At 58.8% G+C, this 57,671-nt stretch carries 47 protein-coding genes, 2 tRNA genes and 1 pseudogene (1 of these 50 running past the window's edge); 15 read left to right on the top strand and 35 right to left on the bottom strand.

From position 1 onward, the window contains the following. Positions 1-470, top strand: the 3' portion of a protein-coding gene (locus tag HNR46_RS10215; RefSeq protein WP_184018425.1) for a fasciclin domain-containing protein. 97 nt of this gene lie to the left of the window's left edge; 470 of the gene's 567 nt are visible here — the last part of the coding sequence; the start codon falls outside the window, past its left edge; the stop codon is at positions 468-470. A gap of 251 nt (positions 471-721) precedes the next feature. Continuing rightward, positions 722-1,738, top strand: coding sequence for a BON domain-containing protein (locus tag HNR46_RS10210; RefSeq protein ID WP_184018423.1), 1,017 nt, complete (start codon positions 722-724; stop codon positions 1,736-1,738). 4 nt (positions 1,739-1,742) lie between these two features. Here HNR46_RS10210 and HNR46_RS10205 read toward each other — a convergent pair whose 3' ends face one another. Beyond that, positions 1,743-2,705 carry a PhoH family protein gene (locus HNR46_RS10205; RefSeq protein WP_184018421.1) on the bottom strand — a complete coding sequence of 321 codons (963 nt, stop codon included), beginning with the start codon at positions 2,703-2,705 and terminating at the stop codon, positions 1,743-1,745. A gap of 139 nt (positions 2,706-2,844) precedes the next feature. Then, a complete protein-coding gene (gene ilvD, locus HNR46_RS10200; RefSeq protein WP_184018419.1) occupies positions 2,845-4,545 on the bottom strand; it encodes a dihydroxy-acid dehydratase in 1,701 nt (566 codons plus the stop codon). A 145-nt stretch (positions 4,546-4,690) separates the two neighbouring features. On the opposite strand from ilvD, the gene rsmH reads away from it, so the two are divergent. Continuing rightward, a complete protein-coding gene (rsmH, locus tag HNR46_RS10195; protein ID WP_184018417.1) occupies positions 4,691-5,722 on the top strand; it encodes a 16S rRNA (cytosine(1402)-N(4))-methyltransferase RsmH in 1,032 nt (343 codons plus the stop codon). Positions 5,723-5,729: 7 nt separating this feature from the next. Here the strand turns inward: rsmH and mqo are convergent, their stop codons facing one another. Next, positions 5,730-7,253: a malate dehydrogenase (quinone) gene (gene mqo, locus HNR46_RS10190; RefSeq protein ID WP_184018415.1), complete on the bottom strand. Its 1,524-nt coding sequence runs from the start codon at positions 7,251-7,253 to the stop codon at positions 5,730-5,732. 157 nt (positions 7,254-7,410) lie between these two features. Further along, on the bottom strand, positions 7,411-7,989 hold the full coding sequence (locus HNR46_RS10185; RefSeq protein WP_184018413.1) for a hypothetical protein: 579 nt from the start codon (positions 7,987-7,989) through the stop codon (positions 7,411-7,413). Positions 7,990-8,154: 165 nt separating this feature from the next. Here HNR46_RS10185 and HNR46_RS10180 point away from each other — a divergent pair, with 165 nt between their 5' ends. Next, on the top strand, positions 8,155-8,703 hold the full coding sequence (locus tag HNR46_RS10180; RefSeq protein ID WP_184018411.1) for an HdeD family acid-resistance protein: 549 nt from the start codon (positions 8,155-8,157) through the stop codon (positions 8,701-8,703). Between the two features lie 87 nt (positions 8,704-8,790). Here HNR46_RS10180 and rpoC read toward each other — a convergent pair whose 3' ends face one another. The 12 genes from rpoC to HNR46_RS10120 form a co-directional block, all read right to left on the bottom strand. Next, positions 8,791-12,945 (bottom strand): DNA-directed RNA polymerase subunit beta', encoded by a 4,155-nt coding sequence (rpoC, locus tag HNR46_RS10175; RefSeq protein ID WP_184018410.1) that lies wholly within the window; start codon positions 12,943-12,945, stop codon positions 8,791-8,793. A gap of 34 nt (positions 12,946-12,979) precedes the next feature. Then, positions 12,980-16,930, bottom strand: a complete 3,951-nt coding sequence (gene rpoB / locus HNR46_RS10170) for a DNA-directed RNA polymerase subunit beta (protein WP_184018408.1) — start codon at positions 16,928-16,930, stop codon at positions 12,980-12,982. A gap of 205 nt (positions 16,931-17,135) precedes the next feature. Beyond that, complete coding sequence (gene rplL, locus HNR46_RS10165; protein ID WP_184018406.1) at positions 17,136-17,513, bottom strand: 50S ribosomal protein L7/L12; 378 nt, start codon at positions 17,511-17,513, stop codon at positions 17,136-17,138. A gap of 137 nt (positions 17,514-17,650) precedes the next feature. After that, the gene (gene rplJ / locus HNR46_RS10160) at positions 17,651-18,163 is read right to left on the bottom strand and encodes a 50S ribosomal protein L10 (protein ID WP_184018404.1); all 513 of its coding nucleotides are present in this window, start codon (positions 18,161-18,163) and stop codon (positions 17,651-17,653) included. An 11-nt stretch (positions 18,164-18,174) separates the two neighbouring features. Further along, positions 18,175-18,876, bottom strand: a complete 702-nt coding sequence (gene rplA, locus HNR46_RS10155; protein WP_184018402.1) for a 50S ribosomal protein L1 — start codon at positions 18,874-18,876, stop codon at positions 18,175-18,177. Between the two features lie 85 nt (positions 18,877-18,961). Beyond that, the gene (gene rplK / locus HNR46_RS10150; RefSeq protein ID WP_184018400.1) at positions 18,962-19,390 is read right to left on the bottom strand and encodes a 50S ribosomal protein L11; all 429 of its coding nucleotides are present in this window, start codon (positions 19,388-19,390) and stop codon (positions 18,962-18,964) included. 49 nt (positions 19,391-19,439) lie between these two features. After that, positions 19,440-20,009 (bottom strand): transcription termination/antitermination protein NusG, encoded by a 570-nt coding sequence (gene nusG, locus HNR46_RS10145; RefSeq protein ID WP_184018398.1) that lies wholly within the window; start codon positions 20,007-20,009, stop codon positions 19,440-19,442. A gap of 39 nt (positions 20,010-20,048) precedes the next feature. Next, positions 20,049-20,276, bottom strand: coding sequence for a preprotein translocase subunit SecE (locus tag HNR46_RS10140; protein WP_184018396.1), 228 nt, complete (start codon positions 20,274-20,276; stop codon positions 20,049-20,051). A gap of 27 nt (positions 20,277-20,303) precedes the next feature. Beyond that, positions 20,304-20,379: transfer RNA gene (locus HNR46_RS10135), tRNA-Trp, on the bottom strand. Positions 20,380-20,503: 124 nt separating this feature from the next. Further along, positions 20,504-21,688 carry an elongation factor Tu gene (gene tuf, locus HNR46_RS10130; RefSeq protein WP_184018395.1) on the bottom strand — a complete coding sequence of 395 codons (1,185 nt, stop codon included), beginning with the start codon at positions 21,686-21,688 and terminating at the stop codon, positions 20,504-20,506. A gap of 43 nt (positions 21,689-21,731) precedes the next feature. Continuing rightward, a tRNA-Thr gene (locus HNR46_RS10125) sits at positions 21,732-21,806 on the bottom strand. Between the two features lie 220 nt (positions 21,807-22,026). Further along, positions 22,027-22,827 carry a TIGR00282 family metallophosphoesterase gene (locus HNR46_RS10120; protein ID WP_184018393.1) on the bottom strand — a complete coding sequence of 267 codons (801 nt, stop codon included), beginning with the start codon at positions 22,825-22,827 and terminating at the stop codon, positions 22,027-22,029. Between the two features lie 85 nt (positions 22,828-22,912). Here HNR46_RS10120 and HNR46_RS10115 point away from each other — a divergent pair, with 85 nt between their 5' ends. Continuing rightward, positions 22,913-24,196, top strand: coding sequence for an N-acetylmuramoyl-L-alanine amidase family protein (locus tag HNR46_RS10115; RefSeq protein WP_221285114.1), 1,284 nt, complete (start codon positions 22,913-22,915; stop codon positions 24,194-24,196). A gap of 8 nt (positions 24,197-24,204) precedes the next feature. Next, complete coding sequence (locus HNR46_RS10110) at positions 24,205-25,041, top strand: NAD-dependent epimerase/dehydratase family protein (protein WP_184018389.1); 837 nt, start codon at positions 24,205-24,207, stop codon at positions 25,039-25,041. On the opposite strand, the gene HNR46_RS10105 is transcribed toward HNR46_RS10110, so the two are convergent. The 3 genes from HNR46_RS10105 to queD all read right to left on the bottom strand — a co-directional run bounded on the left by HNR46_RS10105 (position 24,993) and on the right by queD (position 27,510). Beyond that, positions 24,993-25,892 carry a YihY/virulence factor BrkB family protein gene (locus HNR46_RS10105; protein ID WP_184018387.1) on the bottom strand — a complete coding sequence of 300 codons (900 nt, stop codon included), beginning with the start codon at positions 25,890-25,892 and terminating at the stop codon, positions 24,993-24,995. The genes HNR46_RS10110 and HNR46_RS10105 overlap by 49 nt on opposite strands. An 11-nt stretch (positions 25,893-25,903) precedes the next feature. After that, positions 25,904-27,082 carry an AI-2E family transporter gene (locus HNR46_RS10100; RefSeq protein WP_184018385.1) on the bottom strand — a complete coding sequence of 393 codons (1,179 nt, stop codon included), beginning with the start codon at positions 27,080-27,082 and terminating at the stop codon, positions 25,904-25,906. A 62-nt stretch (positions 27,083-27,144) separates the two neighbouring features. Continuing rightward, a complete protein-coding gene (queD, locus tag HNR46_RS10095; RefSeq protein WP_184018383.1) occupies positions 27,145-27,510 on the bottom strand; it encodes a 6-carboxytetrahydropterin synthase QueD in 366 nt (121 codons plus the stop codon). 111 nt (positions 27,511-27,621) lie between these two features. Here queD and HNR46_RS10090 point away from each other — a divergent pair, with 111 nt between their 5' ends. The 5 genes from HNR46_RS10090 to HNR46_RS10070 all read left to right on the top strand — a co-directional run bounded on the left by HNR46_RS10090 (position 27,622) and on the right by HNR46_RS10070 (position 35,192). Then, the gene (locus HNR46_RS10090) at positions 27,622-28,413 is read left to right on the top strand and encodes a glycosyltransferase family 2 protein (RefSeq protein WP_184018382.1); all 792 of its coding nucleotides are present in this window, start codon (positions 27,622-27,624) and stop codon (positions 28,411-28,413) included. Further along, positions 28,410-29,042: a class I SAM-dependent methyltransferase gene (locus tag HNR46_RS10085; protein WP_184018380.1), complete on the top strand. Its 633-nt coding sequence runs from the start codon at positions 28,410-28,412 to the stop codon at positions 29,040-29,042. The genes HNR46_RS10090 and HNR46_RS10085 overlap by 4 nt, the downstream gene beginning before the upstream one ends. Before the next feature lie 142 nt (positions 29,043-29,184). Beyond that, positions 29,185-32,817: an arylsulfatase gene (locus HNR46_RS10080; protein ID WP_184018378.1), complete on the top strand. Its 3,633-nt coding sequence runs from the start codon at positions 29,185-29,187 to the stop codon at positions 32,815-32,817. Further along, positions 32,814-33,725, top strand: coding sequence for a hypothetical protein (locus HNR46_RS10075; protein WP_184018376.1), 912 nt, complete (start codon positions 32,814-32,816; stop codon positions 33,723-33,725). The genes HNR46_RS10080 and HNR46_RS10075 overlap by 4 nt, the downstream gene beginning before the upstream one ends. A 96-nt stretch (positions 33,726-33,821) precedes the next feature. Further along, positions 33,822-35,192, top strand: a complete 1,371-nt coding sequence (locus HNR46_RS10070; protein ID WP_184018374.1) for a sulfatase family protein — start codon at positions 33,822-33,824, stop codon at positions 35,190-35,192. Positions 35,193-35,279: 87 nt separating this feature from the next. Here HNR46_RS10070 and HNR46_RS10065 read toward each other — a convergent pair whose 3' ends face one another. The 11 genes from HNR46_RS10065 to HNR46_RS10015 form a co-directional block, all read right to left on the bottom strand. Further along, complete coding sequence (locus HNR46_RS10065; RefSeq protein ID WP_184018372.1) at positions 35,280-36,464, bottom strand: polysaccharide deacetylase family protein; 1,185 nt, start codon at positions 36,462-36,464, stop codon at positions 35,280-35,282. After that, positions 36,461-37,393, bottom strand: coding sequence for an LpxL/LpxP family acyltransferase (locus HNR46_RS10060; RefSeq protein ID WP_184018371.1), 933 nt, complete (start codon positions 37,391-37,393; stop codon positions 36,461-36,463). The genes HNR46_RS10065 and HNR46_RS10060 overlap by 4 nt, the downstream gene beginning before the upstream one ends. Then, positions 37,390-37,953 carry a DUF1802 family protein gene (locus HNR46_RS10055; protein ID WP_184018370.1) on the bottom strand — a complete coding sequence of 188 codons (564 nt, stop codon included), beginning with the start codon at positions 37,951-37,953 and terminating at the stop codon, positions 37,390-37,392. Before HNR46_RS10055 ends, HNR46_RS10060 begins: the two co-directional genes overlap by 4 nt. A gap of 60 nt (positions 37,954-38,013) precedes the next feature. Beyond that, positions 38,014-40,212, bottom strand: a complete 2,199-nt coding sequence (locus HNR46_RS10050; RefSeq protein WP_184018369.1) for an HAD family hydrolase — start codon at positions 40,210-40,212, stop codon at positions 38,014-38,016. Further along, positions 40,209-40,967 (bottom strand): HAD-IIB family hydrolase, encoded by a 759-nt coding sequence (locus tag HNR46_RS10045; protein ID WP_184018368.1) that lies wholly within the window; start codon positions 40,965-40,967, stop codon positions 40,209-40,211. Before HNR46_RS10045 ends, HNR46_RS10050 begins: the two co-directional genes overlap by 4 nt. A 299-nt stretch (positions 40,968-41,266) precedes the next feature. Then, positions 41,267-43,861, bottom strand: coding sequence for a glutaminase family protein (locus HNR46_RS10040; protein ID WP_184018367.1), 2,595 nt, complete (start codon positions 43,859-43,861; stop codon positions 41,267-41,269). A gap of 154 nt (positions 43,862-44,015) precedes the next feature. Then, complete coding sequence (locus HNR46_RS10035; protein WP_184018366.1) at positions 44,016-44,588, bottom strand: hypothetical protein; 573 nt, start codon at positions 44,586-44,588, stop codon at positions 44,016-44,018. Positions 44,589-44,665: 77 nt separating this feature from the next. Next, positions 44,666-46,045: a class II fumarate hydratase gene (fumC, locus tag HNR46_RS10030; RefSeq protein WP_184018365.1), complete on the bottom strand. Its 1,380-nt coding sequence runs from the start codon at positions 46,043-46,045 to the stop codon at positions 44,666-44,668. Positions 46,046-46,116: 71 nt separating this feature from the next. After that, positions 46,117-46,524 (bottom strand): (R)-mandelonitrile lyase, encoded by a 408-nt coding sequence (locus HNR46_RS10025; RefSeq protein ID WP_184018363.1) that lies wholly within the window; start codon positions 46,522-46,524, stop codon positions 46,117-46,119. A gap of 194 nt (positions 46,525-46,718) precedes the next feature. Then, positions 46,719-47,795, bottom strand: coding sequence for an alpha/beta fold hydrolase (locus HNR46_RS10020; protein ID WP_184018625.1), 1,077 nt, complete (start codon positions 47,793-47,795; stop codon positions 46,719-46,721). Between the two features lie 98 nt (positions 47,796-47,893). Next, positions 47,894-48,790, bottom strand: coding sequence for a helix-turn-helix domain-containing protein (locus tag HNR46_RS10015; protein WP_221285113.1), 897 nt, complete (start codon positions 48,788-48,790; stop codon positions 47,894-47,896). 525 nt (positions 48,791-49,315) lie between these two features. On the opposite strand from HNR46_RS10015, the gene HNR46_RS10010 reads away from it, so the two are divergent. Together HNR46_RS10010 and HNR46_RS10005 are read left to right on the top strand one after the other, a co-directional pair. Then, positions 49,316-50,038, top strand: a complete 723-nt coding sequence (locus tag HNR46_RS10010) for a hypothetical protein (RefSeq protein ID WP_184018359.1) — start codon at positions 49,316-49,318, stop codon at positions 50,036-50,038. Positions 50,039-50,055: 17 nt separating this feature from the next. Continuing rightward, positions 50,056-51,165, top strand: a complete 1,110-nt coding sequence (locus HNR46_RS10005; RefSeq protein WP_184018357.1) for an RICIN domain-containing protein — start codon at positions 50,056-50,058, stop codon at positions 51,163-51,165. Between the two features lie 411 nt (positions 51,166-51,576). On the opposite strand, the gene HNR46_RS10000 is transcribed toward HNR46_RS10005, so the two are convergent. Next, entirely contained in the window at positions 51,577-52,026 is a 450-nt protein-coding gene (locus HNR46_RS10000) for a hypothetical protein (protein WP_221285112.1), read from the bottom strand. A 207-nt stretch (positions 52,027-52,233) separates the two neighbouring features. On the opposite strand from HNR46_RS10000, the gene HNR46_RS09995 reads away from it, so the two are divergent. Beyond that, positions 52,234-52,998 carry a transposase gene (locus HNR46_RS09995; protein ID WP_184018353.1) on the top strand — a complete coding sequence of 255 codons (765 nt, stop codon included), beginning with the start codon at positions 52,234-52,236 and terminating at the stop codon, positions 52,996-52,998. A 177-nt stretch (positions 52,999-53,175) separates the two neighbouring features. Here the strand turns inward: HNR46_RS09995 and HNR46_RS09990 are convergent, their stop codons facing one another. Further along, positions 53,176-54,567, bottom strand: coding sequence for a hypothetical protein (locus HNR46_RS09990; protein ID WP_184018351.1), 1,392 nt, complete (start codon positions 54,565-54,567; stop codon positions 53,176-53,178). Positions 54,568-54,715: 148 nt separating this feature from the next. After that, a complete protein-coding gene (locus HNR46_RS09985; RefSeq protein WP_184018349.1) occupies positions 54,716-55,216 on the bottom strand; it encodes a hypothetical protein in 501 nt (166 codons plus the stop codon). 207 nt (positions 55,217-55,423) lie between these two features. Between HNR46_RS09985 and HNR46_RS09980 the strand changes: the two are divergent. Then, positions 55,424-56,372: pseudogene (locus HNR46_RS09980) on the top strand (IS30 family transposase). A 48-nt stretch (positions 56,373-56,420) separates the two neighbouring features. Here HNR46_RS09980 and HNR46_RS09975 read toward each other — a convergent pair. Together HNR46_RS09975 and HNR46_RS09970 are read right to left on the bottom strand one after the other, a co-directional pair. Next, on the bottom strand, positions 56,421-56,786 hold the full coding sequence (locus tag HNR46_RS09975) for a hypothetical protein (protein WP_184018347.1): 366 nt from the start codon (positions 56,784-56,786) through the stop codon (positions 56,421-56,423). A 149-nt stretch (positions 56,787-56,935) separates the two neighbouring features. Then, positions 56,936-57,157: a hypothetical protein gene (locus HNR46_RS09970; RefSeq protein WP_184018345.1), complete on the bottom strand. Its 222-nt coding sequence runs from the start codon at positions 57,155-57,157 to the stop codon at positions 56,936-56,938. Positions 57,158-57,671 lie beyond the last annotated feature (514 nt).

The raw sequence follows: 57,671 nt of genomic DNA, 5'->3' as shown, positions 1-57,671 counted from the left end.
CGATGACCGAAGCCGCGGTTACCAAAGAGTCGGATACCGTGCTCAAGGCCATCGAAGATGGTACCACTTTCCAAGTCCTCACGACCGCCATCAAGGCCGCGGGTCTGGAAGAAGATCTCGCGAAAGCTGGAGCCATTACCGTCTTCGCTCCCACCGATGAAGCCTTCCGCAAGCTGCCTGAAGGCACCTTGACCGAGCTTCTAGCACCGGAAAACAAGCTCAAGCTTCGCCAACTGCTCCTGAGCCATGTCTTCCCTGGTAAGATCATGGCGGCCTCGATGAAAGACACCGAAATCAAAGCAATGAGCGGTGATCTGATGGAGATCGATGTCGATGGCACCACCGTCGAACTGGAAGAATCGAAAGTCGTGAATGCTGACATTCAGGCGAGCAACGGGGTGATCCATGTCATTGACAAGGTGGCGGTTCCCAAAGCTCTCGACGGCTTCGCCAAGCTCGACGAAGAATAATTTCCCCTCGGAGAATCCCCCCAACTCCCCACTCCAAGCGCGGCCTTCCCCCACAGGCCGCGCTTGTTTTTTTTCAGCGATCTCACGACGAAAAATCGCAGCTGCACAAAGCAACGTCGCACGGTGCAATCCTCATGCTTTTCGCAGCCCGCTTCGTCATCGCCGCTCCGAACTCGATGCCTTTTCATTCACCATCAACACCTTAGAAGCCGCCAACCCATTCCGGCATGGGAGCTGCGAAAAAGGCCAGCATGAAAACGGACTCCTGGACTTCCTTCCTTCGTCCCATCGCCCTCACGCTGATTTTCATCGCCGTCGATCTCTCCTCGTCCGACGCCTCAGAAGTGGAGAAGCCAGAACTTCCCACCAGCCCTGTCGAACGGCTCCAATCTCTCCTCGAAACCAGTGGCCGCCTGGAAAATGCTGAGATCCAAATCCAAGTCGAAGACCACATCGCCCATCTTCAGGGTTGGGTCCCTACCCTTGATGAAGCCGAGTTCATTGCCGAATCCGCCATCCGTATCGATGAAATCTTCGGCGTCGTTCAAGCCTTGGAGATCCGCGGGTCCTTGGCAGACGCCGCCGCACGGGCCGAGACCGCCCTGCGCGAGTCCCCGGCACTCGATGCCAAGCATCTGGAGGTGGACGTCAATCCCGAGGGTCACGCCATTCTAAAGGGGACGATCTCCTGCCTCGATGAGGCCGATATCGCTCGTGAATTGGTGTCTCGAGTCGAAGGCATTCGAAGCATCGAAACTCAACTGGAAGTGGATCCGCTGCTCCTGCGCTCCGAATCGGCCATCGTTGCCCAGCTGCTGCTTGATTATGGAGACGATCCGATTTTCTCCCGCTACGGCATCGTCCCGCAGCTTCACGATGGCATTCTCACGCTCGAAGGATCCGTCGCCTCACACGACGAGAAGGACTTTCTGATGCTCGGTTCGCTCGTGACCGGCGTGATGGAATGCCGCATGGAACAGGTGGAAGTGCGTCCCGCACTCGCCCGCGCCGGCATCTCGGAACGGGAATATCAAACCTCCGATATCCTCAAGGTGTTTGAACTCGTAAATGCTGCTGATCCGCGACTTGAGGATGCCACCATCGTCGCTGGTTTCGTCGGCAGTCGACTTTCGATCGACGCCGAGGTCCCCAGCCTTTCGGCCCGCAATGCATGCTTGGCGAACGCCCACGCGCTGCCAGGAGTGAACGGCATTGATGCCCGCATCCACATCACTCACGACGCCCCTGCGCTCAGCTCGAACAACTAAAGATCTAGTTTCCTCGAGCTTTTCGATAGGCCGAAATGATTCGGCCGACCACCGGATGCCGCACCACATCCTCTCCACTGAAGCGGGTGAATCCGATCCCTTGCACTCCTTCCAGTGCCCGCTCCGCCTCCGCCAGACCTGAAGCCACGTTCGGTTTCAAGTCGACCTGTGATGCGTCGCCCGTGACCACCATGCGCGAGTCTTCTCCAAGCCGGGTGAGCGCCATGAACATTTGCTCCCGGGTGGTGTTTTGCGCTTCGTCGAGGATCACAAACGAGCGCGCCAGCGTGCGACCGCGCATGAATGCCAGGGGAGCAATCTCGATAGTGCCATCTTCAAAATAGCGTTCCCCCTGCTCAAAGCCGATCATGTCATGAATGGCGTCATAGAGGGGCCGCAGATACGGAGCGACTTTCTCCCGCATGTCTCCAGGCAAAAATCCGAGGGCCTCGCCAGCTTCCACAGCGGGCCGAGTCAGTACGATCCTTTGAACCTGCTTCGACTTGAGCATGGCCAGGGCCATCGCCATGGCGAGGTAGGTTTTCCCGGTGCCAGCGGGGCCCAAACCGAAGCTCACATCGTGGGCTTCGATGGATTTCAGATAAGCCAACTGAGTCGGCGTTTTTGGCACCACGGGCTTGCGGCCCCGGAACCCCAACAAGCGCACCCCAGACAACTCGCTGACTCCCCCGTCGCCCCCTCGTGCTGCGAGATCGACAGCGAGTTGAAACTCGCGGGTATGAATCTCCGCACCTCCCCGCCGCGCCTCTTCCAAGTCGATGAACGCTCGCTGGGCCGCCTCGACACTATCCTTCGGACCAGCGAACAGAATCCATCCATCCCGTGTCACAGTGCGAACGCCAAGTGCGTGCTCCAAGTAGCGCAGGTTCCCGGCTTCGTTTCCGAACAAGGAATGCAAAAATGGAGCGGTCTCATACTCCAGCCGTAGTTCGACGTCTTGATTCATGATTGAGTGGCCAATTTGAGATGATCGCTCGTCTCTTTGAAAAAGAGTTCCCCAAGTCCGGTCAAGCTGCACTCGGTGAAGAAACCTTCCCGTTGGGCCCCATCTCAATGGATTTGCGCAGGCACCAGACCGCGGGAGCTCAGAGGTATTTGTCTGTCACTGCCCCCTCGCTTGCACTGGTGGTCAACTTCGCAAATTTCGCGAGAACTCCGCGGGTGTAGTGGGGCGCCGGTTGCTGCCAGTTGTCGCGGCGTGCCTGCAAGGTCGCATCGTCGAGATCTACCGAGATGGTGTTGTTCACCGCGTCGATGGTGATGGTATCGCCATCAACCAACAGCCCAATCGGGCCGCCATCAAACGCTTCGGGGGTGATGTGTCCCACCACAAAACCGTGGCTGCCTCCGGAGAAGCGACCATCCGTGATGAGAGCGACCGTTTTCCCCAGCCCACGGCCCATGATGGCACTCGTGGGCCCCAACATCTCCCGCATTCCAGGTCCTCCTTTTGGCCCCTCGCGGCGAATCACGATCACATCGCCGTCCTTGATCCCCCCATTGAGAATTTCCTGCATCGCATCCCCTTCGGAATCGAATACACGGGCCGCACCCGTGAAGGATTCTCCTTCCTTGCCGGTGATCTTTGCCACCGCCCCCCCGGGGGCCAAATTGCCGTAGAGAATGCGCAGGTGACTGTCTTTTTTGATCGGTTGATCAAGCGGTCGGATGATGTCCTGACCTTCAGGATAGGAAAGCGGCGAGTTCGCAAGATTCTCCGCCAAGGTCTTCCCCGTAACGGTAAGGCAATCACCGTGCAACCATCCCGCTTCGAGGAGAATCCGCAACAAGGGCACCGTGCCACCGATCTTCACAAGATCGGCAACCGAATACCGACCAGACGGTTTCAGGTCGGCTACCACCGGCACCCGCTTGCCGATTTCGGTGAAGTCATCAATCGTGAGTTCGACCTCGGCGGCATGGGCCATGGCGAGCAAGTGAAGCACGGCATTGGTCGAACCACCCAAGGCAATCACCACCGTGATCGCATTCTCAAATGCCCTACGAGTCATGATATCTCGTGGCTTGATTCCCCGATCCATCAGGTGAAGCACGGCGGCCCCGGCATCGAAACAATCCCTCATCTTGTCGTCCGAAACGGCGGCCTGTGCCGAGCTATTCGGCAACGACATGCCAAGGGCTTCAATGGCAGAGGCCATCGTATTCGCAGTGTACATCCCACCACACGAGCCCTCGCCGGGGATCGCACAAGATTCAACGGTCTCCAATTCCTCATCGGAATATTCACCGGAGGCATGCTTCCCAACCGCCTCGAAGATCGAGACGATATCGAGGTCCTTCTTCTCGCCCTTGATGGTGGCACAGCCGGGCAAAATCGTGCCCCCATAGACGAAGACCGCTGGCCGATTCATCCGCGCCATGGCGATCAGGCAAGCGGGCATGTTCTTGTCGCAACCACCAATGGCGACAAAGCCGTCCATGCCTTCGCAACCGACCACAGTCTCGATCGAGTCGGCGATGACTTCCCGAGACACCAGCGAATACTTCATTCCCTCGGTGCCCATCGAGATTCCGTCGGAGATCGTGATGGTATTGAAGATCACCGATTTCCCTCCTGCTGCATCGGCGCCCTTCGCGGATTCCTTGGCCAAGCGATCGATGTGGATGTTGCAGGGAGTCACCTGCGACCAGGTGGAGGCGATCCCAATCTGGGGTTTGGAGAAGTCTTCCTTCTCAAAACCGACGGCATACAGCATCCCACGGGACGGCGCACGATCGGGACCATCAAGCATGGGCGACGAGAAAGGACGACGCGGATCGGACATGCTGCAACGGTGTTTTTCCGCGCCTCTCCTGTCAAGACGGGGTCCGGAGCACTGATCGCCCCGCTTGGCCTCTCTTAGGGTGCCCGTCTCGATTCTCATCTGCCCGATTCTTGCCGCCACCGAGGTCGACCCCTAGGGTCCATCCATGGACGAGACACCGCGGCCTCCTCGCCGGAAACGCTATGCAGGAAAGCATCCGCGTCGTTTCGAGGAGAAATACAAAGAACACCAACCAGAGCGTTTTGCCGAAACCCTCTCGAAGGTTCTGCAATCCGGAAAAACTCCGGCGGGCATGCATGTCCCCATCCTCGTCGAGGAATCCCTGGCCGCACTCTGCCTCCAGCCCGGCATGCACGGCATCGATGCCACCCTCGGATACGGTGGCCACTCCAGGGAGATTCTCTCGCGTATCGCTCCTCATGGTCGACTGCTCGGATTGGATGTGGATCCGATCGAACAACCCAAAACCGAGGCCCGGCTCCGTGATCTCGGATACGGCCCTGATGTCTTTACCGCCGTGCGTTCCAACTATGCAGGCATCCTCAAGGTGATCGCCCAACAGGACTGGGAAGCCGTCGATTTCGTCTACGCCGATCTGGGTTGCTCCTCGATGCAATTCGACAATCCCGCTCGTGGCTTCACCTTCAAGTGCGATGGTCCTCTCGACATGCGCATGAATCCTTCGCGTGGAGTTTCCGCTGCCGAGTGGTTGGCCAAAGTCAAACCCGCCAAACTGGCCGAAGTACTCCACGAGAACGCCGATGAGCCTCAAGCCGAAGACATCTCCGAAGCCTTGGCAGGAGGAGATTTTTCAACCACCCAGGCATTGGTCGAAAAACTCCGCGGCGTGCCTTGCGTCACCCGTCTCGAACCGGAACGCATGGATCTCACAGTGCGGCGGGTCTTCCAGGCGATTCGCATCGCGGTGAACGAAGAGTTTACCGCCCTCGACACCTTTCTGCGAAATCTTCCTGCATGCCTCAAACCCGGAGGACGAGTGGCCATTCTCACCTTTCACTCAGGAGAGGACAGGAGGGTCAAAAAAGCCTTCCAGGCAGGTCACCGCGACGGGAACTACGCCGCGATCAGCGACGGAGTGACACTCGCCAGCCCGGAAGAACGCCGCGCGAATCCGCGCAGCGTCCCTGCCAAATTGCGATGGGCTGAACGCGCCTGAGAACCAATCAAGCCGCACACGAGGCCTTCTCGGCTTTGGGCTGCAGGCCCAAAACCTCGTCCGATTCACGACGGATACGTTGATAGAGACCTGCGTCCTTCTCCAGTGGCTGGCCATACGCAGGCAGCATTTCACGCAACCGCGGAGCCCAGGCATCCAGACGAGAAGCAAAGCACTTTTCGATGATGTGAACCATCACATCGACGGCCGTTGAGGCCCCCGGGGAAGCCCCCAGCAACGCGGCGATCGAGCCATCCGCTGCCGCGACAATCTCGGTTCCAAACTGGAGCACACCCCCCTTCTTGGGATCCTGCTTGATGATTTGAACCCGCTGTCCGGCAGTCGAAAGGTGCCAGTCTTCCAACCGCGCCTCGGGAAAGAACTCGCGCAATGCATCCAGACGATCGTCGGGCGTCTGCAAGACTTGCTCGATCAAGTAGCGGGTGAGATCGAGGTTGTCTTTCCCCACCGCCAGCAGCGGAACCAAATTGTCGAGCCGCACCGAGCCTGGGAGGTCAAAAATCGAACCGGTTTTGAGGAACTTCGGAGAAAATCCAGCAAACGGCCCGAACAACAAGGAACGTTTGCCATCGATGATCCGGGTATCCAGATGCGGGACCGACATCGGCGGAGCCCCCACCGCAGCTTTGCCATACACTTTCGCTTCGTGCAGCCCCGCAAGCTCAGGGTTGTCACAGACCAAAAACTGACCGCTGACCGGAAACCCTCCAAATCCCTTCCCTTCAGGAATGCCGGATTTTTGAAGCAGGGGAAGCGAGGCTCCACCTGCACCGACAAATACAAAGGGAGCTTTGACTGTCCGGTTGAGGCCTTTGTCGAGATTGCGCACGCTCAGTTCCCAACGCCCATCCTTGAGGCGCTTGATATCGCGAACCTGGTGGTGGGTCGCGAGCTTGATCGTCTCGCGGGACTCCAGGAAATCGACCATCGCCTCGGTCAGCGCACCAAAATTGACATCCGTTCCCCCTGCCGCATAGGTCGCAGCAATCGGCTCTTCCTCGGCCCGACCTTTGAGAAGCAGCGGCGCCCAGGTGCGGATCGTTTCCGGATCCGTGCTGAACTCCATCTCCGAGAAGAAATGGTGGCTCGCCATCGTGTCGTATCGCCGTTTGAGGAAATCGCAATCGGCCTTGCCCCGAACGAAACTCATGTGCGGCACCGCACGGACAAAATCCGCTGCCTCCGGCAATACGCCCGATTTCACCAGATAGGCCCAAAACTGCTTCGATAGCTCAAACGCTTCATTGATCTCGAGCGCTTTTTGGATGTCCACCGATCCATCGGGCTTTTCCTTGGTGTAGTTCAGCTCACAGAGCGCGGCGTGACCGGTGCCTGCATTGTTCCAGGGGTTGGAACTCTCACGGGCGACTTCCGCCAGGGCCTCCACGATTTGAATCTTCAGGCTGGGATCGAGCTGGTGAAGGAGCAATCCCAAGGTGGCACTCATGATGCCGCCTCCAATCAGGACGACATCCGGTTCTTCAAACGTAGCGACGCGAGGAGAATCCATGGCGGCGCGACAGGGAGGAGCATGACACAAAAATGTCAACCATCTGAATACGCTTACGCGGGATTTCTTTCAGCCTTCCTCCGCAGGATGAAATTCCTTCATCAGACGGAGGCCCACGGCTCAAGGCACCGCATCCTCCAAACTCGGCTCTTCGATCTTACTCCTCGGGAAGATCGGGCATCTCCACCACCAAGGCAGCGGAGACGGGAACACGGAACGCCTTTTTTTCCGCGGCAGGAAAAGTCGGATCCATCACCAACGTGCCGGCAGGGATCGATCCCACATCAACGATCTTGTTATTGTACGGACTGAAAACGAAGCCATCCTTACCCGCGACCGAAAGCGCGATCGGGGTCCCGGCTTCGTCCTCTGCCATCTCGGGAACCGTGAAATAACAGCCCTCATCATCCGGAAACTCAGGATCCCTTAGGATCGTTCCCGCGGGAAGGCCTCCGGCAAAGACCTCATTCCCCGTCTTGGGATTGATCACCTTCCCATACGCACCCTCAACGGGCTTCGCCACAGGGATCCCGGTCGACTTCGGCGGACGAATCTTGGTTTTGGGTGAAGCCGCCTCTCCATCCATCGGGAGCGACTCGTCGGCAGGACTCTTCTCACGGGACTCGGTGATCACCCCATCCCCACCCTGAGGTGGCAGGACCGGGTCGTCGGCACGCTTGCCTTTGCAACCGACCAATGACGCCAGCAAAAGGGCAGGGAGTACGAGAAATCTCATACTCCACCTTCTGAAGATACCGATCCTTCGGGTCAATGAGGATCTAAGGCAGCCGCTCCCTCGCTCACAAAACCTTCATGGCTCCTTGAATTTCTGAGTTTTGCAAAGATTCAACTGGTCGGCATCGAGAAGCTGATTCAACTTGGCCACTCTCCCCATGATTCGATGACCCCCAGCATCTTATGGCTCCTCGCGAAAAATTGGCCCCTGCTGCTCGTGCGGGGGATTCTCTCCCTCCTGTTTGGCATTCTCGTGCTTCTGTGGCCCGAACTCCCCTTGGAAATCCTGTGGATCAGCTGGGGTGCCTATATGGGCGCCGATGGTTTACTGGCACTCAGTGCCTCGGTTCGTGGGGAAGGTCCGGCCCCCAGGCTGGGGCTTGCTCTGCACGGGCTCTTTGAAATCGGTCTTGCTGTCTATAGCCTCACCGATCTCCCCCAAAGCGCCCTGACACTGCTGATCGTGATCGCCTGTTGGTGCATCTTTCGTGGGATATGGGAGCTGGGGATGGCACTCCTCCTTCGCAAAGAGCTGGACGATGGATGCTGGTTGATTCTCCCCGGAGGTTTTTCGCTGATCTTCGGTGCTCTCCTACTGATTCGCCCCGGTGCCGGTGCCCTCGCCGTCGCCACCCTCGTCGCCCTCTGCTGTCAGCTACTCGGATTTGTGGGGATCTTGCTGGCGCTGCAATGGCGCCACTTCAAGGACCCCTGAAGGCCATGCTTGGATAAAAAAAGCCGGCCCCCGTGGAAGGAGGCCGGCTGAAATTAGGGTGAGGACGAGAAGCGCCTCAACGATCCATTAGGCACTTTCCATTTCGGAAAGGCTGCCCTCTTCGGGAGTCGGCTCTTCGAAGACCGGTTCCGGCTCTTCGACGGTGAACTCGATTTCGCTATCGCGGTGACGATCGAAGCCCGTGCCCGCAGGGATCAGGTGACCCATGATCACGTTCTCCTTGAAACCGGACAGGTAGTCGATCTTGCCCAGGGTCGCCGCTTCGGTCAGGACGCGGGTGGTATCCTGGAACGAGGCCGCCGAGATGAACGAGTCCGTCTCCAACGAAGCCTTGGTGATGCCCAAGAGCACCGCTTCCGCTTCGGCAGGCTTGCCACCGTTGGCAATGATCTGCTCGTTGATCTGGTTGAAGTTGGTACGATCGATTTGATCGCCCCACAGCAACTGGTCAGCATCCCCTGGATCGGTGATCTTCACCTTGCGCAGCATCTGGCGGATGATGATTTCGATGTGCTTGTCGTTAATTTCCACGCCTTGCACGCGGTAAACCGACTGCACCTCGTTGACCAAGTGCTCTTGAAGCTCTTGAGCTCCGCAAGCTTCCAGAAGGTCTTCCGGTGACACCGGACCTTCGGTGATTTGGTCACCCCGCTTCACTTGGTCGCCATCGGTCACAATGATGTGACGTCCCATCGGAACCAAGTGGTCGACGCTTTCGCCGCTTCCAGGATCCGTCACGATGACCTTCTTCTTCCCGCGAACCGTTCCGCCGAAGGAAACTTCCCCTTCAATCTTCGCGATGACGCAGGCGTCCTTAGGCTTGCGAGCTTCAAAGAGCTCGGCCACCCGGGGAAGACCACCGGTAATGTCCTTCGTCCGAGCCACCTTCCGAGGCGTCTTGGCGAGCTGCGTGCCCCCCGCGACCTTGCTGCCTTCCTTCACGGAAAGGTGAGCACCGACCGGAATCGAGTAGCTGGCCAACACATCGCCCGTCTTGTCGTCGACGACGACGACCTGCGGGTGGAGGTCTTCCTTGTGCTCGGTGACCACCATGCCCTTCTTGCCGGTTTCCTTATCGGTTTCCGACTGGACGGTGATGCCCGAGATCATGTCACGGAATTCGACCTTACCGGCCTTTTCAGTGATGATCGGCACGTTGTAAGGGTCCCAGGTCGCCACGGTGGCGCCCTTCTTCACCTCTTCGCCGTCCTTGATCTCAATGATCGAGCCAATGACGATGTTGTGGCTTTCCAGTTCGAGGCCGGCCTTGTCACGGACGGAGAGCGAACCGTTCTTGTTCAGAACCACCCACTTGCCTTCGTCGTTCTGCACCGTGCGGAGATCCTTGTAGATGACCACACCCGTATTCCGGGCATTGATGATCGGCTGCTTGAAGGTCGAAGCCGCCACACCACCGACGTGGAAGGTCCGCATCGTCAGCTGGGTGCCGGGTTCACCGATGGATTGAGCGGCAATGATGCCGACCGCTTCACCGATCTTCACTTGCTTGCCGGTCGCAAGGTTGAGGCCGTAGCACTTCGCACAGCAACCACGCTCCGACTCACAGGTGAGCACCGAACGAATCTTGAGTTGCTCGTAACCGATACGCTCAGCCGCAGCCGCGCGCTTCTCGTCAATCAGGTCGTCCACGGCGATCAGTGATTCACCGGAAACCGGATCCTTCACCGTTTCGCACGAAGTCCGGCCGTAAATCCGAGTCGCCAAGGATGCCGCTTCTTCGTCACCGTCGTAGATCGGACGAACCACGATGCCGTTGACCGTTCCACAATCGAGTTCGGTCACGATCACATCCTGAGCAACATCGACCAACTTCCGGGTCATGTAACCGGAGTCCGCGGTCTTCAATGCGGTATCGGCGAGACCCTTCCGGGCACCGTGAGTCGAAATGAAGTATTCGAGCACGGACAGACCCTCACGGAAGTTCGAGGTGATCGGGCGTTCGATAATTTCCCCGGACGGCTTAGCCATGAGGCCGCGCATGCCCGAGAGCTGCTTGATCTGCGATTTGTTACCCCGTGCACCGGAGTCAACCATCATGAACAGCGGGCTGATGCCCTTGCCATCGTTGTGCTCAAGCTTGCGATAGAGAGCGGAAGCAATCGTATCGGTCGCGTGGGTCCAAATGTCGATGACCTTCTGGTAGCGTTCGCCGTCGGTGATCACACCGTTGCGGTACTGCTTGGTCACTTTCTCGACATCCTCGTAGGCCTTGGCGATGATCGCCGGCTTTTCTTCGGGGATGACCATGTCCACGATACCGATCGAAGTTCCCGAGCGGGAGGCTTCGCGGAAGCCAAGGCTCTTGAGTGCATCGAGAGTCTCGACCGTCTTCGATTGGCCAGCGACCTGATAGCAACGCCAGATCACGTCGCCCATTTGCTTCTTGCCAACCGTCTTGTTGATGAAGCCGAGACCGGCAGGCCAGATTTCGTTGAAGCGAACACGACCTGGAGTGGTTTCAATGATCTTGAGATCATCCACGCCATACACCGTGCCCTTCTTCTGGAAGTCGGGGTTCCGCAGTCGGATCCATGTGTGGTACCCGATCTTGCGCGAGGCGATCGCGAACTCGACTTCCGACGAGTTCTCGAACAACGGCAAGTGCTCTTGCTTTTCGCGGTCTGCCTGAGTCCGGGTCGGAGCCCAGGTCAGGTAGTAAGATCCGAGAATGATGTCCTGCGATGGAGTCGTGATCGGACGGCCGGATGCGGGCGAGAAGATGTTGTTCGGCGCAAGCATCAGCTGGCGAGCTTCCATCTGGGCCTCGACCGAAAGCGGCACGTGCACCGCCATCTGGTCACCGTCGAAGTCGGCATTGTAAGCCGTACAAACCAGCGGGTGAACCCGAATGGCCGAACCCTCGATCAACTTCGGCTCGAACGCTTGAATCGACAGACGGTGCAGAGTCGGCGCACGGTTCAGCATCACCGGGTGACCCTTGGTCACTTCGGCGAGAATGTCCCAAACCTCGGTGGTCTTGCGGTCGATCATCTTCTTTGCCGAGCGAACCGTGTGGCAATAGCCGAGTTCTTTGAGGCGACGAATGATGAACGGCTCGAACAAGGTCAAAGCCATCTTCTTCGGCAGACCGCACTGGTTGAGCTTCAGCTCCGGACCAATGACGATGACCGAACGGCCGGAGTAGTCGACCCGCTTGCCGAGTAGGTTCTGACGGAAACGACCGCCCTTACCCTTGAGCATGTCGGACAGGGACTTGAGCGGACGGTTGCCGGCACCGGTCACGGCGCGGCCATGACGACCGTTGTCGAACAAGGCATCGACCGCCTCCTGCAGCATCCGCTTTTCGTTGCGGATGATGACTTCCGGCGTTTTGAGCTGGAGGAGGTTCTTGAGACGGTTGTTCCGGTTGATGACCCGGCGGTAAAGGTCGTTCAGGTCCGAGGTCGCAAAGCGGCCACCTTCCAGAGGCACCAAGGGACGAAGGTCCGGAGGAATGACCGGCAAAACCGTCATGATCATCCACTCAGGACGGCTCTTCGACTGGGCAAAGCCCTGCGAGATCTTGAGACGCTTCGAGAGCTTCTTCTTGTTCTGCTTCGAACGGGTCGTCGCGAGCTCTTCCTCAAGTTGCTTCTGCAGCTCGACGAGGTCGACCTGCGAGAGCAAATCCTGCAAAGCTTCGGCACCCATGCCAGCGCGGAAGCTTTCTTCACCGTAGGTGTCTTCGGCTTCCCGCAGTTCGGTTTCAGTGAGCAACTGACCGCGCTCAAGCGGGGTGTTGCCCGGCTCGGTGACGATGTAGTCCTCGTAGTAGATCACGCGCTCCAATTGGCGGGCGCTGATATCGAGCACCAAACCGATGCGCGACGGCATGCACTTGTAGAACCAGATGTGCGACACGGGCACGGCCAACTCGATGTGGCCCATGCGCTCGCGACGCACGCGGCTCAGAGTGACTTCGACGCCGCAACGGTCGCAGACGACACCCTTGTGCTTGATACGCTTATACTTACCGCAGGCGCACTCCCAGTCCCGAGTCGGACCGAAGATGCGTTCGCAGAACAGACCGCCCTTCTCGGGCTTGAAGGTCCGGTAATTGATGGTTTCGGGGTTCTTCACCTCTCCCTTGGACCAGGAGCGGATGGTGTCCGGCGCGGCCACCGTGATCGACACCTGATCGAAAGTGTCGGGCTTGTCATCGACACCGAAGAGTTCGCGGAGGTTGGTTTCAACACTCATGATGATAATGGGTCGTGGTTAGGTGGTGGCAGGATCAGAGGGTGAGGTCGTCGAGGTTGAAGTCATCGGCAGCTTCTGTTCCGACAGCGCCGAGCTCCGAACCCCGCTTGCCAGGACGCACGTCCAGGCCGAGGGATTGCATTTCCTTGATGAGAACGTTGAACGACTCGGGCGTTCCCGCCTCGAGGTTGTTGTCGCCCTTGACGATGGCTTCGTAGATTCGGGTTCGGCCCTGCACGTCGTCAGATTTGACCGTGAGCAGCTCCTGGAGGGTGTAGGCAGCGCCGTATGCTTCGAGCGCCCACACTTCCATTTCCCCGAAACGCTGACCACCATACTGCGCCTTACCCCCGAGCGGTTGCTGGGTGACGAGCGAGTAGGGACCCACAGCACGGGCGTGGATCTTGTCGGCAACCAAGTGACCGAGCTTCAGCATGTAGATGTAGCCGACCACGACGGGTTGGTGGAACGCCTCGCCAGTACGGCCGTCGTAGAGGGTCGATTTACCTCCCGTGGTTCCGTCCTTGCCGTCACCGATCCAGGTGAAGCCACGACCTTCCGGTTCGCCCTTCTTCCGCTCGCGGGACTTCTGGCTGCCATCACCGATGATGTTCACGCCATCGACCTTCTTGGCCTCGGACATGAACTCCCAGATCTTGGCTTCCGGAATGCCGTCGAAAATCGGAGTGGCCACCTTGAAGCCGAGAGCCTTGGCGGCGACACCGAGGTGAGTTTCCAACACCTGACCGACGTTCATCCGTGAAGGCACGCCCAGCGGGTTGAGGCAGATATCGACGGGAGTTCCATCCTCAAGGAACGGCATATCCTCTTCAGGAACGATGGTAGCAACGACCCCCTTGTTTCCGTGGCGGCCGGCCATTTTGTCCCCCACCGAAAGCTTGCGCTTGGCGGCGATGAACACCTTGACCTCCTTGATGACACCCGGATCGACATCGTCCCCGGCTTCAAGTTGGTCGAGCTTGCGCTCGCGCTCGTTGTCGAGTTCGGCAAAGCGACCTTCAAAGGACCCGATGATCTCCAGGATTTTGTTCCGGATCGGCGAAGGATCGATTTCGATGTGATCGTGGACCGCAGCCAGCTTGCGCAGCAGCGTTTTGGTGATCTTGCGGTTCGCCGGGATGATGATTTCCCCGGTCTGCGCATTGACGACATCCAGAGGAATCTTCTCCCCGAGCAGAATGTCGGAAAGCTTCTCGGTGAGGTCATCGGTCAGCTTGTCCGCCTTCTTTTTGTGTTCGTCGTTGATCTTCTTGAGCTGCTTCTTGAGCTCGGTCGGATCCACCTTTTCGGCGCGCTTGCGAGCGGTGCCGTGAGACGAAACGCGGATGTCTTGGACGATCCCGGTGCAGCCCGAAGGGACGCGCAGCGAGGTGTCTTTCACATCGGCAGCCTTTTCACCGAAGATGGCGCGCAGCAGTCGCTCTTCCGGGGCCAGCTCGGTTTCGGACTTCGGAGTGATCTTACCAATGAGGATATCCCCGGGCTTCACCTCCGCACCGATGCGGATGATCCCGTCATGGTCGAGGTTGCGCAATGCTTCCTCACCCACGTTCGGAATGTCTCGGGTGATTTCTTCCGGACCCAACTTGGTATCGCGGGCGGCCACCTCAAACTCAGAGATGTGAATGGAAGTGTAGATATCTTCCTTCACCACGCGCTCGGAGATCACGATGGCATCCTCGAAGTTGTAACCGTTCCACGGCATGAACGCGACGAGCACGTTGCGACCGAGGGCCAATTCCCCTTCTTCGGTGTTCGGGCCGTCCGCGAGCACATCGCCCTTCTTGATCTTGGTGCCAGCCTTGACGATCGGCTTCTGGTTGATGCAGGTGCCGGCGTTCGAGCGCATGAACTTGCGCAGCGGGTAGGCATAGATGCCCTTCTTGACGTTCGTCTTCACCGTTTCGGGATCCGACAGGAACTTCTCATCAGAAACGGGCAACTTACCGTCCTCCGTGGTGACGATGATTTCAGCAGTCGCGGCAGCAATGATACCATCAGCCTCGGCCACCACCACGGCACGCGAGTCACGGGCCGTCTTCCCTTCCAGTCCGGTGCCGACCAGCGGCGACTCGGACACAAGAAGCGGCACACCTTGGCGCTGCATGTTCGATCCCATGAGCGCACGGTTGGCATCGTCGTGCTCAAGGAACGGAATCAAACCGGCTGCCACCGAAACCAACTGCTTCGGCGAAACGTCCATGTAGTCGACCGTTGAGGGATCCACTTCAATGAACTCACCGCCAGCTTCCCGGGCAGTCACCTTTTCGTTGAGGAACTTCCCAGTCTTGTCGATCGGGTTGTTGGCCTGGGCGATGAGGAACTTCTCCTCTTGGTCAGCAGTGAGATACTCGATGTCATTGGTCACCTTGCCATCGCGCACGCGACGGTAAGGCGTTTCAATAAAGCCGAACTCGTTGATCCGCGCATAGGTGCACATCGAGTTGATGAGACCAATGTTGGGACCTTCCGGAGTTTCAATCGGGCAGATCCGTCCGTAGTGAGACGGGTGAACGTCCCGGACTTCGAAGCCGGCACGATCCCGATTGAGACCACCAGGACCGAGGGCGGAGAGGCGGCGCTTGTGCGTCAACTCAGCCAACGGGTTGGTTTGGTCCATGAACTGAGAAAGCTGGGACCGACCGAAGAAATCACGCACGACGGCCGAAAGGGCCTTCGGGTTGATCAGCTTCTGCGGGGTCATGCCCTCGATGTTCACATCGAACAGAGTCATCCGCTCTTTGACCAAACGCTCGGTACGGGCAAGGCCCACGCGGCACTGGTTGGCAAGAAGCTCGCCGACGGCACGAACGCGACGGGAACCCAAGTGGTCGATATCGTCGATCACCCCTTCGCCCTTCTTGAGGCGGAGAAGATATTTCGTGGCGGCCAGGAAATCCTCCGACACCATGATGCGCTCATCGGAATCGATGCCGATCTCAAGCTTGCTGTTGATCTTGTATCGGCCAACGCGGGTCAGGTCGTACTTCTTCGGATCGAAGAACAATCGCTTGAGAAGTGCGCGGGCATTCGCGGCGGTCGGCGGATCGCCAGGGCGCAGCTTGCGATAGATGTCCTTCAGGGCGCTTTCTTCGTCGTGAGCCGGATCCTTGCGGAGCGACTTCAGAAGGATTTCATCCTCACGTCCGTCGATCACCTCCACCTCCTTGTTTCCAAGGGCGATGAGTTGCTTGACGATGCCGAGGGTGAGCGGTTCGTAGGCCTTCGCCACCACCAGCTCCCCATCGAGAATGTCCTCGAAGGGAACCTTGTGACCCAGCTCTTGCTCGTCGAGATCGTCCTTCAGCTTGAGCTTCTCGGTCTTGTAGAAGTTCGAAACGATGTCGCGGTCGGTCGGGAATCCGAGAGCCCGCAAGAACGTCGTCGCAAGGAACTTCCGCCGACGGCGACGGCGGTCCAGATAGACGTAAAGCAGATCGTTGGTGTCGAACTGCACTTCCAACCAGGAACCCCGATCGGGAATGATGCGGAAGCTGTGCAGCGTCTTGCCATTCAAGTGCTGGGACGTTTCGAAGCAGATGCCCGGCGACCGGTGCAACTGGGAAACGATCACCCGCTCGGCACCGTTGATGATGAACGTGCCACGGCGGGTCATCATGGGCAGTTCACCCATGTAAACGCGTTCCTTTTTGACGCCGGTTTCGTCCTTCAGCTTGAAGTTGACATAGAGAGCGGCCGAAAAGCTTTCGCCCGTGCGCAAGGCTTCCAAAGAGGTGATCTTCGGTTCCTCGATGTCATAGGAGTCGAAATCGAGCTCGATCGCTTCGTCGTAGCTCTTGATGGGAAACACCTCGCGAAATACGGCTTGAAGCCCACTATCGCCCCGGTCACCGGGGGGGATGTCTTTGGCGAGGAAATCTTCGTAGGAGCGACTCTGAACCTCGATCAGGTTCGGCGCATCGATCACTTCCTCGATTTTCCCGAAATGGAGACGGCTGGCCATGATGTCTGTAGTGTTTGCGGGGTGCGGTTAAAGCCCGGGCCGAGGGCACGGCCGGGCGGAAATGGAGATCAGGATTTGGAGCGGGAATCCGGGATCGGCGGGAAAAGTCGCGGGGGTGGGGACTTGGACTTTTCCCGTCGGTTCCGGAGCCGGGAAATCCGGAGCCGCGCAGGGCGACTCCGGATTTCGTTGAAAACCGAAAGTCTTACTTGAGCTCGATCTTGGCGCCAGCCTCTTCGAGTTTCTTCTTGGCGGTTTCGGCAGCGTCCTTGGCAGCACCTTCGACGAGAGTCGCAGGGGTGCTTTCGACGAGCTTCTTGGCATCGGCAAGACCGAGGCCAGGAACCACTTCACGCACTGCCTTAATGACGGCGATCTTGTTGCCACCTGCATCGGTGAGGACCACGTTGAATTCGGTCTTCTCCTCAGCGGCTTCAGCAGGGGCAGCCGGGCCAGCAGCGGCGACGGCAACCGGAGCAGCGGCGGAAACGCCCCACTCTTCTTCCAGTTTCTTCACGAGTTCGGCAGCTTCCAAGACGGTGAGCTTGCCCAGTTCTTCAGCAATTGCAGCGATATCAGCCATTGTATTTCTCCTTTGCGGTATCGTCGCGGTAGGAAGCCTCCCACCCTTTCAGCCCGCAGCTGCGGGTCCGACGAGGAACCATTGTGTATTCGGGCGCCGCCTGGAGAGGCGACGCCGTCCGTTCAGATTGTTTCGATTTAACCCTCTGGGTTGAATTTTGCTTGGATGACGCGGGCCAGCGAAGCGGCCGGCTCGTTGATCGTGCGCACCAACTGGGAAGCCGGAGCATTGATCGTGGCGAGCAAGGTCGCGAGCATGACTTCGCGGGAAGGAAGTTCCGCAATCGCCTTGACCTGAGCTTCGTCGAGGATCGCTCCGTCGAGGATGCCCAGCTTGATGGCTGGCTTCTGGAATTCCTTTTCAAAGGTCTTGAGCACCTTCGCGGCAGCAGCGACGTCGGAGTCACCGGTGATGAAGGCCGTCTGACCGACCAGGGCGTCGCCCGTGTCCGGCAACCCTGCTTCCGCAAGGGCCTTCTTCATGTAGGTGTTCTTGGCCACGTGGCACTCAGCACCACTATTGGAGAGACGATTGCGCAGCTCGGAGAACTGAGTCACCGTCATGCCGGTGTATTCCACCACCAGCACGAAGGGCGAAGAGTTCACCCGCTCGAGCAGTTCGTCGATGATGATTTTCTTATCGGGATTCATAGCGGGTGGGCTCAGTTCTTGGTGTAAACGGAGGACTCGATCGGCACGCCAGGGCACATCGCGGCGGCGATCGTCACGCTTTGGACGTAGTTGCCCTTGGCGGAAGCAGGCTTCGCACGCAGGACGCTGTCGATGAACGCTTGGGCGTTTTCGAGAAGGGCACTTTCGGAAAACGAGGTCTTGCCGATGGAGCCAGCGACATTGCCGTTCTTATCAAGCTTGTAATCGATCCGGCCGGCCTTGACTTCCGCAACCGCCTTCGCGGTGTCGTCGGTCACGGTGCCCGTCTTCGGGTTCGGCATCAAGCCACGGGGACCCAGCACCCGGGCGATCTTACGAACTTCGGTCATCGCCTCAGGAGTGGCAATGGCGACGTCAAAGTCGGTGAATCCTCCTTGAACCTTCTTGATCAGTTCTTCGAAACCGACGAATTCAGCGCCAGCGGCGGTGGCTGCCTCAGCGGCGGCACCCGCGGCGAAAACGGCCACGCGGACATTCTTACCCGTGCCGTGAGGCAAGGAAACGGAGCCACGGACCATTTGGTCGGACTTACGAGGATCCACGCCGAGGTGGAAGGAAACGGTCACGGTCGGATCGAACTTCGGCGCCGGGAATTTCTTCACGGTGCCGACAGCGTCGGCGAGACCATAGGACTTACCGGCCTCAACGAGGGCGGCGGCCTTTTTGTAGCGCTTGCTGCGGTGTTTGGACATGGTGGTGGTTTGCAGTGCGGACGGGCTTCACGGACGCGAAGTCCTCCTGCGGTTGAGGGCCCCGCCGAGGCGGAGCCGAAAAGGATCACATTCCTTCGATTTCGAGACCCATTTGGCGAGCGGTGCCGGCAAGAATGCGTGCGGCGCGCTCCGGGTCATTGGTGTTCAGATCGGGCATCTTGATTTCGACGACCTCCATGAGCTTTTCCTTGGAGATCTTACCGATCTTCTTCTTGTTCGGCTCACCGGAACCCGAGGCGATGCCTGCGACCTTCTTGAGAAGGTTGGCTGCCGGGGGCTTCTTGGTGATGAAGGTGAAGCTCTTGTCCTTGTAGACCGAGATGATCACCGGGAGAACTTCGCCTGCCTGGCTTTGAGTGGCGGCGTTGAACTCCTTACAGAAGCCCATGATGTTCACCCCGGCTTGACCAAGGGCGGGACCGACGGGCGGCGACGGATTGGCGGCTCCAGCCTTGATCTGGAGCTTGATGACTTTGACAACTTCCTTGGCCATGATGCTGCGGGGTTATGCTGGTTCTTGGAAAATGGGAATCGGCGGAAAATTAGGCTTTCTCGACCTGCCAGAACTCAAGCTCGACCGGTGTGGCACGGCCGAAAATGGTCACAGAGACGCGGAGCTTGCCCTTCTCGAGGTCGATTTCTTCGACCACACCGCTCTGGCTTTCGAACGGACCGTCCGCCACTTTGACGGTGTCACCGACTTCGAACGAGATCGCGGGCCGGGCACTTTCCTCACGCTCCTTGATTTGGGAGAGCACGGCGTCCACCTCACGCTGGCGCATCGGAATCGGGCGGTCCTTGGTGCCGGCGAAGCCAATCACCCCTTCCATCTCCTTAATGAAGTACCAGGTCTTCTCGACGAGCTGGTTGTCCTCCGTGAGGAGGTTCATGTTCACGATGATATAGCCGGGGAAGAATTTCTTCTTCGTCTCGGTCTTCTTGCCCTTGCGGACCTCAGAGACCATTTCCATCGGCACCAGCACCTCGAAAATGCAATCGCCGAGCTCTTCCGCCTCGGCCTGACGCAGGATGCGGTCGCGCACTTTCTGCTCCTGACCGGAGAGAACGTGAACCACATACCATTGCTTTTCGGCTGGAGGAATGATGGGCATGAGAAAAATAGAAAAATGGAAAATCCCGGCGCGAAGAAATCAGCGGCCGAGAGAGGTCAGAAAGAAAATCACCTGGGTGTGGATGATGTCCCAGAGAGAGACAAATCCGGCCAGAAGAACGGTCGCGATGAGCACGACCACAGTGGAATCCACAAGTTCCTTATACTTCTTGAAGCCCTTGATCTTTGGATCGGACTCCCAAGGCCAGCTGGCCTTGCGAAGCTCGTTCTTCACTTCACCAAGGAATCGGGAAATCTTGGAAAACATGGAAATCGAAGTGGGAACGTTGAAAAGTGGCACGGCAGGAGGGACTTGAACCCCCAACCCTCGGTTTTGGAGACCGATGCTCTACCAATTGAGCTACTGCCGTGTTGAAAAATGCTGTTGAACTGAGGCGATGCCGGGGCACCCCGGAAGTTGGATCCAAGGTGCCCCGTAAGATCTGGAATCAGATTCCCTGCGCGGGGCAGAGACCCTGAAACCTTGAAGGGGTATTAGTCAAGGATTTCACCCACACGACCGGCACCCACGGTGCGACCACCTTCGCGAATCGCGAAGCGCATGGTCTTCTCCATGGCGATCGGGGTGATGAGCTCAACTTCGAGACCCACGTTGTCGCCAGGCATCACCATCTCCACACCTTCGGGGAGCTTGATGGAACCGGTCACGTCGGTCGTCCGGAAGTAGAACTGCGGGCGATAGTTCGAGAAGAACGGGGTGTGACGGCCGCCTTCTTCCTTCGAGAGAACGTAGATTTCGGCGTTGAACTTCTTGTGAGGCTTCACCGAACCGGGCTTGGCGATGACTTGGCCACGCTCAACGTCGTTCTTCTTGAGACCACGGATGAGGAGACCCACGTTGTCACCGGCGCGACCTTCGTCGAGCAGCTTGCGGAACATTTCGATGTCGGTAACGGTGGTCTTCTGCGTGTCGCGAATACCCACGATCTCGACTTCTTCCATCTTCTTGACGATGCCACGCTCGACACGGCCGGTGCAAACGGTGCCACGACCTTCGATCGAGAACACGTCTTCAACGGGCATCAAGAAAGGCTGATCGATCGGACGCTCAGGCTCCGGAATGTAGGAGTCCACAGCTTCCATGAGCTTGAAGATGTTCTCCTTGTGGGCGGCATCACCTTCAAGGGCCTTCAGAGCGGAACCCTTGACGATCGGGATGTCATCACCCGGGAAGTCATAGGTCGAAAGGAGGTCGCGCACTTCCATCTCGACGAGCTCAAGAAGCTCTTCGTCGTCCACCATGTCGACCTTGTTCATGAACACCACGAGGGCCGGAACACCCACCTGACGAGCGAGCAGAATGTGCTCACGAGTCTGGGGCATCGGACCGTCGGCGGCAGAAACCACCAGGATCGCGCCGTCCATTTGGGCAGCACCGGTGATCATGTTCTTCACGTAGTCGGCGTGGCCGGGGCAATCGACGTGCGCATAGTGGCGGTTGTCGGTCTCGTATTCCACGTGAGCGGTCGAGATCGTGATACCGCGCTCCTTTTCTTCCGGAGCACCGTCGATTTCATCGTACTTCTTCGCTTGGGCGTAACCCTTGTCGGCAAGCGTATTGGTGATCGCGGCGGTCAGGGTGGTCTTCCCGTGGTCAACGTGACCGATGGTCCCGACGTTGACGTGGGGCTTGGTGCGCGTGAATGCTTCTTTGGCCATGGTGGTGATGGTTCGCGTTGGACTGCTGATAAATGGAGGCCGATGGAGCTTGTGGCGGGAATTGAACCCGCGACCTCACCCTTACCAAGGGTGTGCTCTACCCCTGAGCTACACAAGCGACTCGGCTTTTCGCCATCCCAGCGAGATCGTCACCTTCACCCCCGATCGTCACCCAGTAGGATTCGACGATCAGCGGCTTCCGTGGTGACCCCCCCGGAAGAGCGGGGCGGAAGTTAACAGAGCCGATCACCCTGTCAAAAAAAATATGGAACGAAAATTCGTTTCTTCTCAGGACCTCGAAATCCTTGATTTTACAGGGATTGAACGGGTTCTGCGGGTCATTCTTCAGTGACCGTTCGCTGAAATCTCTCGATCGCCACGCAACGTCCGCTTCCCGGATCCACATCCGCGATGACTCCGCACAATCGCACGGGTCCATCCGCAATTGGGAATCGTGTGGGCATGCTCGCCTTGAACCTCCACACGACGGATTCGATCGACCTCCCCAGAACACTATCCTCCGGTCCACACATCCCTGCATCGGTCAAATAGCCGGTGCCGCCAGGAAAGATCCGTTCATCGGCGGTTTGCACATGCGTGTGAGTTCCCACCACCACGGAGGCTTTCCCATCCAAAGCTCGGCCCATCGCGATCTTCTCACTGGTCGTTTCCGCGTGAAAATCCACGAAGATCATTTTCACCCCATCTTGCCTCAGTCGATCGATCTCAGCCTCCAACAGGAGAAACGGATTCTCCAAGGCGGGCTGCATGAAACTTCGGCCCTGTCCCTGCAACACCGCCACTGGGCCTTGGGGGCTCTCCAAAACCACGGATCCGGCACCAGGAGTTTCCGGCGGATAGTTGATGGGGCGCAGCAAGCGCGGTTCCGTTGGGAAATAATCGACGATTTCCTTTTGATCCCAAACGTGATCACCCGTTGTGACCACGGCGGCACCCGCACGCAGAAGCTCGATACTCAATCGAGGTGTGATCCCTCGCCCGCCCGCGGCATTCTCGCCATTGACGATCGCGAATCCAACACCGAGTTCTTTTTTCAACTCGGGGAGATGATGAAGTACAGCTTTGCGACCGGGTTCACCCACCACGTCGCCGAGAAAAAGAATGCGAAGGAAATTCATGTTCCGCTTGCGTGCCATCCGACCCCGCCGTCCTATCGACGCCAAGTAAAATCCCCGGATGGGCCACCGAACTTCCATTCCCCTGATGCTTGCAGGCGCCGTCGCGGCTGGCCTCGTGCTGTGGAAATGGAGCCAACCCACTCCTTCGCCTCTCCCAACGGAAGCCCCAGCTCCTGAGCCTGCTCCTCCGGTGGTCAGCGAATCTTCGCCTCATTTGTCTGAGCTCGCCCCGGCTCCCGATTGGTCCAGTCTCGATCCCTGGCAATCGACAATGACCCGCGACGCCTTCATCCAGCTGATGGAGACCGTCTACTGCAGTTCCCGTGACTGGCAGGATGACTTGATTCTCGGGACGCACGACGTCCTTATTCAAACCGGCATCTCCAATCGGCCCTACCAACTTCATTTCGCGCGCCGGGCCGCCACACCGACCCGTCCGTGGCGGGCAGCCCATGAATTCCCACCCGCCCCCCCGAGTTCTCCACTGGAAGGGGTTCGGATCGCCATTGACCCCGGTCACATCGGCGGCAAATGGGCTCCCATGGAGGAACGCTGGTTTCGCATTGGCGAGGGCACCCCTGTCGCGGAGGGCGACCTCACCCTCCAAGTCGCCCGCCGCCTGCAGCCGCTGCTGGAAGACCTCGGCGCGGAAATTTTATTGGTTCGGAGCAACGGCGAACCTGTCACCTCCTCTCGGCCCGAGTCCTTTCTGGAAGAAGCACGAACTTCGGTTCTGGAAGTTCCGACCACCCTCGCGGAGCGCCTCTTCTATCGCACCGCTGAAATTCGGGCCCGTGCAGAAAAGATCCGCCAATGGCAACCTGATTTGGTGGTTTGCCTGCACTTCAACGCCGAGCCCTGGGGAGATCCCGCCAATCCGGCACTCGTCCAAGGACACCATCTCCACCTTCTGGTCAATGGGGCCTACAGCCCCGAGGAAATGGCACTCGATGACCAACGCTTCCATCTTCTCCGCCGTTTGCTTGACGGCAGCCATGCAGAGGAAACCGCCGCCAGCCTGAGCATCATTGAGGCCTTCACCGAACAGACCGACCTCCCTCCTTTTCTCTACGAAACCAATTCGGCGCGTGCCGTCAATGTCGCCGGCAATCCCTACCTCTGGGGTCGCAACCTTCTTGCCAATCGAATCTACGCAGCCCCGGTCGTCTACCTCGAGCCCTACGTCATGAACTCGGTCGAAGACTACACCCGTATCCAGGCAGGCGACTACGAAGGCGAGCGCGAGGTCGACGGCAAACTCCAACCATCGATTTTTCACGAATACGCCCGTGCGGTCGCCGATGGCCTGGCCCGTCACTATCGCCGCGTCCGCCCCCAGATGCCGCCTGCTCCCGAGTCCGGACCCTGACTTTGCCCATGCATCTTTTGCTCTGCGGTCACGGCTATCTCGGCCAAGCCATTTCCCGCGATTTCCTTCAGGCGGGGTGGCGGGTCACTGCCCTCTCCCAGTCCCCCCGCCCTTCCACCACGTCCGGTCTGTCGGAACGGGTCGCGGATCTCAGTTCGGCCAGCAACATCGCTGAAATTGCCCTCTCCCTCACTCAGCCCGACTTCATCGTCCACTGCGCCTCCTCCGGGCGCGGCGGATCGGATGCATATCGCTCGGTCTACCTCGACGGAACTCGCCACCTCCTCGAAAACTTTCCAGAAACTCCCCTTCTCTTCACCTCATCCAGCTCGGTTTACGCCCAAACCGACGGCTCACTCGTCACCGAGACCTCCCCCGCAGATCCCGATCGAGAAACCGGTCGGATCCTGCGCGCCGCTGAAGACCAAGTGCTATCCCACCGCGGTTACGTCTTCCGACTCTCCGGCATCTACGGCCCACACCGTAGCTTTATTCTCAAGAAATTCCTCTCGGCCGAAGCCACCCTCGAGGAGGATGGGCGGCGGATCCTCAATCAAATCCATCGCGACGACGCAGCCTCCGCCGTCCTCCTTGCCGCCACTTCAGGTCTCGCACCCGGCATCTGGAATGTCAGCGATTCCCACCCCCGCAGTCAGCGGGAGACCTTCGAAGGCCTCGCCCATCTCTTTGATCGCCCCCTCCCCGAATCGGCTCCCCGAGATCCAAACCGCAAAAGAGGCTGGACCCACAAACAAGTTTCCAATGCCAAACTGAAGGCAGCTGGCTGGAAACTACGCTATCCCGACTTTCTCGATTCGGCATCTTTGATCGCCGAATCGCTTTGAGGCTCGTTCAAAGTTTTCACCAACACCGCTCCTCCCAGCAGGATCATGGCGTTGTAGTGAATCCACAACTGCACGACTAACAAAGCCCCTACAATGCCATACGCGCTGTAATTCCTCCCCACCGACAACTCGACCAGCAGTCGGCTGCCCGCTTCCCAACAACTCGCCGCAACGATGGCTCCGATCGCACAGGATCGCCACGTCACCCGCTTTTTCGACAAGAATCGATAGAGCAAAAGGAACACCACAAAATTCAGCCCGAGGCCAATCACCAAGGTCCCGGCAAACGAAAACGACTCCATCTGGGGAAGAACCCGGTGAATCACTTCCGATAGCCCCCGCATCACCAGGCCGCCCACAAACACCACCACCACCAAAATCACCAAGGCAAACAACAACGCGAGCGCACGCAACCGGGCCAACAACAGGATCCTCATTTTGCGCAGCCATTTCTTCCGGCCCGGTGCAGGCGCAGGGTGGTGATCCCAAATCCGCGAGAAGGCCATATCGATTTGGTGAAACACAAGCGAGGCGCTCAACAGAAATCCTCCAAAGGCCACCGGGCCCTTCGACGTCGCCGAGGCCTGCAGCCCCGCCAGAACCCGATCCAGCGCATTTCCCACTTCTGGCGACAATTGCCGCGAAACCACCGCCAGAACCTCCGCCCTCGCATCGCTGCCGGCTGAGGTGAACTCGAAAAATCCCCCCACCACCGACAGCAAAAACAACATCAACGGCACAATCGACAACGCCGCATAAAAAGCGATCGCCGCCGCCATCAATGCCGCCTCGGACTTGCTCCATGCCGCCCACCAAGCCTGAGCCTCCATCAACAGCCGCTTTCTAATCATCTTATCCAAGGTCATGCTGTGAGAACCCGACGGAAACCCTCCATCGTCGCCATGTTCTCGCATACGATCTTGAAGGTCACCAGCGCCGGCATCGCCACCAGCATTCCGGCGACTCCCCACACTCCCGCCCACAAGAAGACCCACAAAAACACGACCAGCGGATTCAGGCGAAATCTCCCTCCCAGAACCAATGGCGTCACCACATTGCCTTCCAGGGCCGTCAACCCGAAGTAGACGCAAGGCACCACCAGCACCTGACTGGCTTGATCAAATGTCGCCGCTGCCGCCAAAAAGACCATGCCGGTTCCAATCAGCGCCCCAAGATAAGGGATGAAATTCAGGACCATCCCCAATACCCCCCACAAGGCAGGATTCGGCATCCCCAAGCCCCACATGGCCAATCCGATTCCAAGCCCCAGGCAAAAGTTGATCGTGGTGATCGTAAAGAGATAGCGCGAAACATCCTCCGCCATCCGCTCCAAAATCACGGCCGCATGCTCCTCCTCCCCCAAGCGCCGAACGATTCGATTCCCGTAGGCCAGCGCGAACAGCACCAAAAACAAAAACGCCACCGTGCCCACACCCAGATCCTGCGTCGTCGCCACCACCGCATCCACTGGGTCTTCTTGAATCTGCACGATCACCGGCCCCTTCACCTCCTCTGCCTCCTTGGGAAGTGCAACTTGCACCTTCGCCACCTCACCCTCCGTGCCTTCTGCATCCTCTGTCACCGTGCCCGCCGTGACAGATTCCACCCGATGAGCCATCCGCTCGATCTCAGATTGCACCTCTTTTACTGGCCGGAAAACCTCCTGCAAACGCCGGGAGACGACATCCTGGTTCAATGACTCCATCCACTGGGCCCCCGGCTCCACCAATTGATAAGCACCAAATCCCAACAATCCCACTAGGCCCGATACCGTCAGCGCCGACGCCAGGATCCGCGGCAGCCGCGCCTTTCGGAACACCCGATACACCGGGTTCAACACCAGCGACACCAAGAGCGCCATCAACACCGGCATCAGCACCGGACGGCTATGATACAGCACCCAGCCCAGCACCAATACGAACAGCCCCACTTGGGAGACGCTGATCACGCTCACCGAATCCCGGATCGAACAAAATCGCGACCGCTTCTCTTCAAAACTCTCACCCTCGGTTGGATCTGCATCCCGCTCGGGTTCCGCCATGGTTGATGCCATGCGGAACCCCTTCGCAAAACGCAGGCCAAGCCCACCTCAAGGCTTGGAAATCAGAACTCCCCGTAAAACGAGCAGCTCGAATTCGGCGTTTCATGCACGCAGATTTCCTTCAGCCCGGGCAACGACGGCTCCAGTTTCCGCCAAAACCAGGCGGCGATTCTCTCAATCGTCGGACTCTCCAAACCCTCCACATCGTTCAGATAGGAATGGTCCAGCAGATCCAGCAACGGAGCCATCGCCCGGGAGATTTCCTTGTGGTCATACACCCAACCAATCGCCTCATTCACCTCTCCCTCAACATGCACCACCACCTTGAAGCTGTGGCCGTGCATGCGCTGGCACGGATGCCCGTCCGGCAGGGTGGGAAGCGTATGGGCTGCCTCAAAATGGAAGATCTTCGTCAATCGTGCACGCATGATGCCGCGATCTTCCCTGCCCCCCCGGCCCAAGTCGAACCACGATTCCGTCAACTCCCGCCCTCGACACTTGTCGCTCGACTCGGCCCGACCCTAAAAACTCTTCCGCCCATGGCCGCCGCCCGCCTCATCCTCCTCATTCCCTCCTTCAACACCGGCCCCTTGCTGCGCGAGACCGTCAGCACGGCCCTCGCCACGGGATTGCCCGTGCTGGTGGTCATTGACGGCTCAACGGATGGTTCCGACCAAGATTTAGAGGACCTCACTGGCTCTGATTCCAGCCCCGCTTCGCTGGAGGTACTCCGCCTCCACCCCAATGCCGGCAAGGGCAACGCCATCCTCCAAGGCATCCGCCACGCCTCCAAGCAGGGATTCACCCACGCCCTGTGCATGGATGCGGACGGCCAACATCCTGCGAATGCCGTTCCCGCCTTCGCGGAAATCGTCCTCCGCCATCCCGAAGCAGCGGTCTTTGGCCGCCCGGTGTTTGATGCCTCGGCACCGGCCTTGCGTGTCAATGGCCGCAAAGTCTCCAACTTCTGGGCCAACCTTGAAACCCTCGGCTGGGGAATCGATGACTCCCTCTTCGGCATGCGAGTCTATCCGATCGCCCCACTCCTCGAGGTCTTCTCCGAAACCCCCTTCGCCCGGCGGTTTGATTTCGACCCCGAAGTCGCCGTTCGCCTCGCCTGGAAAGGAATCCCCATCATCAACCTCCCCACCCCCGTCCGCTACCTCAGCACCGAGGAAGGTGGAGTTTCCCAATTCCGCTACTGTCGCGACAATGTCCTCCTCACCTGGATGCATACCCGCCTGTTCTTTGGATTTGTGGCCCGCCTCCCTTGGTTGATCATCCGCGGGTCCAATCCCCTTCTTCACCTCAGCCCGCCGCACGATCGATGAATCCCGTTTACACCCACATCCGCCGGAATTGGGACGGCCAATACATCGCGGCCAAACTTCGCTCTGATCCTCTCTATCAAGCCGTACTTGGAGAACTGAGCACCAGCTCACTGCCCCTTCTCGATCTCGGCTGTGGCCTCGGTTTGCTCGCCTTTTATCTCCGCGAGAAGGGCATTGAAGTGCCCATCCACTCCCTCGACTACGATCAGCGGAAAATTCACGAAGCTCGCCGACTCACCGAAGAACGCGGCCTCAAGGACCTCCGCTTCGATTTCCACGATGCCCGCCAAGGATTGCCCCAGCATCACGGGAACGTCACCATCCTCGACATCCTCCAATTCTTCACTCCCGAGGAAATCGAGACCCTCCTCCGACTCGCAGCCGCCCGCGTCGCCCCCGGCGGAAAACTCGTCATCCGCTCCGGTCTCCGCGACGAAACCTGGCGCTTCAAAGCCACCGTCGCCGGAGACCTGCTGGCCAAATGCACCTTTTGGATGAAGGCGGCCCCCACCCATTACCCCACCGCCGAAGATTTTCGTCGCGTGCTCGCCGAGTTTGGCGAAGTCCACCTTTCTCCCCTTTGGGGCAGCACTCCGTTCAACAACCACCTCATCGTCCTTCAACGGTGACTCGGCCGCGGCGGTCAAAGAATCGCCGACAGGGTTCATTTTTTCCGAACGAATCCATCGCTCGCGGGATGAGTGAACGATCGCCCTACTTCACGTCCTCCTGAGGACTGGAAGTTACGACCCAGGCGGTCGAACCCAACCCATGACCGACCGATTCCTTGTTTGCTGGCTGGCCGCGCTCGCCCTGCCACTCGATGCCGCCTCTCCGCCCGTCACCGACGGCTTGCGCGTCCACCTTGACGCCGGCGAAATCCCAGACCTCGCGGATGGCGCGACCGTCACCCTCTGGCCCGATTTGGCAGTGGGCCACGTCGCCGGAGATCCTGCCCAGGACGCCCATCTTGGGCTCGGCACAGGTTCTCCCACCTTCCGCACCTCCGATCCGCTGTTCTCCGGCCACCCTTCGGTGGTTTTTGACGGGTCCTCCGCCCTCGGCTCGGCCAGTTCCCTCGGACTCTCTTCAGCCGAAGGCGCCCAAGGATTCACCGTCTTCATCGTTGCCACCAACCAGAAGACCGCCATTTCCACCGGCTTTTCGTTCGGCGACATCAAAAACAATACCGCCGATGGAGCCGCGGGGGCCTCCGTCAAATGTGATCTCAGCATCTCCCAGGCCGGTCTCCGCTTCAATGATGGCAACCGCCTCTTCGGCCCGGGATTTGAACCCGGCCGACCGCGCATCGGCCTCTTCCGCATGAGCCCCGGGCAAACCTACAATGAAGCCCTCCTGCGCACCGACCATCGCCCCAAAGTCGCCTCCGCGGTCACCAACCCCGCCAACTCTCTCAATCTGGCCGACGAAGGCTACCACATCGGCGCCGGGCTCATCGGAGGTAGTGGCATACTGGGCGAATTTGCCGACGCCCACATCGCCGAAATCCTCTTCTACGACCGAGATCTCGACGAAAACGAAACCCAAAAAGTCGGCTACTACCTCTCCGAAAAATACAACCTCACCACGGCATACACCGACCCGGAAGGAGATCCGCCGCCACCATCCCCTCGCCCCAATGTCGTCCTCCTTCTCATGGATGACACCGGGTGGAGTGACCTCGGATGCTACGGTGGCGAAGCCCGCACCCCCCACATGGACGATCTCGCTGCCCATGGTCTGCGCTTCCGAAATTTCCACAACACCGCCCGTTGCAGCACGACACGAGCCGCCCTGCTGACCGGGGCTTACACCCATCAAGTCGTCCAAAATCCCGGTGCCTCGCTGCCGGATCTTCGCACCGACAACAACCTCACCCTGGCGGAACTCTTCTTCGCCAACGGCTACCGCACCTACATGGGGGGAAAATGGCACAATGGCAGCGATCCTGGCGAACGAACCACCGATCGCGGATTCCAGCATGTCTTCGGCTTCGGTAACTTCGCCAGCGGGGCCGGAGTCGATTACTGGGATGAAGCCGCCCACCACCTCATCTCCGCCGAAGAGGAAATCACCCAGCACGACTATCCGGACGGCACTTTCTACCAAAGCGACGCCATCGGGGATCACGCCATCGACTTCCTCGATCACCATTTCTCCCAACAAGACGGAGCCAACTTCTTCCTCTACCTCCCCTTCAATCCTCCTCACTTCGATCTCCAGGCTCCCGCCGCTCTGGCAGACACCTACATGGAGACCTATGGTGCCGGTTGGGACACCGTCCGCGCCCAGCGCTACCAGCGCATGCTCGATCAAGGAGTGATCGACTCAAGCTATCTCAACGCTCCTTTCAGCGACACTCCTTACAACGACAACCCCACCTACCAACCCGTTCCTGCCTGGACTTCCCTCGATTCCGATCGTCAGGCCGATCTCGTCCGCCGCATGGCCCTCTATGCCGCCATGATTGAAAAGGTCGACGAAAACCTCGGGCGCGTCATCGAACACCTGCGCACGGCCGGTCAGCTCGACAATACTCTGGTCATGATCATCTCCGACAACGGCGGCAACGCCGAAGGGGGTGTCTTTGGCAAAGCCTTTGGTATCAACAATTATCCCCCACTTACCGGAAACGACCTCGCTCAGATGGGACAAGCGGGAGTCGAAGATCACCTCTGGCTCGGCGGCGGCTGGGCAAATGTCTGCAACACACCTTTCCGCTACTACAAACGCTACTCCCACGAAGGAGGAATCCGCACCCCTCTCATCGCCCATTGGCCCCAAGGGATCACCGACCCCGGCCGCTGGACGGATCAATACGGTCACGTCATCGACGTCATGGCGACCCTCCTCGACGCCACCAACCTCACGTTCCCCGAAACCTATGGCGGTCACCCCCTCGTCCAACCGGAAGGAAGCAGCCTCCTGCCGGTCTTCCGCCACGAATCGGAATTCCCCCGCCAAGTGGGCTACGAACACGAATCCACCCGCGCATGGGTCGATGGCGAATGGAAACTCGTCACCAAAACCTTTTCGTCCACCGACGGATCTTCTCCAGCCAACCTCCTCGAACTCTATCACCTCCCCGACGACCCCACCGAACTCAACAACCTCGCCGCGGTCTCGCCCCAGCGAGTCCGCTCGATGGTCGAGGCTTGGAATGCCTGGGCCACCCGGGTCGGCGTACCCAGCCAACGGCTCCTCGACCTCGCCCAGCGTCCCCCATCCCCGCTGACGGGAGACCTCTTCGTCGACACCTTCAATCGCCCTGCCGACAACGATATCGATGCCTCCTCAGATGGCATGGCCGGCCATCGCGTTCCGCCGCTCGGCAACGACGCCACCTACGCCGAAGGCTTCGAAGGTAGCGGCACGAGCGATTCCATTCAGGTCCTCGACCACCGACTTCTCATTGCCTCCGGCATCGGCATGGCGGAAACTGGCATCCTCCACAATTTCGTCGGCGCCGATATCATCGAGGCCGGCGGGTTTAGCGTGGAAATGACCATCACCGCTCTCAACTCAGAGAACACCGAACCGGCCGATCGATACTGCGGCTTCGGAGTCGGCCTTAGTGAAGCAGAAGCCCTTTCCGGCTCCGACATCTCCGCCGCCGATAGCTTCCGTGGCCGCACCACCAATCCCATCGGAAAAGCCGACTTCTTCCTCGAACTCGATCTCAACGGCAACCTCAAGGCTTGGTCGAAAGGACAACTTCTCTCGACCGTCGCCCTCGGCGCTTCCACCGGGACCCTCACCGCTCGCTTCGCGCTCAGCGGATTCACCACTGCCGACACAGTCGACGTCGCCGTCTTCTTCAATGGTCGCCTCGTGGACCTCAATCCGGATGACTCCGATTCCGTCTCTCGCTCCTTCCAGTGGGACTTCGACCAAACCAACTACCTGGGTCTCAGTGCGAGGGCCTCTGGCTACGCCGCCATCGATAACCTCGCCGTGCGGCGCCTCCCTCTCGCCGAAGCTCTCTCGGTGCAACATGCGGTGAGCGCCGGCTGGCAGGAAACCGACAGTGCTCCCGATGCCGATCCCGATCACGACGGACGCCCCAATTTTCTCGAATGGGCCATCGGCAGTGACCCAGCTCAACCCGACCCGCAAATCACCCCGTTGGGACTTGTCTCTATCGATCCCGGGACCTCGCGCTTCCGCATCGAAAGCCGCCGGCTCCACGACAGTCAGGCCGCCGGGGTTCACTATCAGGTCCTCCTTTCCACCGATCTCGTCGACTGGACCCCCGTCGACGCCACTCTTGTCTCCAGCCCCCAGCCCGTTCCGGACTCTCCCGGTTATGAAACCGTCGAGCTCGAACTCCCCGCCGAATCGGTTTCTGGCCAGTCCCAGCTCTTCGCTCTGATCTCCATCCAACCCAATACCTACAACCCATGAATCGAACCCTCCCCATTGCCGCACTCACGGCTCTCCTCGGCCTTCCTTCCGCCTCTGCCGCCGTGCTGTTTTCTGACAACTTCGATCGCGCCGATGACCGCAACATCGACGCCTCGCTCACCGGAATCGTCGACGTCACTGGCTCCGCCTTCGCCGGCGACGATGTCTACACCCAACCGTGGCTCGACCCCAACAATGCTGCTCCTACCTATGGAGTTCAGGACGCCACCCCGGGCAACGGAGGAGGCGCTCGCATCCTCTCCAATACCCTCCAGCTCGCTGTCGGAAGCGGCACGTCGAATGCCTTCATCAACCACAATTTCACCGACACCTCCCTCCGCGGTGGCTTCTCCGTCACCATCGATATCGGCAGCTATGGCGGCACCTCCAACGATTTCGGTGGCGGCTTTGCCATCGGCATGGCCCTTTCCGATGCCCTCAATGCTGGCGACTCTTGGAATGCCACTCAGAAGTTTCAGGACGGCTTCCCCGGCGCCCAGAATGCTGTGACCGATGTCTCCATCGCCTCCTTCTGGATGCTCCTAAGGGGCGACAACACCGTCATCTGGGGAACCTCGGGAAATGCTCTATCGGATGGCCCCGTGGACACCGGCCGCCTTGGCCTTGCCAACGTTTCGGCAAAAACCGGGACCCTCACTGCAGTCTTCTCCGCCTTCACCGACTTCAACGCCGGGACCGAGGTCGGCTTCGAAGTCTTCTACGACGGCAACTCCCTCGGCACCGGCAGCTTCAACTGGGCCTCGACCGATGCCAACTACATCGGCCTCGATGCCCGGGACGGCACCAGTGTCACCTTCGATAATTTCGCCATCGAGACCGTGCCTGAACCCAGCGCCCTCGGCCTCGCCGGACTCAGTGCCTCCATGCTTTTGCGCCGCCGTCGTTGATCCCGCTTCAGGGCCACCTGCTGGAATCCCCCGCCGGTGGCCCTTTTCCCACAAAGACCTCCCTCGACGACTCCGTATCCCACGAATCCCAAAAACATGATTCCACCGCTCATCCACCGTGCCTTTCTTCTCACCGTCTTCCTCATAGGAATCACCGGCCTCCATGCGGAGACCTCGAAAAAACCCAACCTCGTCATCTTCATATCAGACGACCACACCGCGACCGATTCCACACCCTACGGCTCCACCAACATCGCCACTCCCCACATGGCGCGCATCGCTGCCGCTGGGATGACCTTTGATCGCGCTTTCGCCATTTCCCCCACCTGCGCGCCCAGCCGGGCCGCCATGCTCACCGGACTCACTCCCGTCCACAATGGTGCCGAGCCGAATCACGCCGCCCCACGCAAGGACATCAAGAAAATGCCCGCCTACCTCCAGGAGCTTGGCTACGAGGTCGTCGCCTTCGGCAAAGTCGGCCACTATAACCAAACCAAGGACTACGGCTTCGATCTCGTTGCCCACACCAACTATCACGAGGACATCGCCATCCCTGAAGCCCTCAAATGGCTGGAAAACCGCAACAGCGACAAGCCCCTCTGCCTCTTCGTCGGCACCAACTGGCCCCACGTCCCGTGGCCCAAAACCCCAGAAGGCCACGACCCGAAAAAAGTCGAAGTCCCCGCCAACCATGTCGACACCCCGCTCACGCACCAAGCCCGAGCTCGCTACTATGCTGCCATCACTCGCATGGATGATGAACTTGGACAGGTCTACGACCTCTCTCGTAAAAAATTCAGAGACAACCTCTTCTTCCTCCATTTTGCCGATCAGGGTGCCCAATGGCCGTTTGGCAAATGGACCCTCTACGACGATGGCATCCGCACCCCGATGATTGCCGTTTGGCCAGGACACACCACGGCCGGCACTCGCACCAATGCCATGGTTTGCCTCACCGACGTTCTCCCCACCCTGGTGGACGTCGCCGGAGGAACCCCACCGGAGAAAATCGATGGAAAAAGCATCACCGGCGTCCTCGAAGGGAAAACCGCCACCCACCGCGATCGCATCTACGCCACCCACAGTGGCGATGGAAACTTCAATGTCTACCCCACCCGCTGCATTCGCACGGATCGCTGGAAATACATTCTCAACCTCCACCCCGAGTTCAAGTTCACCACCCACATCACCAAAAAGGGAGAAGCCGGCTCGAACTACTGGGCCAGCTGGGTCAAAGCCGCCAGCCGCCGCGAAGACGCTGCCACGAAGGTCCGCCGCTACCAGGAGCGACCCAAGGAGGAACTCTACGACCTCGAAAGGGATCCGCTTGAACAGCACAACCTCGCCGACGACCCCGATCAAAAAGAGCGCCTCGCCACCTTCCATGCTGAAATGGAGAAATGGATGAACGATCAAGGGGACCAGCGCACCGTTTTCGGGAAACCCACTCTCCTTGAGAAAGAGTAATCCCGACAGCTCGCACTCCTTGCGAGCGCAAGATTCGCATCCGCTCCGGCCACCCCATTCAGGTGCGCCGAAGCGGATGTTCCATGATTAGGCCCGCGGTGCCACCCGCTCCAAAACACCCTCCATCACCTCCACCGCCACCGGCGTCGCCTCGTGCAGCAAAAGCACATCGCCATCGCCTACCTCCCTGGTGATCGCCGAGACGATCTTCCTCACATCGCGCTCAACCGTATCGAATCCTCGTCGCGACCAAGCCACGACCTCTAGCCCCAGCTCGGAGGCAAATGGATGCGTGAAATAATTCCGATGTCCCACCGGCGCACGATACCACCTCGGCCGCTGCCCGGTCACCTCTTCAATGGCTCGCTGGCAATCCACAATTTCCCGCCGCGTCCGCCACGGCCCAGCACACCACATCGTCGCCTGGGGGTGCGTCATCGTATGGTTCCCCAATTCATGACCCCTCGCCACGATCTCCCTCGCGAGCTCCGGGTGCTGCCGGACTTTTTCCCCAATCACGAAGAACACCGCCTTCACCCCATGTTGATCCAGCCGATCCAACAAAGCCGGCGTATCCACCGGATCCGGGCCGTCATCAACCGTTACCAACACCCCTTCCCCCTCCACCATACGGGCAGTCGGACCGAATAATTGGGACCCGGGCAAAAACGTTCCCCACACCCAAAGCAAACCGGTGCCGAGAAAGAGCAACACCTCCACCACCCCCCCTCCCGTCTTCCATCCATACGCCAGTGCCGGCAAATGAACCAGGACCCCTGCCAGCAAACGCGCGACCACTCCAACCCATCCCTGCACTCTCATCAATCGACTCCACACCCCGCCCACCAAGCCCACTCCCACCTGCAGGCTCAGAAAGATCACCGTCGCAAGCGCCACTCCCCGCACCCACCCCCCATCTGGCAGCGACAGAATCCAGATCGACCAAAGGCCGAGCAAAATCGCCACCTTCCAAAACCCTCCCGCCGGCCGAGCCCCACCCGGCAGGACCGCCACCGCGTGCAATGCCAATCCACTAACTGGCAACACCCCTCCCCATGCCACCCACGGCCCGCCGAGACGCCACAGCGCATCCAATACGGCCACCACCACCACTGCCGGAATCACCGCTGCCAACACTGCAAACTCCAAGCGATTCAACCCCTCACCCTGTGCCCGCAATTTTCGCTCACCACGAAAATCCTCCCGCGGACCACTCAGCCGCCAAAACAACGGCGTCGCCGCCCGTGTGCTCTCCGATTGCAGCCTTCTCACCCTTCGCCTCCCTTTCCATCTCGACGCAAAATCGGCTCGAAAACCGCCCATTGCGCCCAATCTCGACGCACCTGCTCATAAACCGCCTGCGCCCAAGGTTCCGCGGCCGATTCCCGTCCCCGCACCCGAGGAGGCAACTCCAACCGCGGCAACACCTTCACCCGATAGCGCCGCCAGCCATCACGCAGAATGAATAGCGGATAAACCGCAGCTCCGGAAATCCGAGCCAACATCAAGGGCCCTCGAGGCAGGGACATCATCAATCCCGGCTCCACTTCCACATCCATCCCCGACACCTCAAATACGACCCGGTCTCCCTGAATCGCAACCACCTCTCCCTCCCTCAAAATCCTCGCCAACTCCACCCCCAACATCTCCCCTCCCAAATTATAAAGGGTCCGAAACTGCGGGTGCCGGGCTTCCTTGCGCCGCAACTCCGCCTCACGAATTTTCTGCATCTCCGGCTCCCGTTCCGGCGCCCTTACCGCCCAGACCGTCCGACCAAATTGCCCGGAAAACAACGACGCAGCCATGTCGTAGTTGCCCATGTGGGCCGTGAGGATGATGCAGCCCTCTCGCGAATTCGCCATCTCACCGAAATCCGCAAGACCATCGATGGCCCAATCCACGGCTCCCGTCCCGGTCTCCACCCGCATCGCGTCCACATACGTCGCCGCGAAATTCCAAAACACCCGGTAAGCGCCCCAACTCCTTCGCCATCGCGACCACCCCGGAAACATCGCCCCCAGATTGCCTTCCACCGCCTGTCGCTGACTTCGCGCCACCCCAAAAAACACCGCCGTCCACCCCGCTAACAGCACCGGCTCCAAGAACCACGGCAGGGATTTCAGGGCGTGCGCCAACAGCCGGGTCGGCAGGTCACCAAAGACCCCCACCCGTCGCCATCGCGACCGCGCACCGTCCCTCACGCCACTGCCCGCTCTAGCTTGCTCTCCAATGCCGCAAACGCAGCATTGTCCATCACCGGCACCTTTCCCACCTCCCAGCCGACGGGCGGCTCGGGGATCTCCACCCAACTCCGGCAACCGCCGTACTTCTTTTCATAGTCAAAGCTCCACGCCTCCATCAAGCGACTGACCCGCACCAGAGCCACATGGATGCTCCCGGCCGACATCCCCTTGCCTTCCCAATCGAAGCGCTGGCGCACCGTCTCCTCCGTCCAAATATGCTCCCCAGACAACGCCTCCACCTCTGCCCAGTTCGTCAAGGTCCGCGCCCACGGCACCGTCACGTGATAACCAATCTCCACCCGGTCTCCCACCTCCCACTCAGGAGCCACCTTCACCTCTCCCTCCCTTACAAACTCGGATTGATTGTGAAATCGAGTCGGGAAAAGAAAGAACGACTCCTCTGCAAAACGGAAACCCTCCCGGCCTTCGTGGATCCCACCCTTCCGTAAAATGATCGCCTGGCGGCCCGATGCCAACGCATCACAGACCACCTGCCATTCCTTAAAACCCTTTGCCATGCGCGGAACCTAGGCTGACCGCCTAGATCCGCTCAAGCGATCAAATCGTCTGTCGCAGCTTCACGTCAGCAACTCGATCTCCGGCACCGCCTCATCGTCACTCGTCGCTCCCTGCCCCGGCAATGGCGGAGGCTCGCCCGCCAACACCCCGTAGTGGTCAAGACCCTCGAAAAGCCCCGCCAACCCCGACTGCCGGCACTTCACCAACCGTGGCCGCGAACGGAATCGCCGCAACACCTCATCCGCATTCGCTGCGATCGCCGCCAGATTTCGTCCGCGCACCATCGACGCATCATTCCCATACATCCCGTAGCAATAGATACTCGCCGGATCGATACCCCATTTATACTCAAGGTACCGCAAAGCCACATCCTTCCCCGAGCGCACCGGTACAATGTCAACATACGCATTGGCAGTCATCATCACCTTGCCCGACACACCACGCTCCCGCAGATGCGAAACAATCCTCGCCATGTCAGGCCCACCCGCCTGATCCCGGAAATAAGAAACCTTCAAATCATGCTGATTCTCTTCCGGTTGCAACTCCAACCCCTCGAATTCCGACAACGCATCCAATACCTCTTCGCGCTTCCAGCGATGACGCACCTGCTTTTCCCACACCTCATCCCGCACTCGGGCATTGCCGTAACGGATCGAAGCCCCCAAGCCCGCAATCACAAACGAGGGCTTCGGCATCCCCAACCGCTCGATCACTGCCCAGGCATCCTCCGATGACAATCCAGTCGCAATGCCAAGCCCCAATCGCACCGAGTCGTCGATGGGATCGAACAAATGATGCCAGCGCTCGATCAGCTCATGAGGCTCGTTCTCAAAATTCGGCGGAAGATCCATCACCAACCAGCGGTCCGCCTTTGCCATCACCTGGCGGGTTCCCTGATGCCACGACCGCGGCTCAGACGGCAGCACCTTCTGCAGCTCCTTCAAATACCGATCCACATGCGCATCCCACGAATAGTGCTCGCGGACCCGCTTCTCTCCAAGTTCCGCCAACTCTCCGTGCCGATCTGGATTCGCAAGGATTCCTTCAATCGCTCGACCAATCGCATCGCTGTCCAACGGGTCCACCAATTCGCCATTCTCACAGTTGGCCAAAATATCCCGTGGTCCGCCATCATGCGTCGCCACCAATGGAAGCCCCGCGGCGGATGCTTCCAACAACGTCAAACCAAACGGTTCCGTGTAGGCTGGATTCACAAACACCCCCTTGCGCTCGGCCGCCCATCGGTAAAATCCAGCCACCTCCTGCGAAGCATGCTTCTTCGGCACCGCACACACCCCGTAAAGGTCCAAATCATCCATCAAACGCAACAGCGCGTTCCACACCTTTCGCCCGCCCGCGGGGAGATCAGCGAGAGTTTCTCGGTTCCCTCCCACCACGATCAAATTCGCATGCTCACGAAGCCATGCATTTTCACCAAATGCCCGTACCAACCCGACCAGATTTTTCCGCTCATCCGCCCGCGCAATCGCCAAAACCGCGGGCTTCGATGGATCCCGGAGAAAACGCGACAACTTGGCGTCTACCGCCGCCATCACCTCGGGATGGCCCTCTCCCTCAAAGCGACTCAAGTCCACCCCTGGGGGAATCACTTTCATGCGATCCGCCGCATACTGGTCATACATCGCATACTGCTCCTCGACCTCCTGGCGAGTGCTCGTGCACACCATCGATGCCGCGTCCAAACTCAACTCCTCTGCCTCGATCCGTGCCGCCAGATTGTAGCGCTTCTCGATATCCTCGCCCACGGATCCACCCTCGATCAATCGCTCCCGTTTGACCCGGCCGAGCGAGTGCCCTGTGAAAACAAAAGGGCAACCTAGAACCGCCGCCACTTGCCGCCCGACGTAACCCGCATCCGCATAATGCGCATGGACCAAGTCCGGAACCCGCTTCTCCCGCCGCAGCCACGCCAGCGTCCCATCCACAAATCCATCCAAATGCCGCCACAAAACCTCTTTCCTCAAATACCTCCGCGGCCCCGCTTCAATCCGGCAAATATCCCCGGAACCCCCCAGCAACTCGCGATCCTGCGCATAGTCCGCTGAAACATTCCGGTCGAAAACCTTGCGCGTCACCAGCGATACCCGCCCCACCTCCTCACGCCGGGCGAGAGCTTTCACCAACTCCAGCACGTAAAGACATTGCCCTCCGGTATCCGGATCGCGACCCAACTCCAAATTCGCTCCTCGGATCAATCCATGCACCGAGAAATGAAGAATATCCAGTTTCCGCTTCATGCGCCTGCTTGGTTGAAAACTCCATAATGCTCCCAGCCTTCCAGCACTCCTGCCGCGCAATGACCACGCGCCAGAAACACCGACTTGCCGCGGACTGCTTCCAACAACTCCGGAGCGGCATTCCCCACGGCAATCCCGCGAACGCCCGGCTCCAACAACAAGAACTCATCATTTCCCGTATCCCCTGAGGTCACCACCTCATCCGTTCCCATCCCCACCTGGCCACATAGCCAACGCAGCGAGTTCCCCTTGTTCGCCGCCAAAGGCAACACATCCAAATCTCGGCCCGAAGAATACACCACCTGCGCCTTCACCCCGGCGGCTCCCAAAGCTGCTCGCAAATCCGCCAACTCCTCGGCGCTGGCTCCGTCCCAAAACCAACTGCTCTTCCAAGCATGTTGCTGCTCCGGCGGCTGGGTCCGAATCTTCGAATTCGCCGCCACCACTTCATCCACTCGTCTTCGATCCCAACCCTCATCGAGCACTCGCGAAAAGGATTCCAGCATCTCCCCACGATGCACATCGTAGATCATCGTCCCCACCCCGCCGATCACGAAATCCGGCCGGGGTAAGCCTTCCTCCTCCGCCACCTTCAGCGCGTCCTCCAGCAATCTTCCCGTGCTGAACACCAACAGCGGCCTATCCTCATTCATCTCCTCCCAGACGGCGCGCAGCTGCCGGGTCGCCTCCGGGACCCCCAAAAGCGTCCCATCGATGTCCGAACACAGCATCCGGACGCGTTTCTTCTCGTGCATCGTGCCGACCCTAGCAGATGAACTCGATCTCTCAAACGAAAGCTTCCCGACCCTCCGCCAGCAACAACCCACTTCCCTCGCAAGTCCAAGGGTCCAAGCGCGGCGGCGCGGAAATGTTGCGCGAAACTCCCCGCGTCATGCGCTCAGAAAGGGGCGGGTCCCGGCTCTCGATCTCGCCTGACCCAGAGGACCTCCAGACTCCAATTCGCCGCCTCCAAAAAATGAGGCGGGCCATGGCTGAAGAGCCATGACCCGCTGCTGCATACGTGGGTTGATGTAAATGAAATCGAAGCGCTCGCTTACTTCTTCTTGCCCGGAGTCACCTCAACAAGGCCAACGTCGATGTACTGGCCGCCTTGATTTTGATGGCAGTGCACCGAGATCAGGTTGCGACCCGGCTTAAGCGCCGCTTTGGCCGCCTCGGAAATCTCAAAGATCTCGTAGTTGGTATTGAACCCACCCAAGGTCGCCGCGGACACCCCATTGATGAAAATCTCGGCATCTTCGTCGTGGAAAACCCAGAGCATGAGGTTTTCAGGCTTCACCGTGCTCACCTGCACTTCGCGGCGAATCCAAATATCCCCAGTATTCCACTTCGTGCGGTTCTTCACATTCGGGGTGCTGTCGCTGCCGAATCCAGCTGTTCCCTTACGCCAGCCCTTGTCGTCGAAGCCCGGCTTCATCCAGTCATCGGCCGGACGTTCCAGCGTGTAGTTCCATTGAATTCCCGGCTTGGAATCACCCGCTTCCACCACCGGAGTGATCACTGGCGGAATGTACTCAGGAAGCGGAGCCCACTGGGTCGCCTTGGTCACGTCCCGTGACGCATACTTATTCCAAACCTCCTCATCGTAGAGGCCACGCAAGAACACCCCACCGACCACCGGCCGCGCCGTGAAGCCCTGCTTCTTGGCCGTCGAGGTGTAATACCAGTCGGTCATCGGGGACCGATCCGGCGTGTGGTTCAGGAACTTGAACACCGGCCCCAGCAAGGCATCGAAGTCTTCGCGCTTCTCGGTCAGAGTCGCGGTCCACAAAATCCAGTCGAGCTTCGTGTAGTCCGAGCGGTTATCCAGCGGCAGACCATACTCATTCTGCTTCGACTTGTAAAAAGCCATCTCCGTCTCAAACACCGCCTCCGGGAACAACCCGAAGTCCAAAATGCGATCCCAAACGAGGTTGTACTTCTGGCTCCACGTGTCCGGACGGTCAAAGGCAAGCCGGTAGTGATCCCCATCACTGGCTTCCACCACCCATCGCTCGGCAAAGCGCTTCGCCGTTTCAAGATAGGTTTTCGCCTTCGCCTTGTCGCCGCGCATCTCGCAAAGCTTCGAGAACGAAGCCAGACCACAAATGGCCTTGGCACTGAGGTTCACATTATGCGCGAGGTGCCCAGCGAAGTCGTCGGTGCACAGTTGGTTTGGCGGATCAAAGCCCTCCTTGCGAAGATACTCCGCCCACTGCTCGAGGCGGCTCCAGTATGGCTCCGCAAAACTTGCGTTGCCTTCCATCTGCGCCACGGCGCCAAACAGAATCAGCAGATTGCCACTCTCTTCGACGGGCATTTGATTGTCCTCCGTCGCCTCACCACCGCCATAGACCTGGCCATTGGCGAGCGGGTAGGTGCCGAGATCGTGAGGCGCAAACGGGAACTTCCAGCGATCACTCATCGCGTATTCCATGAACGGAACGATGAACGACTTCGCCACCGTCGGTCCGAACATCAGAAACTGCGGCGCCATCGGATAAAACACGTCCGACGTCGCAATGCACCCATTCGAATGGTTCTCCTTTGAGAACTGCAACGGCTGCCCGTTCGCGTCGGCTACAAACTTGCCAGCCGCAAAACACTGCCGGAAGGCCAGCGAAGAGAGCTTGGCATAACGAACCCCACCCATCTTCTCCAAGTCAGCGAACAACTCGCTGTCGAACGCCTCACAACGCTTCTTCAGCGACTCATATTCCTTCGCAGAAGCCACGAGCAAATCGCTCGCTTCCCATCCATCCTTGCGCCAATAGGGCCGCAAATTGCTGTGGTTGAACTGGATCGAATACAAATCGTCGTAGGCCACCATCAGCCATGTGGAGGCCGTTTCCGCTCCCACCTTCAGCGGCTTCAGCGAAATCCCCGCACCCGCTTGATCGGCATGCTCCGACTCACCCTGGTTGCCCGTCGAACGCAAATCCGATGCGGCAAAAGCAAACGCCAGTTCGTTCGGCCGAGAAAACGCCGTCGATTCCGTGGCAGATTCCGGCGCGGAAACGTAGAGATAGCCCCAGTCAATCCGCAGGTCGTCGCCCTTTTTACCAAGGATACGCTGCTCCTTCGAGCCCATCTTCAGCACCGTCAGACCCTCGTCAGCCCCTCCTTGCCACTCCACGGCTTGGCCCGGCTCATTCACCGTCAGCTCCGCCGATGCTCCAAAGAATACCGACACCGTGTGCTCCTTGCCATCCGTCGATCGCACATCGTACGTCAAATACGTCACCGGCCGGGATAGCAACGCCATGTCCTCGGGCAACGCCGGAGTCATGAACGTCAGATCAATCTCCACTCCGTCACCCCTGAACCCATAAATGGTCCGAGTTGGAAAGACCTCAAGGTCCGTCTGCTCCATCGCAGGCACCGACGCAGGCGAGGCCCCCATCAAGCGATAGGATTTCCCATCCACCTTCACCAAGCTGCTCAACTGATGACGCCGGCCAGTCCAGTGGGTCGTCTCAGCACCCGCCAACTTATCGGCTGGGGACCAAATGCTGAAATAAGGATCACACGCGATCAAAGGCGTCGCGGGCGGAATAAGGGTATCGGGATCCGCAGACACCTCGCGTCCCGAGGCGACACCGGCCACCATCGAGGCAGCAGCGGCAGCGGAAAAAATCAAATTCTTCATGATGACGTGGTTGGGGCACCGGATCCGCGTCCGGCGGGCCCAACCACAACGCCCGAATCCTCGTCACGCAAGGATCCCAAGCGTACACGGATGCACCACTCCATATCGAATTCCCACCCTTCGGGAAATCCCGGAGTCGCGCAACTCCAAGACGTTAGAGGTCGATCACCACCGTCGGCAGCACCACGACCTCCACCACCTCATGGCGATGCCCGTCCAATCGGATCAACCGATCCCCATAAACGTAGAGATTCCCCCCTCCCAAATAAGGCATCCCCGGGAAGAGATCCGCGCTGACCGGCACCAAGCCTGCCATCCACACATCGTCCAGCACATATCCGGGCTGCAACTTCGACTGCCAACCCGGAGGCAAGCGCTTGCCATCACGCATCCGCTTCGCAATCCCCGGCGGCAATCCCCCATCGCGACCTTCGTAGCCTCGAAAATAGCTCACCACCCCTCGGCGCTCCGTATCATTGAAGCGCACCACGGATACCGCCGGTCCTTGATGCCCCCCCTTTTTTCCCTTCACCTTGCCCTTCGGCTGAACCTTCGCTGCCCCCTTGGCCGCGCCCTTCTTCTTGTTCGCACCCGGTCCGCTCTTCTCGGAGGCGGGCGGAGGGCCACCTTTGCCGCCCTCCTTGTTGGGCTTCGCCGATACCGGACCGACAAACATCGCCAGCGAACTCGCCAACACGACCATGGAATGAATCTTTGGTGTTTTCATTGCTCACCAATTTCCCCCCACATCGCAAAAATCTCTATGGGATGATTGCACGAATGAACGGTGCATTGCGCACGGTTTCACAGCTCCATCGGTCCGACCATTCGCTCAGGCCGAACCCTCCGATCGAACACATCCTCAGAGATCCCCGCCGCCAAGGCTTCCTCCCTCAATGTCGTGCCATGGGCGTGCGCTGCTTTGGCAATAGCCGCCGCCCGGTCATAGCCAATCTCCGGCGACAAAGCCGTCACCAACATCAAACTCCTCTCGACCAAGTCATCAATGCGATCCCGATTCAACTCGATCCCCTCGACACATCGAACGCGAAAACTCGCCACCCCGTCCCCCAGCAATCGGATCGACTCCAACAAACAAGCAATCATCAATGGCTTGTACGTATTCAGTTCAAATTGACCCTGGCTCCCTGCCATCGTGATCGTCGCATCATTTCCCATCACCCGCAGGCACACCTGAGTGAGCGCTTCGCATTGCGTCGGATTCACCTTCCCCGGCATGATGGACGATCCCGGTTCGTTGGCGGGCAAACGCAGCTCACCGAATCCCGACCTCGGCCCGGATGCCAACAACCTCAGATCGTTGGCAATCTTGAACAGTGATCCCGCAACCGTCTTCAACGCACCGGAAAAAAACACCACCGCATCATGGGCCGCCAAGGCCTCAAACTTGTCCGGCGCAGTACGAAACGGCTCACCGGATCGCCTCGCCAACTCTTCCGCCATCCGCTCCGCAAAACCAACCGGCGCATTCAACCCAGTCCCCACAGCCGTCCCTCCCTGCGCTAAGAAATACAAACCCTCCATGGCCTGCATCACCCGCCCCACCCCGGCCTCCACCTGCCTCTGGTAGCCCCCAAACTCCTGGCCCACCGTCAGCGGAGTCGCATCCTGGCAATGTGTACGACCGATCTTCACCACCTCGGCGAAAGCCCGCGCCTTCTCCAAAAGCGCCTGCGCCAGGGCCTCCAACTCCGGTAACAAATGCCGCTTCGTCGCCTTCACCGCCGCCACATGCATCGCCGTGGGGAAAGAATCATTCGATGACTGGCAGCGATTCACATCATCATTCGGATGCACCATCGCTCCATCTGGATGCAGCTCACGCGCCCGATACGCCAGCACCTCATTCACATTCATGTTCGTCTGGGTGCCAGAACCCGTTTGAAAAACTTTCAGCGGAAAATGATCATCCCAGCGCCCCGCCACCACCTCGGTCGCCGCCTGACGAATCGCCTCAGCCACCTTCGGGTCTAGCCCCGACAGCTCTTCGTTGACCGTCGCTGCTGCATGCTTGATCTCCGCCAATGCGCCGATCACCTCCAAGGGCATTCGCTGATCTCCGATCGGAAAATTTTCCAACGAACGCTGCGTCTGCGCGCCCCAAATTCGGTCTTCACGCACCGCCACATCCCCGAGACTGTCTCTTTCAATCCGCTCTTTCATGGAACAACAAGCCCCACATCAGGGCATCCGTCCAGTCGACGCCTCGCTGCTCCATCAATCAAAAGAACCGATCAATCCGGATCCACCTTCTGATACTGCTCATCGCTCACCTTTTCCATCCACTCGACCACTTTGCCATCCAGGGCTTCTTGGATCGCAAGATGGGTCATCGCCGTTGCGGGGCTCGCGCCATGCCAGTGTTTGACGCCCGGAGGAAACCAGATGACATCACCTGGACGAATCTCCTCGATCTCCCCACCTTCGCACTGCACCCACCCAAGCCCCGACGTCACGATCAGAGTTTGTCCGAGAGGATGAGTGTGCCACGCGGTTCGTGCCCCAGGTTCGAAAGTCACACTGGCCGCTGCCGTTCGAGCCGGCTCCTCCGGCTGAAAAAGCGGATCAATTCGTGTCGTTCCCGTGAACCATTCCGAGGGTCCTACAGCAGAAGATTGCGTTCCATTGCGGGTAATTTTCATCGTCATTGAAGATAGTAGAGAATTCTGAGAATCGAAATCGGGAAGGTCGGGAGATGCGGCTCTTGCGACGCGATCGGCCGTCAGCGATCCTGTTGCGGCTGCCGCTGCCAAAACAAATTCCCGTCGCGAAATCGTCTTCAAGCTACCGGGTTTCATTCCGACCCAACCGTAATGAGCTTTTATCCGTTACCACCTCACTTCAGGTGCTCCGAGAAAAAGGCGTCCAGCCGTTCAAAGGGAATCTTGTCCAACCGATCATAGAGATCCACATGATTCGCCCCTTCGATGATCACCAACTCCTTCGGCTCAGCCGCCGCCTCGAAGGCGCTTTCACTGAAATATCGCGAGTGCGCCTTCTCCCCATGGACCAACAATAATGGCCGTGGAGAAATTTCTCGAAGGTACGTCATCAGGGGCAGATTCATGAACGATAGCGGATTCGTCATTGTCCACGACCCATTCGAATTGATCGCCCGCGGATGATACCCCCGCTCGGGATCCTTATAGTAGCCCGCATACTCCACCACAAACGCGGGCTCACCTCCCTTCAGCTCAAGGGACACCGGACCATACTCAGGCTCCCCGTGATCCGCATCCGTCCAACGCTGCCGGCTCAGCTTCTCAAGGACTTCGCTTCGCTGCTCCGTCGTCATTTGATCATCGTAGCCCTTCGCCATCACACGGGACATATCGTACATCGTACTCGTCGCCACCGCCTTGATTCTTTTGTCCACCGCAGCTGCGCTCAATGCCATCCCCCCCCAACCACAAATCCCGAGAATCCCGATCCTTTCCCGGTCCACCTCCTCCAACAGCCCCAACGCATCCACCGCGGCGCAAAAGTCCTCCGTATTGATGTCCGGCGAAGCTACGTGCCGAGGTTCCCCTCCACTCTCCCCCGTATACGAAGGATCGAACGCCAAGGTCACCCACCCTCGTTCTGCTAGAGTTTGAGCATACAAACCCGCCGCCTGCTCCTTCACGGCGCCAAAAGGTCCACTGATCGCGATAGCCCCCCGCTTTCCCCCTCCACCCTCCTTCGGTTGGTAAAGGTCACCCACCAACGGAATTCCGTAGCGATTCTTGAAGGAGATCTTGCGGTGGACCACCCCCTCGCTCCGAGGAAAGGTCTTGTCCCAAACTTCCTCCGCTCCCGCAACATCACCAGCTGCCCATGCGGAACTCACTCCAACAGCAGCCACGAGTGATCGAGTCGTTCTCTTCCATCCCTCATGGCTCTTCCCGGTCCGCGGCAGCGCTGTCGACTCCATCGCCGATTTCCCATCCTCATTGCCCGCCTTCTCGATCGTTCTTGAACTCATGGGGGCCAGCATGCCCCCATTTCTCCACCTCGCTCGCGGGATTCCGCTTACTCTATCGCGATTCTGCTAAAATCCTCCATCCCCCTCCCCGAGTGCATCCGCTCGCGGTACTCATGAGGGCTCCATCCCGTTTCCTTGCGAAAGACATGCGCAAAGTGACTGGGACTGGTATAGCCCACCTCCAATCCGATCTCGATGATCGGCATCTTCGTCTCTCGAAGCAACTCCTGTGCCTTCGAAATTCGGAGCCGGATGAAATACCTGGACGGAGAAAAGCCTGTGCTTCCCTTGAACATTCGGGAGAAATGCGACTCGCTTAGATCGACCGCTGTTGCCAACGCGCCGATGGAAACCCCCTCCTGCAATGCCCCCTCCATCATGCTCAACACACGGTGCAACGGATAGGCAGGCAAAGCCGTCGACCGGTGAGGTCGTGGATCGTTTTCATCCCGGTAGGTCCTCACCAAATGGGCCGCCAGGCTTTGCGCAATTCCATGCACAAACGCACCGCTCGCCCTCGGTTGCAATGTCAATTCCTTACGAAGCATTTCCAGAAATGCCAAAATCGTCGGATCCTGAATGCCATTGAACTCCTTCAATCGAGGAATCCGAGACCCCTCCCCACTCCATTCACGAGCGGCACTGGCAAGGCAATGCAACCCTAGCGTCGCATGCATCACCACCATCGGCTCGGGGGCCATCGCTCGCCACCGCAATTCGTACGGCTCTGGGGAGGTTACCAAGAATAGATCGTTGGGCTCCACCGAGTGCGCATTCCAACTTCCTCCCAACTCACGATCTTCACACAGCACCCGCCCGGAGATCTGCCAGATCAGCTGAGGCTCGGCCACAGCCGGAATCAACATCGCTCTTCCCACGGGAGGTCTCGTATGAATCTCCACGAGCAAATCCTTCCACGCCGCCCCCTCGCCCCGGTGAATCATCTTCCCGGGAAAATGCTTGTGGTGCTCTACCGCGGGAGTGAACCGGCACTCTTCCATCAGGTGGATCTTATAGCGATCCCGGCCTCCCGCAACCGTCCATTACCGGTGCCCCACTCCGCCGGGTGGTAGTTCCCTCACGCTTTCCCCCCCGGGAAAAAGGAACTCTTTCTCTCCGTTCCTTCTCAATCTCCGGCCCACACATGATGATTGGGAGTCTACTTTTTAGACATCTCATGATCGCCACGACCCATTGCCAGACCACCCACCCTCCTGCAAGGTGGTCGACAATCGCATACCTCGATTCCCTCATCTCTCCAAGCAACATCCGCAGACCCTATCCTTTTCCATCCAGGCACCATGATCATGAAGTCAAAGATCATCTTCATTCTAGCAACGGGATGCCCCGCTCTTGGTGCCACCCTCTGTCTCCTTCAAGATCCTCGAATCTTCCCTCGCCACCCACGGTCCAACACCACACCGGACTTCGCGAAATCAAAAGTCAGGCGAATCGAAAGTCCCCTCTCCATGGCGGACGAACCTTCAAGAGTGCAACCCAAAGCCCATCGACACCCCAACACTCCACCCGCAGCTCTCCTTACCGCCGATTCCCTGCCGCCAGGGAACCGCCGCGATCGCCTCCTTCAACAAGGACTCCAAGCATGGAGCTCAAAATCACCCCTTGAGGCCATCGCTTGGGTCGAAAATCGCCCCGATTCCGAGGAAAGGGCGACGCTTCTACTCGCGATCGAAGCGGCCATCTCACAACGGCAGCCCACCCACGATTTGTCACTCGGGATCGTCGATCAAGTTGCCGAAGCCGTGGAACGCCTGTCCATCGATGACTCCGCCATTTCCGAGGTGGAAGCCCTCACCGAAAAGTGGGCCCGGACCGATCTTCCTTCCGCCGCGGCCTGGGCAATCGACCAACCAGACAGCGAGATTCGAGATCACCTCATTCAGCGGATCGCCCTCGTCCGAGCCCACGACAACCCAATGCTGGCCGCCCAATGGGTGGTCGAGCAAATCCCGCAAGGTGCCCAACAAGATGAAGCCATCCTCACCGTCGTCAACCGATGGGGAATGGGGGATCCGAGCGAAGCTGCGCTGTGGGTGGAGACCTTTGCTGACGGTCCCTTGAAGGAGCGCGCCCAAAAGGAACTGCAAGGAATCCGCCAATACCGCTCCACTCCATCGGCTTCTTCCCTCTCCCCAACCCCGGCGACCCCTCCGTCGGTTCAAACACCATGAAAACCAAACCAATACCTATGCCACTTACCCACCATCTAAAGCCCGCTCTTCTTGCCATGGAAGTCGCTTTCGCCATCACCATGCCAGCCCACGCTCTTACCTACAGCCTCGCCAGCGGCAACGAAAGTTGGCCCACGGACAAGCGCAACGCGATCATCGCCTGCATGAATGAAGCCGTCGCGACTTACAACGCCCATGGCTATTTCGACAAACATGTCACCGCCAACTACAATACTGGGGTGCCCACGGCCCAAGCAAGCTACAGCGGTTGGATCGACTTTGGCGGCACCATCGGAACCCGAGTCGCCCTCCACGAGATCGCTCACACCTTAGGCGTCGGACAGTACTGGTCATGGACCGATGGCGGCTGGTGGGGCCCTGCGGCCAATGCGCTGGTTTTGATCTATGACGGTCAAAACGCGGGCATCGGCACCGGCGGAGGACATTTCTGGCCCTATGGAATGAACTACGACAACGAAGATACCAGTGCGGTCGCCCGCGAACGTCACTGCAAACTGGTAGCTGCGATGCGCTGGGACATGGGAATCGTCGTCGATTCCGACAGCGATGGCATGCCCGACGACTGGGAGACCTTTCAATTTGGAAACCTCAATCAAACGGGCACCGGTGATGCCGACAATGATGGCGTGTCCAACCTCGCGGAATACCAAACCGACTCAAATCCAAACGTTGCAGGCCCCGCCTCCGGGAGCAACTACCAGATTCGCTCCGATTTCAGTGGCAAGCTGATCGATGTATGGGGTGCGAGCACGGCCGATGGAGGCAACATCGTTCAATGGGCAGACAACAGCGGCAGCAATCAACATTGGACAGTCACCCACCTAGGCGGCGGTTGGTACTCGTTCACCAATGCGAACAGCGGAAAGGTTCTTGAGACCTCAAGCATGGGACTCAACGACGGAGATAATGTGCAGCAATGGAGTTGGCTTAACAACTTCGGCCAACAATGGCGGCTGACGGGAGGGAGCAATGGCGATTGGCGCATTTGCAACCGTCAAAGCGGAAAAGCCATCGATGTCAACGGATTCAGTTCGGCAGATGGAGCCAACATCCAGCAATGGACAGACTGGGGTGGCCAGCTATGGGAATTCCTCCCGCTCCCTTAATCTCTTTCCTTGGTTGCATCAACGACGTGCAACACCCTCCCTGCGTCTTGTAAGAGCACCGGGGAGGGTGCTGAACCTCTGAAAAACCAGCAATTCCACCACGCGGACCGCAACCCAATTGTAGCATTGCGACATGTCTAAGGGAACGTTCTCGCGATTGCCCGTGACCTCGGACCAAGCCCCAGCACGGTCACCCGAAAAATCCAAAACTACGCCTACCGGACCGCGTGGCGCAAAGCCCCCTCAGCACGGCGCCTTAACGAGGCGCCATTGCGGCCCAATCGTCGAACGATGACCACAGGAGCCAGAAACCCGACCGATCCATTCAAATCCGCAACCTCCATCGCCCTCCCTTCGAGACTCCAGAATCCACACCTGACCGGGTTCATCCGCCCGTCTCATCATGCATCTTCATTCTTCTAGCGTCTCGATACCCCGTCTCGCTTCCACAGGCACTAGCACCACTTCTCGGGTCTGATCCGCAACCTCCGAAATCATGTGCCAGTCTGCGGGCTTAATCGTGAGCGTGTAATCGTTGAACCCTGGTGCGCAGATATCAAACGCATACTCCTTTCGATCCCATCGCCTTACAAGCGTCACCGCCTGCGACTTGTCTGGATACCTCATCACCCTGGTAGGTTCGGTCCCCTTCAGCCCCGGACCAACTTCTTCGTGCCACCTGATCTCGAAATTCACGGCTTGCTTCGAAACCGGATCCATCGCCCGGATGACTTCGGAAAAGAGCGTCGGATAGTAAACGCGGTTCAACTCCTCTTCCGTTCGCTGGTGGTTCCCCCAAGCCCATCCGAGAAAGCCAGTTGCCATCACGAGTCCTACGTAGCCAATTTGCTTTCTCATCATTCCTTGCACAACGTCCCAAGTCCTCTCACCCCTGCCCGAGGGCGAGGCATCGACTGTGGGTTGAGGGTTGAATGGTCATGGCGGATTGAACTTGCGGCGGGGCAGGTGTTGAGAGCGACGCCTTGTTGAAACTGTCGAAAAACCCCTCCCTGTTCCAGCCCGATTTCCGCCCGCTGGCCCGCCCGCTGCTTCCCCGGGACGCGAGCCATGGCACGCTTCAAACCCTACGACTACGCCCAGGGACTCATCGTCCCCGTCAACCTCGAGGAACAGATCGAACCGGGCACGTTCGCGTTCGCCCTCCACCACCTCATCGAGGCCCGCTACGACGACTCCTTCCTCGCCGACGCCAACTACCACAGCGAGCCCAACCTCGAAGCCTGCGCCGCACGTCAGCTCGACGCCGTCATACCCGACCCCAACCACCGCGACCGCGACGAGCGCTACGAAGGCCGCGACCGGCACCTCCGCAAAATCCGCCCCAAGGACAGCGGCCGCTTCGCCGCCGCCGACTTCACCCGGGACGAGGAAGCCGACACCTACCGCTGCCCCAAGGGCCAGATCCTCCGTCGCAAGCCCGGCACCAGCACCTCCACCGGCGGCAAAGGAGCCTTCCACAAGTACGAGATCGAAAGTGACTTCTGCAGCATCTGCGAGTTCCGCTCACGCTGCCTGAGTAAAAACGGAAAACGTCGTACTTTGAGCGTCTGCATCGAGCCCGCACGCCCCAATTGCAAGTCCATGCGGGACAAGGTCGACACCCCGGGAGGAAGGCATCGCTACAGCTACCGCATGGACACCATCGAACCGATCTTCGCCAACCTGCGGCACGCCAAAGGTCTCAACCGCATCCACTACCGCGGACGGCAAAAGGTGGGAGTCATCTGGAACCTCTGGAGCATCATGCACAACATCGGCAAGATCGCCCTCTACCGGCCGGAATACGGCACCGGCGAGCCCGCCACAGGGTGAGGCCGGCATGCCCCGCGGCATCCGTGGCCCCGGCAGGGCGTCACAGGACGCCCATCACGAGGCGCCACGACCCCGCAAGGGAAACGCCCGCCCGGAAATCGAAAACGACGTCCATCACTCAGCACCATCCGAAGGCAACGGTACGACGGGCTCAACCGGGGTTTTCCGACGGTCTCGTTATGCCGTTCTTATTGTGAACTCTAGAAGGTCAGCGACTCCTTGATCTTGCTTCTGACCGTGATCGCGTAGCCTGATGATCTTCTTGGTAATGCTGTCACGCAAGGGCGATGGCAGCGACTCATAAATCGCCACTCGGCTCTGAATCGGTCTGACGATCGACTGACGCAAAGCCGTCTCAGGCTCCGAGATCAGAAGGGACAAGCCCTCATCAACGAAAGTCCAAAACGACTTCTTCTCGAGCACTCGCAGGAAGCTGACTGTTCCGAATGGCGAACTCCTCTCAAAGGCGGAGCGCAACGCCAAAACACCATCAATCGAGAGCAATTGGGGAAGCAGCGGGACAAGAATGGAGCGGAACCTGCGATTCTGGGAAATCAGGGACGCGATATCCAACTCATTCAGGCGATCTGGAGCCGCACTGGCTAAAGCTCTCATACAAGCCTGTTGGGTAGGGCGCGATCCTGAACGAATCCCTGCTAGAAAATGCTCTGCATCCTCTGGGCGTGCATAGTCTCCGATGAAGTAGAACTCCTCACCCTCCTTGGCGTGGTAGATCGCATAGCAGTCCTCTCCGTAGATGCTCTTGAGATAAAACTGACCCCTCTCCCGAAAGCTGCGGTTGGGATCGAGTGCCAAAGAAATCAACTCATCCCTCTCGGGAGTAATCCCAGCATCAATTTGAGTTTGGAATAGCCTGCGACGAACAAATACCGATTTATCGGCCTGAAGACGGAGCTTCTCGTCAGGGGTGATCTCTGAGAACTGAAACTCGCTCAGGAGAAGCAGCCGGTTGAAGGGTTCTGGATCGCCAAGAATCCACGGGCGAAGGTGCCCGTCATCCTCGAATGAAAGCGAAAACAGGAATCTCCGGAACATTGCCTCGAGTCCGAAGAACTGGGCTGGAGTCATCCCTCGAGTTCTCGCGAGCAGATCTCTCTTGATCTCAAGCAGACCGGGGTCGTTCTGGAGCCTATCCTTGCGGGATAGATACAAGATCAGGCGCTGATTGCTGCGAATGGAATCAAACGGGAGGGATCGAAAGTGGGCAAGAACCCAGTCTCCAGCGAGACGCTGCACCTGCGGCACCCAATCCTGTAATCGAAGAAGAATCCGATTCTCATCACCAGGCTCAGCACTAGCAATTAGCGCCCTCAGGCTCTTCTCGCGCGTGTAGCCAGAATAGTCGATTGAGCCGATCCAATTCAGGAGACGTGGGTTAGACTTCCCGAGGGTCGCTTTAGCGTTGTCGTAATGCCACGTTCTCCGCTCGTAATCGTCCCACAGCGATTCGAACGAGAACTCTTCAGTGGCGGGAATGTCTTCATTGCTCGGCTCTGGAGAGGTCGCGCCATGTGTTCCTGCCAAAAATTCTTTGAGACGTCGGAACATCAGTTTCTTGGCATAACGTCAAGGGTGACCCGCCGCCTACAGGCAGCGCCACTCCGCAACAGGGTTAAGAGTTCGAGTAAAGAGGGTCACGCCGACTCGATGCGTGTAGGCGATTGGTGTCCACCCGCTTGTTCTCTGTTTCGTTTGTTTAGCCGCCATACCGTTGAGTGAAATACGATTTCGAAGGTTCTTCGATCAACTGCGCTCTTCCCCACCTCTTCTTTATCTCCATGAGATCAAATCCATACCCAGTAAAGCTCCAATCTGCCGAGCGAGCATGCTCTGGTTGATTCGGAACGTCTGCATCCCAGAGGCAGTATCGAAGGAGAAAGTCCAGAGAAGCAGGATAGACTGCCCGATAAACCGCATAATCATCCGAGTGGTTCTTGATGAACGCCTCGGCCGATGAAGTCTGCTCGCGAAGATCCTCGAGTGATACTGGAGAAGAATCGAACACCATCCCGTCATGCTCGTGCCAGTCATCGAACTGCCTCAACTCCGCAGACGGATAATACAGCTCAATGTGTCTGATGGCACTCTCGATAGAGATCAAAGCATCAGCGACCGTATGACCGTCTCCGCTAAAGATGGTTTTGTCGTGGAACGGCTTCTGACCAACTCGCCACAAGCTTTCGAGAGCAGGATCCATTTTTACAGAGAACGTTTGAGCGCTGGCATCCGCTACCGGGAGTGCCAGTCCGCCTCAGGATAAGGGGTTGTCATCACGGTTCAATCTCCAAGTCGCGGCGGGGTAGCGGGTTGTCCAGCCGCGACTTGTTCTCTCCCTTGGATTCATAAAGTAAGTGCAACACCCGCTCTGAGTCTTGGGAAGGGCATTGGGGCGGGTGCTGCACCTATGAAGAATTACCAGCAACTCAGCAACGACGAACGCTACCCGATCGGGGCGATGAGACGAGTGAAATTCAGCCTTCGTGCGATTGCCCGCGAGCTTGGACGGAGTCCCAGCACGATCTCCCGGGAGATTCGGCGCAACGCCTATCCGACCAATGGCCGATACAAGCCCCTTCACGCATGCCAGATGGCCCGGGGCCGCCGGCGCCGGGCCCGCCAGGGCACGTGCTTCAGCGGATACGTGTGGGAAATCGTCAGGAGCCTCCTCCGGAGGAAGCTCAGTCCGATGCAGGTCTCGGGGGTGCTGAAACGATTCCGGATCGTCTCCATCAGCCATGAGACGATCTACCAGCACGCCTGGGACGACCGCCGTTACGGTGGCGATCTGCACACGAATCTGCGTCAGGCTTCGAAGAAGCGGCGCAAACGATACGGCCAATATGACAGTCGCGGAAGGCTTGCAGGTAAGCGGCCGATCGCGCCTCGGCCAATCGGCGCGGAGAACCGCTCCCGCCTCGGGCACTGGGAAATGGATACAGTGTTGGGCAGCGGCAAGGCCTGCATCCTGACGCTTGTGGAACGCAAGACCGGGTATCTTCAAATCGCCAAGCTGACGGCGCGCACCAAAGAAGAAGTCTTCAAGGCAATGATGCTGCTGACGCACCGCCATCGCCGACGTTACTTGACGATCACTGCAGACAATGGGTGCGAATTTCATGGCGATCGAGAAATCGAAGAGGAGCTCTCGATGCGCTTCTACTTCGCCCCGCCGCACCACTCGTGGGAGCGCGGAACCAACGAGAACACCAACGGTCTGATCCCGGCAGTATCTTCCCAAGGCCACGAGCATGGAGAAGCTCACCCAGGAACAATGCGACTGGATCGCCATCGAACTGAACGAACCTCCGCGCGAGCGCTATAACTTCCGCACACCTAACGAACTGTTCCTATAAACCGCTAGTGTTGCACTTCACTCTTGAAGCCGCGCTTTATTCGATTTGCTACGGTTCCTTTTGGGCTACCAACGCCCGGGCGGTCTCAGGGTGCCGTGGATCAAAGGGAACCATGAGGATGCCCTCTCGGGAATCATGTGAGGAACTACCTCCCATCCGATAAAGAGTCGGAGCAGCAAACTTCAAGTTCGTGAGACCGCCGTTGCGGAACTGCTTTACCACAGATGCCTGCTCCGGACTCCCTGGGCCATAGATCTTGGTCACGTCCCAATCGCAAACCCAGAGGGCATCTTCTAGTGGTCTGGTCTTCAGCTCCCGATTCTCGACGAAGTGCCAAGTAATCCCGATGCCAGCGGCTGTCACCACCAATCCTGTAGAGATTGCTTCCGCAAATCGATGGCGCTTGGTTGGCATCTTATTTAATGGCGAACGTCGATGAACAGCCAACCCGACCCTCATGACGGAGGCGCTGTTCTCGTTGCCGCATGGAACCACCTCCAAGGATCTTCGACAAGGCCGCGGTGAGGGGTCGCCCTGATTCGACTTGTTCGCCTTTCCCCTTGCTAGATTTTCTCGACCGAGCAAGAAATCTCCTCAGCCTTGAAATACTGCATCAGCAGCCCGTCAAGCAGCTTGCCAAGTTCGCCTAAAGAAAAGCCAGCCACCCCGAATGTCATATATGACCCGGGTTCAAGAGAGGCGTCATCTGGAACCGGAAGCTCGTCTAGAATTGATCCCAGCGCCTCATCTGCCGACTGACTGTCCACGTGCTGAAAGTTGATCATGCTCCTATGGAGCTGGATCCACGATTGCGAGCCATCCGATCGAGAAGCATTCACGGTGACACACACTCGAGATCCTGTATCTTCAACCGGGTTCTCGTCCAAGCTCTCGATGTAATTGAGAACGCTCTGGGATGGCATCGTAGTCATGAGTTTCTTGCAGAACGTAAAAGCTGTGGCGACCCCGATAACCCACCGGTGAAGCCATGGACAATCAATCACCTCCCGAAGCTGCCGGCAAGAACGCAACAAAGCCGCTGTTAGGGATCGTCCACCAGCGACTTGTTCGACTTCTTCGGTTTGTGGCGAGCTAGGGGATTTCAATGCTCTAGACTCGGCTTCCCCGTCTTCAATCCCTCCTGCGCTGCAGTCCGGTAGGGACTGCCGCCCCCCTAAAAACGCCATGACCCCATCCCTGTCCGCAGGGATGGGGTCATGGCGGAGGGGGTGGGATGAAATTACGAACTTTTGCGCCGATTTCGTGCCTCGTGGGCATCATTCGCGACACTTGGAAGGA

The organism is Haloferula luteola, assembly GCF_014201715.1.
In the GTDB taxonomy this organism is placed as follows: Bacteria; Verrucomicrobiota; Verrucomicrobiia; order Verrucomicrobiales; family Akkermansiaceae; genus Haloferula; species Haloferula luteola.
The sequence above is the reverse complement of the archived record's forward strand: the minus strand, read 5'-3'. Positions and strand labels throughout refer to the sequence as shown.

What these genes read in the sequence shown, in the direction of transcription:
- HNR46_RS10210 (WP_184018423.1), top strand. Translation starts at nt 722, where the DNA reads ATGAAAACGGACTCCTGGACTTCCTTCCTTCGTCCCATCGCCCTCACG.
- HNR46_RS10205 (WP_184018421.1), bottom strand. Translation starts at nt 2,705, where the DNA reads ATGAATCAAGACGTCGAACTACGGCTGGAGTATGAGACCGCTCCATTT.
- ilvD (WP_184018419.1), bottom strand. Translation starts at nt 4,545, where the DNA reads ATGTCCGATCCGCGTCGTCCTTTCTCGTCGCCCATGCTTGATGGTCCC.
- rsmH (WP_184018417.1), top strand. Translation starts at nt 4,691, where the DNA reads ATGGACGAGACACCGCGGCCTCCTCGCCGGAAACGCTATGCAGGAAAG.
- mqo (WP_184018415.1), bottom strand. Translation starts at nt 7,253, where the DNA reads ATGGATTCTCCTCGCGTCGCTACGTTTGAAGAACCGGATGTCGTCCTG.
- HNR46_RS10185 (WP_184018413.1), bottom strand. Translation starts at nt 7,989, where the DNA reads ATGAGATTTCTCGTACTCCCTGCCCTTTTGCTGGCGTCATTGGTCGGT.
- HNR46_RS10180 (WP_184018411.1), top strand. Translation starts at nt 8,155, where the DNA reads ATGACCCCCAGCATCTTATGGCTCCTCGCGAAAAATTGGCCCCTGCTG.
- rpoC (WP_184018410.1), bottom strand. Translation starts at nt 12,945, where the DNA reads ATGAGTGTTGAAACCAACCTCCGCGAACTCTTCGGTGTCGATGACAAG.
- rpoB (WP_184018408.1), bottom strand. Translation starts at nt 16,930, where the DNA reads ATGGCCAGCCGTCTCCATTTCGGGAAAATCGAGGAAGTGATCGATGCG.
- rplL (WP_184018406.1), bottom strand. Translation starts at nt 17,513, where the DNA reads ATGGCTGATATCGCTGCAATTGCTGAAGAACTGGGCAAGCTCACCGTC.
- rplJ (WP_184018404.1), bottom strand. Translation starts at nt 18,163, where the DNA reads ATGAATCCCGATAAGAAAATCATCATCGACGAACTGCTCGAGCGGGTG.
- rplA (WP_184018402.1), bottom strand. Translation starts at nt 18,876, where the DNA reads ATGTCCAAACACCGCAGCAAGCGCTACAAAAAGGCCGCCGCCCTCGTT.
- rplK (WP_184018400.1), bottom strand. Translation starts at nt 19,390, where the DNA reads ATGGCCAAGGAAGTTGTCAAAGTCATCAAGCTCCAGATCAAGGCTGGA.
- nusG (WP_184018398.1), bottom strand. Translation starts at nt 20,009, where the DNA reads ATGCCCATCATTCCTCCAGCCGAAAAGCAATGGTATGTGGTTCACGTT.
- HNR46_RS10140 (WP_184018396.1), bottom strand. Translation starts at nt 20,276, where the DNA reads ATGTTTTCCAAGATTTCCCGATTCCTTGGTGAAGTGAAGAACGAGCTT.
- tuf (WP_184018395.1), bottom strand. Translation starts at nt 21,688, where the DNA reads ATGGCCAAAGAAGCATTCACGCGCACCAAGCCCCACGTCAACGTCGGG.
- HNR46_RS10120 (WP_184018393.1), bottom strand. Translation starts at nt 22,827, where the DNA reads ATGAATTTCCTTCGCATTCTTTTTCTCGGCGACGTGGTGGGTGAACCC.
- HNR46_RS10115 (WP_221285114.1), top strand. Translation starts at nt 22,913, where the DNA reads ATGCTTGCAGGCGCCGTCGCGGCTGGCCTCGTGCTGTGGAAATGGAGC.
- HNR46_RS10110 (WP_184018389.1), top strand. Translation starts at nt 24,205, where the DNA reads ATGCATCTTTTGCTCTGCGGTCACGGCTATCTCGGCCAAGCCATTTCC.
- HNR46_RS10105 (WP_184018387.1), bottom strand. Translation starts at nt 25,892, where the DNA reads ATGATTAGAAAGCGGCTGTTGATGGAGGCTCAGGCTTGGTGGGCGGCA.
- HNR46_RS10100 (WP_184018385.1), bottom strand. Translation starts at nt 27,082, where the DNA reads ATGGCGGAACCCGAGCGGGATGCAGATCCAACCGAGGGTGAGAGTTTT.
- queD (WP_184018383.1), bottom strand. Translation starts at nt 27,510, where the DNA reads ATGCGTGCACGATTGACGAAGATCTTCCATTTTGAGGCAGCCCATACG.
- HNR46_RS10090 (WP_184018382.1), top strand. Translation starts at nt 27,622, where the DNA reads ATGGCCGCCGCCCGCCTCATCCTCCTCATTCCCTCCTTCAACACCGGC.
- HNR46_RS10085 (WP_184018380.1), top strand. Translation starts at nt 28,410, where the DNA reads ATGAATCCCGTTTACACCCACATCCGCCGGAATTGGGACGGCCAATAC.
- HNR46_RS10080 (WP_184018378.1), top strand. Translation starts at nt 29,185, where the DNA reads ATGACCGACCGATTCCTTGTTTGCTGGCTGGCCGCGCTCGCCCTGCCA.
- HNR46_RS10075 (WP_184018376.1), top strand. Translation starts at nt 32,814, where the DNA reads ATGAATCGAACCCTCCCCATTGCCGCACTCACGGCTCTCCTCGGCCTT.
- HNR46_RS10070 (WP_184018374.1), top strand. Translation starts at nt 33,822, where the DNA reads ATGATTCCACCGCTCATCCACCGTGCCTTTCTTCTCACCGTCTTCCTC.
- HNR46_RS10055 (WP_184018370.1), bottom strand. Translation starts at nt 37,953, where the DNA reads ATGGCAAAGGGTTTTAAGGAATGGCAGGTGGTCTGTGATGCGTTGGCA.
- HNR46_RS10050 (WP_184018369.1), bottom strand. Translation starts at nt 40,212, where the DNA reads ATGAAGCGGAAACTGGATATTCTTCATTTCTCGGTGCATGGATTGATC.
- HNR46_RS10045 (WP_184018368.1), bottom strand. Translation starts at nt 40,967, where the DNA reads ATGCACGAGAAGAAACGCGTCCGGATGCTGTGTTCGGACATCGATGGG.
- HNR46_RS10040 (WP_184018367.1), bottom strand. Translation starts at nt 43,861, where the DNA reads ATGAAGAATTTGATTTTTTCCGCTGCCGCTGCTGCCTCGATGGTGGCC.
- HNR46_RS10035 (WP_184018366.1), bottom strand. Translation starts at nt 44,588, where the DNA reads ATGAAAACACCAAAGATTCATTCCATGGTCGTGTTGGCGAGTTCGCTG.
- fumC (WP_184018365.1), bottom strand. Translation starts at nt 46,045, where the DNA reads ATGAAAGAGCGGATTGAAAGAGACAGTCTCGGGGATGTGGCGGTGCGT.
- HNR46_RS10025 (WP_184018363.1), bottom strand. Translation starts at nt 46,524, where the DNA reads ATGAAAATTACCCGCAATGGAACGCAATCTTCTGCTGTAGGACCCTCG.
- HNR46_RS10020 (WP_184018625.1), bottom strand. Translation starts at nt 47,795, where the DNA reads ATGGAGTCGACAGCGCTGCCGCGGACCGGGAAGAGCCATGAGGGATGG.
- HNR46_RS10015 (WP_221285113.1), bottom strand. Translation starts at nt 48,790, where the DNA reads ATGATTCACCGGGGCGAGGGGGCGGCGTGGAAGGATTTGCTCGTGGAG.
- HNR46_RS10010 (WP_184018359.1), top strand. Translation starts at nt 49,316, where the DNA reads ATGGCGGACGAACCTTCAAGAGTGCAACCCAAAGCCCATCGACACCCC.
- HNR46_RS10005 (WP_184018357.1), top strand. Translation starts at nt 50,056, where the DNA reads ATGCCACTTACCCACCATCTAAAGCCCGCTCTTCTTGCCATGGAAGTC.
- HNR46_RS10000 (WP_221285112.1), bottom strand. Translation starts at nt 52,026, where the DNA reads ATGATGAGAAAGCAAATTGGCTACGTAGGACTCGTGATGGCAACTGGC.
- HNR46_RS09995 (WP_184018353.1), top strand. Translation starts at nt 52,234, where the DNA reads ATGGCACGCTTCAAACCCTACGACTACGCCCAGGGACTCATCGTCCCC.
- HNR46_RS09990 (WP_184018351.1), bottom strand. Translation starts at nt 54,567, where the DNA reads ATGTTCCGACGTCTCAAAGAATTTTTGGCAGGAACACATGGCGCGACC.
- HNR46_RS09985 (WP_184018349.1), bottom strand. Translation starts at nt 55,216, where the DNA reads ATGGATCCTGCTCTCGAAAGCTTGTGGCGAGTTGGTCAGAAGCCGTTC.
- HNR46_RS09975 (WP_184018347.1), bottom strand. Translation starts at nt 56,786, where the DNA reads ATGCCAACCAAGCGCCATCGATTTGCGGAAGCAATCTCTACAGGATTG.
- HNR46_RS09970 (WP_184018345.1), bottom strand. Translation starts at nt 57,157, where the DNA reads ATGATCAACTTTCAGCACGTGGACAGTCAGTCGGCAGATGAGGCGCTG.